Source organism: Bartonella sp. AA126HLJHH (assembly GCF_042197425.1).
In the GTDB taxonomy this organism is placed as follows: Bacteria; Pseudomonadota; Alphaproteobacteria; order Rhizobiales; family Rhizobiaceae; genus Bartonella.
On the sequence record NZ_JBHIRU010000009.1, the window covers coordinates 1 to 57,671 of the forward strand.

A 57,671-nucleotide genomic window follows, 5' to 3' on the forward strand; every position below is an offset into this window, starting at 1 on the left:
TTTTATCAGTTACTCTGTAAAACACAAAACATAACACAACTGGCTTTGCGCTTGCTTATCCTGACAGGCGTTCGTACTAATCCTTTGCGTCATATTCGTGAAGATCAGATTGAAGATGATAACTGGACAATTCCTGCTGAGAATATCCAATCTTTAGCGGTCTGTTTAAAATAGAGATTGAGACTTTTAAGAGTTCTATGAATCGTTCTAGATTTTTTGTGTTCGATTGGAATAAGAATATTGCGTATATCTCGTAATCTCTGAAATAAGAAACCTCATTTGGGAAAAATATGAAATTGAAAGGGGCAATGCTAACGTTCATTTTTATTGTTATTTTTTAAGTTAGTTTTACAGCTTTCAAAAGTATTTGGAATGCCTTTTACAGAATGGAGATGATGGTTTTAGTTCATGCTTTTTTTATCGCGTTCTTTAATGGGGGGAATGCTTCTCATGCAAAATAGAGCGCCCAAGACAAAATATCTTATGTTGTACTGTCACGCATTTTTTAAAAGGAATATTTTTCAATATTTGTGGCATCCATTTTATGACGGCGTTTTTGAATGTTACAATGGTTTTGTAGAAGGGGGTCAATGGTAAAGTTTCGGTGTAGTGTATAAACGGCACTATGATCTTTACGCTTAATAAAAAAGCAAGCCCCGCCCTTACACATCTTGCCAGATTCCAATGTTGGTATATCCTTTGGTGTTTGAGACAGTGTCTCGCTCTTTTTGTACAGTTTTTACCCACAGATCAACTCCACTTGTGATTGACAAGCAAGTGATTTGATTGCTTCAACATGAGAGAAATTTGAAATGAGAAATCTTACCATATTCAAGATTCTAATTTAATAATGAATAATGCTAGATTATGATGATTAATCAGTTTATTATCTATGAAGAAAGAAAATGAGGAAGAGGAATTTGTCGAAAAGTTAGATTGTTTATAGATTGGCGCTGGTTAAGAAACTTTGTCCTTAAGGGCAGAGAGGATGTTAAAAAATAAAACCAGCTTTTCGCTGGTTTTATCGAAATATCATCATTATGATGAAAGAGTGTATTATGCAGCGTAGACAGCTTTACTGTTTTCATCTGTTTCTTCTCTCTCAGTTTTAAACTCGCGTTCCGGCTTGTTGGAGAGATGCATCTCTATGAGATTGATAGCTTCTGTTTCAGAAAGACTATTAATAACCGCAATTTCGCGGGCCATTCTTTCAAGAGCAGCTGTATAAAGTTGGCGCTCAGAGTAAGATTGTTCAGGTTGTAGATTAGAGCGGAAAAGATCACGGACCACTTCAGCGATACAAATAAGATCTCCTGAGTTGATTTTAGCATCATATTCTTGTGCACGACGTGACCACATGGTCCGTTTAACGCGTGCTTTTCCGCGTAAAACTTTTAAGGCACGTTCGACAGAATCACTAGCAGATAATTTACGCATTCCAACGGAAAGGGCTTTTGCAATGGGGACTTTGACATCCATCTTATCTTTCGCGAAATGAATGACAAAAAGTTTTAATTTATGTCCTGCAACTTCTTGATCTTCAATCGCTATAATTTGTCCTACTCCATGCGTAGGGTAGACGATATATTCAGAGGTTGCAAATTCTTTGGTCTTGGAAGACGTTCCATGTTGGGATGCCATATTTTAGTTTACTCCCTTATGATCAACAAATGTATCGGAAAACAGGTTATAAACCTGAGGGTTGAGTTTTCTTTAACCAAGTATATTGTACCAATTAAGTGAGCATAAAAGCCGAGTACTTTTAAATCAAAAAAAAATACACCGCTTTACTATAACAAGCAAAGAAAAATACTTAGAAAGATGATCATGTTAAAATAACACTAACATCAAAATTTAAAAGAATCAATCATTTCGCTTAAGGATTTTTTATTTTTACAAGAGAAGTCTTTCAATCGTTGAAGGAGGAGAGTGTACACTTTATCATTACTCTTCGCCACTTCCTGGATTTTCTGAAAAATACTTTTCTAATTTATTTGGAACACCATCCATTTCTTTTGCTTGAGGAAGAGGATCTTTTTTGGTGGTTAGATTAGGCCATTTGTTTGCATAATGAAGATTGAGTTCTAACCACTTTTCTAATCCTGGTTCTGTATCAGGTAAAATCGCTTCTGCTGGGCACTCTGGCACGCAAACACCACAATCGATGCATTCATCGGGGTGAATAACAAGCATATTTTCCCCTTCATAAAAACAATCAACTGGGCAGACTTCAACGCAATCCGTATATTTGCAGTGAATGCAGTTGTCGGTTACTACGTGGGTCAAGATCAAACTCCATTTGTTACTTTAATTCTCTTTAGAGGAAAGTGTGTGCGTGTTTTTATGATTGGTGAGTTGATCGCGTAGTACAGCTAGTTTCGCAAAAGGTGAATCAGGATTAAGGCGCTTTTCTTTTTGAAAGGGCTTATGATTTGCATGTTTTCCTTGGGATTTGTGGAACTTATGAGAGCGTTTTGCTTGTGATGGTGCTTCTTGAGGGGAATTTTCATTTTTGTATTCCGCTTTTTTTACAGCGTTCTTCGATTTATTTTGCCACTTATTTCCTAATTTATCACGTTTTTTTTGTGCATGGTGGGGAAATTGATGCTTATAATGCCATAACAAAATAACTTTATCTTCTTCTGTAGAGCGCGGGGATTTGGCAAAATTCCCAACAGGTTCAGCTGCTGGTAAACGATTGGTTTTATGGAGATGTTTTTCAATACCAGAGGATGCAGTGTTTGGGTATGAGATATTTTTTTCTTCTCGTGTTGTTTCTAAATCGCTTATTGTTTGCCATTGACTTCCAACGCATTCTGCTGCAGGAACATCTTGCATTGCCCTATTGACAGGGGAAGAGGCTTGGTGTGCAAAGAGATTTTGTTCAAAAACAGTATTGCTTATGCTGTACGATTGATAACCAAGTCCTTTGAGGATTTCTTCCATATCGTTTCCGTTGGCCCCAAGAATGGACATCATGGCTGGTGTAACAAAAAAACTTTTGCCATCATAGGCTCCATCGGGTCTGGGATCACTTCCTTGTTTCCAATGAAGTGCGGGACGGATGAGATTGGCAAGACGTTCTAAAATATCAATCCGTACAGCACGTTGTCCTAAGATTCGGTAGCCGGCTAATTGATAAAATTGGCGGTTATAGGTAGGGTCAACAATTAAAGAGGTTCGACCAGCAGATAATGCTGAAAAAACTTCACCCAAACCAGTTTGATCTTGTCCCGCATTTTGAAGATTCCACAGGAGAGTAATGGCTTGAACCGGAGCAGGTTTAAGCATTCCGGCAACATAGATATGAAAAGCGCCAAAACGCACGCCTAGACGCCGAAGAACGGCACGTGATTCTTGCGCAAGGTTTTTGACAATGTCTAAGACTTCGCGGCGTGGTAAAATCCCTAAAGAGTTAAAAAGTTGTAAAGCAAGACTGTTTGTTGAATCCGTTAAATTATCAGCATTGCGCAAATCAAACAGGGGTTTTAAAGTCGTTTCAAAATGAAAGGTGACAAAGCGTTCTAATCGTTTCACAACGTTATTGCGGGATTCTCCCGTGAGTTGTTCATCTGCTAAAACAATCAGTTTTGGTTTGAAAAAATCTTCTGTTGCTACAAGTTGTCCTACGGGTTGACCAATCCAGCGCACAATTCCATCAGAACTGAGGGTAAAATCTCCATTTGCAGAAGCACAAAAACGTGTCGCGCGTTTGGAAAAAGCAAGAATCAAACTCTCATTCTCTGTTGAAATTTGCTTCTCAGCTATTTGATCGGTACTGTTTTTGTTGGCATAAAAACGAAAACCTTCAAATTTACCCCTTCCGTGTTTTTCAATGAGAATATCATCTTGAAGAATCTCATTCTGTTGAACAATCTTGCTATCCATGATCATTTTCTTTCTCAGTGTGACACTGGTCAAAAGCTTTTTGCGACAATTTCATAATGGTGCTCTTTCTTTAACACGTTTGTTGCGTTTGCTTCAATCACTCTTGTCATTTTTTGCTGTTTCTTTGCGCCTTTAAAACTTGAATGATTCTTTTTTCATTCAGTTTTCATTCAGTTTGGATGCTTTATATTTGCAAATTACACTTATTAGTTGTATTGTAAAGCTAAAAGCATAAATAAATTCTTCAATTTAAAAGGAAACGGAACCGGTTATCAAAAAACGGCATTTCTTTTGCATGATCACTTTATTTTTTTGCTGTTTTGTCATGAAAAGTGAAGAGAAAGTTTTTTCAAATATTTCATAGGCTAAAAGGCATATTGTAAAGGCATTTTGCAGGTGAAATTGTGTCTTATGACAAGAAGTTTTACCATGACAGTAAAAAAAAACAATTGCGATTATAAAATTACACGTTAAAGTAGTGGTCACAGAAGTTAACAACTTTTGCGTTCTTTTTAAGCGAAGAACAATGATGTCGTTGCCAAATCAATTTTGATAATTTTAATCGCAAGGGGTTATTATGGGTAATCTTTCAAATGCTGTTTATAAAAGCAGCAAAAATTATAGCGATGCAGACAAAAGCTTAGGACGTAATATGATGCGTTCTGCTATGCAAGCACCTTATCTTGAACGACAAAAAGAGCATGATTTGGCTCTGCGGTGGAAAGACAAACGTGATGATGATGCCATGCATCAAATTGCAGCGGCTCATATGCGTTTAGTGATTGCTATTGCTAATCGCTTTAAACGTTTCAAAATGCCATTGGGGGATTTGGTACAAGAAGGGTATGTGGGACTATTGGAAGCAGCTGCACGTTTTGAACCTGATCGGGAAGTGCGTTTTTCAACATATGCAACGTGGTGGATACGCGCTTCTATTCAAGATTATATTTTGCGAAATTGGTCAATCGTTCGAGGGGGAACGAGTTCTTCGCAAAAAGCACTTTTCTTTAATCTTCGGCGTTTGCGTGCAAAACTGATACAAGATGATAGTGCTTTGTCAAAACAGGATATTTTTCGCACAATCGCTGAAAAACTCGGTGTTTCCGTGCGCGATGTTGAAACGATGGATTTTCGTTTTTCCAGTTCTGATAATTCCTTGAGTGTTTCTGTTTCTGAGAACAGTGATAATCCCATTGCTAAGATGGATATTTTGGTGGATGATAGTCCTCTTCCTGATGCTTTAATTGAGCAAGTCATTGATGGTCAACGGCGTACACAATGGCTTTACGATGCGTTGCAAATTCTCAACGAACGGGAGTTGGAAATTATTCGCTTTCGTCGCTTAAATGAAGAGGGGGCGACTCTTGAAGTTTTGGGTGAAAAGTTAGGAATCTCGAAAGAGCGCGTGCGTCAAATTGAAGCTAGGGCTTTGCAAAAATTGCGTTCTGCTCTCCTTACGGTTCATTCAGAAGATGCTTACGATATATAAGCAGTGAAAGGCTTTGGGGGGGGAGGAAAGAGAATGTATTAAGTGGGGGCATATGAGAATATGATAAAGTCAGTTTTAGGGGGTGTTCATATTTGTTTAGGAATATGCCTCCTTGGGGGCGCTACTGATAAACAGAGGAAGATAGGGGGCACAGTTAGTTGGAGGAAATATGTATCACACGGAGGCCTATAAAGGCATGATGAAGTTGGATTTTAAAGTGTTCCTCTTTATTTTCGAATATGCTTTAAGGCGGAGGGCGTGATACAGACAGAAAAGAATCAAAACTGTAAAAGAATCAAAACTGTAACGGATGAGAAGAAAGGCTTATTCTGTAATAATTTTCACTTTTGTACCTGCAGGTAAAGTTTGCGCTGGTGAGAGGGCGTTGAGGATGCGAAAGAGTTTTTCTTTATAGGGTGTGTATTGCATTTTATCTGCAAGATTGGCAACGGTTTCTCCTTGTTTAACACGGACAACACGGATTTTTAAGGGCTGCAATTTTTTTAACTGTGAAGATGAAAGAGAATGAAAGCTTTGTAGCGTTTTTTGGGCAACCTCTGCAAAATTTCGAGAATTATGTGGAGCGGCCGTCAAAAAACGAAAGATGTGGTTGTTGAATGGAATGACAACCACATCAAATTGCCATTGATCATTGGTAGCATGGGCCCGCGCTCCAAGTAAACTTTGGCTTTGAAAACCTTGACTTGTAAGTCCTTGAATTGTGATGGGGCGGATAGATGATTGGTCTAGACCGATAATCCAGCCGCTTTTCAAATAATCACTCGCAGATATTTCAGCAGGATGTGGAATAGCATCAAAACGAATCGCAATTTTATCTGGTCCACTGGCCCAAACAGTGTGTGCTGAATGTTCTATTGTAAAATTGTTTGGAACAGAAAAAGCTATGCGCAATTGTGGGTGAATAAATTGGTTGCCTCGTACAAAACCTGTATAAAAGCCTCCTCCAAAAATTATGCCATCAATGCTTTTGAGAAAAGAACCATGATCGGATATTTTACTATTCCCTTTACTGATTTTACGCGCTTTTTCTATCGCAAGCCGAATGCGTTGAGGGGTAGTTGGGTGGGAGGCTAAAAAATCTAGAGAGGCATTTTGGGTGCCAGAAATATTACGAAAAGCACTATAGGCTTCCATTGTTTGAAGAAAGCGCGGTGAAGCAAAAGGATCATATCCTGCTTGTTGGAGCATTTCGAGTGCAAGAGAATCAGCTTCCAGCTCTTGATTGCGGGAAAATTGCGCGAGTTGTTGCTTGTTTTGCATAGGGTTATGAAGTTTTTTGCCAATAGAAGAAAGAAGACGTGAAGACATGTGATTGGTCATCTTTAATTGGGCTTCTTTTTGCAGGCGTAAAATGCCATGATTGGCTCTGATATGCGCTATCTCATGGGCTAAAATGGCTGCAACTTCTGAAGAATCATTGGCTAATGCCAGCATACCACGAGTGATGTAGATCGAGCCGTTGGGGAGCGCAAAAGCGTTGATAGTTTCTGAGTTTAAAATTGTTACAGAATAGCTTTGATGAGAACTATGGGATGCAACTGCTAGTTTACGGACAATCTTTGCTAAAAGGTGTTCAAGTTTTGCATCATGATAAGCGCCACCATACATTTGCAAAATACGTGGGTGTTGCAGAGCGCTTAATGTGACATAGATATTGTGGTTGTTGGTACGTTTGATCGTTTTAGAAGAAGTGGAAGAAAGCCTATCATTTTGAGAAAGTGGTGTATGACAAGCCGAAAGGAGAAACGTTAGACTTATGAGAGTGGCTTTATACAGGCAAGAGCGAAAAAGAAAATTGCGGTGAAAAATGGGGTGCGTTGGACCATGGTGCACATTATTTCTGCGGAGTAATTTGGCAAATTGCATGTGTATCTTTGTATCGTATGTTTCTTTAAGAAAGGCATTAAGAATAAGGATTCGTTTGGCTATATCACGCTTTTTGTTTATAAAAAATGACTCTCACTTATAAAAAGATGCACTGTAAAGAAAATTTTGTGAAAGGCAAAGTATGGCATGACAACATTTACGATATTATTAAATGGGGATGTTCATATCACTGATCGTTTGCTTAATCAAATTCAAAACAGTCGGGTAATTGCTGCTGATGGTGGTATGCGTCATGCGGCAGCGCTTAATGTGACGCCTGAGTTGTGGTTAGGGGACTTTGATTCATCAGATGAGAACTTAATCCGTCAATATAGTCATGTTCCGCGTGAAGTTTTTCCCTCTGATAAAGATATGACAGATAGTGCTCTGGCATGTGAAAGAGCGCTGCAAAATGGCGCTAAAAAGCTTATTTTGTGCGGTGCTTTGGGAGGGGAGCGAAGTGATCATAGCCTTTCTCATATGACGCAAGCGTTGATGATGGCTGAAAGGGGTATTTCAGTGTTGTTGACAAGCGGTTCGGAAGAAGGTTGGCCGGTTTTGTCAAAACCTTGTTCGTATGATTTGCCTAAGGGATGTTTGTTTAGTATTATCGGCTTTTCTGATTTAAAGAGCTTAACTCTTAAAGGGGTAAAATGGCCAATTTGTGACAAAAATGTGTCATTTGGCTCTTCTTTAACACTTTCTAACCGTATTTGTGGAACCTTTTCTTGCCATTTAGGTTCTGGAAAAGCTATATTGTTAGCGTCTGTATCTATTCCATAAAGCTCTTCCAATATATTCTGAATAAGGCAGGGGGGGGCCTAGTGATGAAGTGCCGACATAAACGATATATGTATTGATCTTGAGAAGGAAAGGTTTTGATATGTTAAAATCAATTTTTAAAGTGGCCGTTGTTTCAGCCATTGGTTTCAGTTCAGTCGCTTGTACTACAAACGATGAACGCGTTGCACGTTACGGCGTAGGAGGAGCAGCAATCGGTGCTTTGGCTGGAACTGCTATTGCTGGAAGTACGCCTGGAGCAGCACTTACCGGTGCAGCATTTGGTGCTTTGGCTGGAACAGTAACAGGTGCAGCTGCAAATCAAAGAAAACAACAAAGACAGGCATCACAATTGTGCACGTATCGTGGTCGTAGAGGGCATGTTTACCAAGCACCTTGTGGACAGAGAGTTCCTGTACGGCAATTGTGTGCTTACCGTGATGCAAGAGGGGTGATGTATAAAGCACCTTGTCCGCGCCGCGTTCGTTAATGGCGGTGCCGCTTCTGCGGCTTGACCGCATTTTCTTAAATTTTGGAAAAACGCCTTTGCTCAATCAAGCTTCTTTATCGGTTGAGCAGGGGGCGCGTATTGCGTTGGTTGGCCGTAATGGTTGTGGAAAGTCGACCTTATTAAAAATTGCCGCAAGAATATTAGAACCTCATGGTGGCGAAATTTTTCGCCACCCGCGAGTAACGCTCCGTTATGTCTCACAAAATCCGGATTGTTCAGGATTTGAAGATATTAATGCTTATATGGAAGCGGGGCTGGATGATATATCTGATGTTCAGTGGATTAATACGCTTCGCACAAATTTAGGGTTTTCTGGGACGGAAAAATTGGAAACGCTTTCGGGAGGCGAAAAGCGGCGTGTTTCATTGTTACGGGCCATTGCTGCAAAACCCGATATTTTGTTCTTAGATGAACCAACCAATCATCTTGATTTACCAACTATTGAATGGCTGGAAGCTGTTTTGGCTTCTTTGCGTTCAGCAATTGTGGTGATTTCCCATGATCGGCGATTTTTAGAAAATGTTACGCGGTCAACGGTATGGCTTGATCGTGGTACAACCAAAAGACTGGAAAAGCGTTTTTCTGAGTTTGAAAATTGGCGTGATAAAGCACTGGAAGAAGAAGCCATCGAACAGCATAAATTGGGGCGCCAAATTGCTCGTGAAGAGCAATGGTTGCGTTATGGCGTGAGCGCACGGCGTAAGCGTAATGTACGGCGCTTGGGCGAATTAAAAGACTTAAGACAGCGTCATCAAACCTATAAAGGGCAGCCGGGAAATGCACTTTTGACAGCAGCGAAAAGTCATGATTCTGGGCAATTGGTGCTTGAAGCAAAGAAAATTTCAAAATCCTATGGTGATCGCATTATCGTGAAAGATTTCTCTTTGCGCATTCAGCGGGGTGATCGAATCGGGTTGGTGGGACCCAATGGTATCGGAAAGACAACGCTCCTTTCTGCATTAATTGGGCAAGAAGCCGTGGATAGTGGAACGGTGAGGCATGGCTATAACCTCTCTATGGCATTGCTTGATCAGCAACGTATTTTAAATGAAGAAGAAACTTTAGCGCATTATTTAACGGGGGGAAGAGGTGATACTCTTGTGATCAATGGGTTGGAGCGGCATGTGGTTTCTTATATGAAAGACTTTTTATTTTTACCGGAACAAGCTCGCACTCCCCTTAAAGAATTTTCAGGGGGAGAAAGAGCACGCCTCATGCTTGCACGACTTCTTTCTCGTCCTGCAAACTTTTTGATTCTTGATGAACCGACCAATGATTTGGATATGGAAACTTTGGATTTGTTGCAAGAATTTATTGCTGATTTTGCGGGGACAGTATTGTTGGTCAGCCATGACAGAGACTTTTTAGATCGTACTGTAACGCATATGTTGGCACCTCAAGGTGATGGTCATTGGGTTTTGTATGCGGGCGGCTATAGTGATATGATGGCGCAAAACCAGCATGCTCTTCGCTTACAACGCAAAAGAACAGAATTATCGCAACGTAAAGCACCTTCAAAATCTCATGCGGGAGAGCTTTCAAAGCAGGACACATCAACAGATGATCGCTTGATAGGGCGGGAGAAAAAAACACGAAGTAAATTGTCTTATAAGCAGGTTTATGCATTGGAAAAATTGCCTGAAGAAATTGCTGTTTTACAGGACGAAATCAAAAAAATTGAGCAAGAACTCTCTGATCCAGCCCTTTATCGCAGTGATAAAGAGCGTTTTGAGCGTTTATCAACAACGTTGGAAAAAAAGAAAAATACTTGTACACAAAAAGAAGAAGAATGGTTAGAACTTGAAATTTTACGCGAAGAAATGGAAGCGTGTTCACGGTAATGTTTCAGATATTAATATCTAAACATTTTAATTCGTATTGCATCATCGCTTTTCTTTAATTTGTTACAAGAGTTTGTGGCTGATTTAGCGGGAACAGTGTTGTTGACGAGTTATGGCAGAGACTTTTTAGATTGCACTGTAACATATAGCATCTCAAGGCGATGGTCATTAGGATTTGTATATGGGGGGACAGTGATATGATAGCGCAAAACAAACATGCTCTGAGCTTACAAGGCAAAGAAACAAAACTACCTTTGCCGTGAGTTTTTTCAAAATTTCGTATATGGAAATATGCCAGTTCCATTGCATACCTTGCCAGTCCCCAATGTTGCTATAGCGCCCCTTGGAATTTGAGAGCATTCATAAGAAACATGCCCTTGTCTTTACCTTATATCCTAAATACACCACCCCCGCTTATGATGGAAAAGCAAATGATCCTCATTAATTCTAACGTAAGAAGTGTTGTGATGAGGAAAGCTTACTGTATTTGATGTTATAATTTAAGTTTAAAAATGATGATTTTATAGGATAAATCAACGTGTTATTGTAACATTGTCTAGGAGGAGGAAATGATGGCAATTAAAACAAAGCGAACAATTTCCACATTGATCAGTTTAGAAGATGCAGCTGAACTGTCTTCTTATTTCCTCCGTAATGCGAATCATCTGCGTCCTTTTGAACCTGTTAGATCTGATGGTTACCACAGCCTAACAGCTTGGGAAACACGAGCCAATGCATTTGCTTATGAAAGCGCACAGGGACAAGCATACCGATATGCTGTACGATTAAAAAATGAAAACACAGTCATCGGTGTTGTGAATTTTACAAATGTGGTTCGGGGTGTTTTTCAAGCCTGTCATCTTGGTTTTTCTCTTGATGAAAAACAACAAGGCAAAGGTCTCATGTTTGAGAGTTTATCGGCTCTAATACGCCATATCTTTCATGTTTATCATCTACATAGAGTGATGGCAAATTATAGACCTGAGAACATAAAAAGCGAACGTTTATTAAAACGCCTTCATTTTGAAAAAGAAGGCTATGCCAAAGACTATTTGATGATTTCTGGAAAATGGAAAGATCACATTCTAACCTCTCGAATCAATGATCTTTATGAGTCCGTTAATAGATTCGAATAAAGTTTTGTTAAGGGTCTTTTTATCAAATGTGTAAATATGCTGAATTTTTCCCTATCCTAAAAGACTAAGATCTTTAACCACCTCTTCTTTTGTAAACAGTTCAGATTCTCGTTTAGCGGATTTCAACTGCTGACTATTTTTATATGTTTCTTTTCGTAGATAAGAAATTGATTTATCATCATAACTCATTTTTTTAATTTGAAGAGAGTCCTCAATATCGGAAGACTTTCTCACTTCAAATTTATTGATGTTTAATCATAAAAAACACCTCTCTTGCACATCACAAACTGAGTTGGCATAGGTTGGCATACAAGTGAGGGTTTATGTGGATAAAAATTATTGAAGAACAAGAATAAAAATTCTCTGTATAAATCCTTTTAAATGTGAGGGCTGTTGCAATATTATGTATTCTGTGACCGATAGTCTCGTTACAAGTTACACAAACGGCTTATTGTTTGGGTGAAATTTTTATACATTCATTTGTTTTTTGTATTTTCTTTTCTTAAGAAAATTTCCAATGTTATCAATGGCTTTAATTCATACCAAGCGCATTTTTATATAGCTCAATGATTGCTTCTTCTTCCATTCGTTCATGTTCTTCTTTTTTACGCAGCCGTATAATGCTTCGAACAGCTTTACTATCAAAACCAGAGCCTTTAAGTTCAGTGTAAACGTCTTTAATATCATCAGAAATGGTTTTTTTCTCTTCTTCTAGTCGTTCAATACGTTCGATAAAAGAGCGTAATTGGTTTACGGATATAGCGTGTGTTTGATCGGTTACTGTATCGTTCATTGTATTTTTCTCCAAGTTATATATTTAAGTTGTTTTTCGACGACGAATTTATGTTAAAAAAGCTTGAAAATAAAAAGTAAGTCAAGCTACACAGTTTTTTTTACAAATTGACTTTAAATATTTTGTAAAATTTTTAAGATATATGCATTGATAAAAGGGCTATAAAAAGAAAAATATAAAAATATACGTTTTAGATTTGAAAAGCTTTAAAAAAAGAAATGTGTAATTTGTTTTGAGAATTTGGCATTATAGAGGAAGTTTTGTGATTTTAAAAAAACGATATTGGGTGCTTCAGAAAGGATTAAAAGTTTTTCTTTTGAGCATTTTGCTCTTGTTTCCCCTTGTTGTTTTTGCAAAAGCTGACTTTAGGGTTTGTAATACAACCCAACAGTCTGTAGGGGTTGCTCTTGGATATCGTACATTTTCAGGGTGGGTGAGCGAAGGCTGGTGGACGGTACCAGTGACGGAATGTAAAACTTTAATTGAGGGGCCTCTTGCTTCACGGTTTTATTATTTTTATGCGGAAGGGGCACAAAAAAAAGGGAACTGGGCAGGCTCTGTGACCATGTGTGTACAAGATAGCCAATTTACTATTCAAGGGGTTCATGATTGTTTCCCTCGAGGATATCAAAAGGCTGAATTTAAAGAGATCGATACCGGAAATCAAACCAGTTGGATGGTACAGTTGACGGATGAGTCTTTGTTAAACAATACAGTTATACCTTCTCTTTCAGGAAATTCTCCACCGTGAAACGTGCACGTAAAGTAAAAATTATTGCGACTCTTGGTCCTTCTTCTTTTTCTCGTTTGATGATTGAAAAGCTTTTTAGGGCAGGGGCAGACGTTTTTCGTCTTAATATGAGCCATACTGATCGTGATATGCTGGGTGATTTGGTCGAGTCTATACGAGAAGTTGAAAAAACAGTTCGACGCCCCATTGGTATTTTGGTGGATCTTCAGGGGCCAAAACTGCGTGTGGGGCGTTTTGCTAAGGGTCAAGAAGATTTGCGTGTTGGGCAAAGCTTTACGTTAGATAATCGCGATGTTTTTGGTGATGCACAGCGTGTTTTTTTCCCTCATGAGGATGTATTTTCGGCTGTTAAACCAGGGGATCGGTTGTTGATTGATGATGGAAGGGTGGAACTGCGTGCGCAAGTTTGTGATGGTCATTCTGTACAGTGTCGCGTGGTTGCTGGAACCCGTATTTCTGATCGAAAGGGTGTCAGTTTTCCCGATACAATTTTGCCTTTTGATTCGATGACGTCAAAAGATAAGGAGGATCTTCAGGCTCTTTTACAGCAGCCTGTTGATTGGGTTGCTCTTTCTTTTATTCAACGTCCAGAAGATATTATGGCGGTGCGTCAGTTGACGAAAAGTAAGGTGTCTTTGATGGCTAAAATCGAAAAGCCTCAAGCCTTGGAGCATATAGAGAAAATTATTGATGTATCTGATGGCATTATGATTGCACGGGGTGATCTCGGAGTGGAAATGCCTTTGGAAAAGGTCCCTGCACTTCAGATGGAGCTCATAAAAGCTTGTCGTTTAGCAGGAAAGCCTGTTGTGGTGGCAACACAAATGCTTGAATCAATGATCACATCTTCTGTTCCGACACGCGCAGAGGTGTCAGATGTTGCTACAGCAGTTTATGCAGGAACAGATGCGGTGATGTTGTCTGCTGAATCTGCTTCTGGTCGTTATCCTGAAGAAGCTGTGCTTATGATGGATCGAATCGCGCGGCAAATCGAACAAGATCACACTTATGCCGCTCAGGTTGGGGCACAACATCCAGCACCAGAATCAACAGGAACGGATGCGATTTCTCTTGCTGCGCGTCAGATTGCTGAAACACTTGCACTATCCGCTATCATTGCCTATACGGCTTCAGGAACAACGGGGGTGCGCGCCTCTCGTGAACGCCCTAATAGACCCATTATTGCTTTATCGCCCATTGTGGAAACAGCAAGGCGTTTGGCTTTAGTTTGGGGGCTTCATTGTGTGGTCACGCAAGATGCACGGAGTTTAGAAGATATGGTTGATCGAGCAGCAGCGATTGCATTTCAGGAAGGCTTTTGCAAAGGGGGAGATCGCTTCCTTGTGACAGCTGGGGTTCCTCTTGGAACGCCCGGTGCGACAAATCTCTTGCGTATTGCTTCTGTCTCTCAAGATGGAACGAAAGGGATTTGAGCCGTTTACGCATGGTGTTTTTTCATGCGCCTTTGAACAGGCTTTAAAAACAACGGGTGTGCGCCTCTTGTGAATGCCTCCATAGACCCATTATTCTTTATATCTTCTATCGTAAGATAGAAAGGTATTGCGTTAGGTCGTCCAGTTTGGGGATGGAAGCAGATGCGGTGATATTGGTCTGTTGATTTTGTTTTAGTTCTGAGGAAGCTGCTTTTACGGTAGGGCATTTAATGGGAGCCCCCCTTTTATTTCATTGAGACAGATTGGGGATGCTTTATTGATGTTTATACGAGCGAGATGTTTATTGATAATTGAGAGTTCATTCTTTCGCTTTTTGGATAAGAGCCTTGAAATTTTTCCCATTTTAAACTTTTGCAAACAGAATTGAATAAAATTAAAATTATGTGCCTAAAAAATCGTACTGGTATGTTATGAGAAAAAGTGATGGGTGAATGTGTTTTTAAAATATGCCTTGTCGAATCATTTACAACATATTGATTTATAATGATAATTTATCGTTATTAAACTTGAATTAGAACCCCGAATTCCGTAAGATTCTCTTAAATTTATTTATGTTTTGTTAATCATAACTCTTTGCTTGTACGTCATAAGCGGGTGGGTTTTATGGGAAAAAGCTGTACAAGAAAGGCGTCCCTCTTATGAATCGTTTTACGAGCCAAGGGGGCTATCGCAATACTGAGGGCTGACTATAATGATGATGCCGACTTGCTCTTTCTTTTATTAAGCTTGGAGATTTTGAGGGGTGGGGAGAGAGGTATGGATGAATTGTTTGTTTGTTATAAGGATAAAAATAGCGGTAGAGGATGTTTTCAAGAGCTATTATTGTTGTTTATGATGTTTGAGGTTGTATGAGATTAACATACTCTTCGGGTTTGACTTTTTTCCTGCTCTAAAGGATGAAAATACTAAAGTTCACGCTGGTTTATAAATGATACGGTTCTTTTCGGTGGGTTTCATCGGATGGATATCTCAGGTGCAAAGACTCCATGGTGCTTATAGTATCAAATAGCGGTGTTTTACGGTATAATAGATAAGGTTATTTTTTTAATATATATTGAATCTGCTTAATATTATCTAAGGGGCAAGGATTTTTGGGCATGCATTCATAGGGAACATGAATATAGCTCTTTTTTTCGAAGGGTGCTTTATTTGTTTGTTGCTGTTGTCATTTATATGATTTTTTTACAATGATGTTGATTTTGTTATCTTATTGCGCGGTTAAAAGACATCTCATTTGAAATGTGGTGATATAAGGCAGCCTCCTTGATATAGGAAGCGTTTGTGCGGAGGTGAAATATTCAGGGTAGGGCTTTCTTGTTGAGGTTTAAGTTAATCCCATAAGTCGTGAGTAGCTGGAATCCTTCCTATAAAAAACCAGACTGTTTACACACTGGTGTGGGTTTAAGAATTTTTATCCTGTGAGATGTGGCGGACAAGTCAAATCTCTGGTTTATTACGCGCTGATGTAATTTTTAGAAATCTTCCTGTTCCTGTTCTTGTTCTTGAAGGTTTGTGCAGTTTTGATCATCTTTGAGCAATTGGTTGGTGAGATTTTCAATGCGTTGTGTGGTGTCACGCATAATTTTCCCCATGGTACGGTCTCTTTCGTTGTGGAGTCGTAAAAGAGTATTGTAGTCTTCTTGTAATTTTTTATTTTCTCGTTTTATTTCTTCCATTTCATCAATAATCATTATGCCAGCCATAACCGATAAACGATGGTCGCCAATTTCACCAAAATTGTTCTTTAAATGTGTGATATATTGATCCAATTGAGCAGCAAGCGCAATAAGACGACGTTCTTGTCCTTTGTCACAAGCCATGCGATAAACTTTACCATCAATGGTAACGGAAACAGTTTCCATACATTCAAACCTTTATCTATCAATGACAACACGAATTGTTTCCATTGCTTTAATAAGACGTTTGGAAACTTCTTTGTTTACGGACTCTAAGCGTTCAATTTGGGCTTCAGCTTTGTCAAGCGCTTGGGCAAGATGGCTGCGGTCAGCATTCATTCGTTGGATTTCTTCTTCCCATTCGTTATTTTTATCAATAACGGCATTGCGGTTTATTATGGTGATCTCTAAAGTTCTAAGTGCCTTTTCTAGGTGCTCTAAAGCATCTTGTAGAACTGTAGTCTCTTGGTTCATTGCTTTTATCCTTTGGGTAATTGTATCCTTTATCAATGTGTTATGCAAAAACGAATCACTTTCACTCTTGTATTGTGTGCATTTTATTTTTAAGTATGTAGGATATTTTAGCAAGCAAAGCAGGGGATAGATATAAATTAAAAGCTGGATTTTTTGCGCGTATTGGCATAAATGACATGGATATACAGAACGCGTGAGGGGAATGTTATTAATATTATTGAAGTGGTGGCAAAAAGTCTCACGCTAATGGTTAGAAAATAGTATTTCTTGAGAATTTTAAGAGAATACGGAAAAAGCAACAGAATAACGTATTTAACGAAATGGTCGATTATTCATGACAAACACCCACCAACAGAATCAGATGGCCAATGCTATCCGTTTTCTTGCTATTGATGCGATTGAAAAAGCAAATTCTGGTCATCCGGGCTTGCCAATGGGAGCAGCCGATATTGCTACGGTTCTTTATACAAGATTCCTTGCTCATGACCCCAAAAAACCTCGCTGGCCTAACCGTGATCGTTTTGTGTTATCAGCAGGACATGGGTCTATGTTGCTTTATGCTCTCTTGTATCTTTCTGGTTATGAAGATATTGGCATTGAAGATCTCAAAAATTTTCGCCAATTAGGAGCAAAGCTTGCTGGGCATCCAGAATATGGGCATGTGGCAGGAATCGAAACAACGACTGGTCCTCTCGGACAAGGATTGGCTAATGCCGTGGGGATGGCTCTTGGAGAGCGTTTGCAAAATGCCCGTTTTGGTGATCTTATCAACCATTACACTTATGCGTTGGTGGGCGATGGATGCCTTATGGAAGGGATATCTCAAGAAGCACTTTCCCTTGCCGGTCATTTGAAACTCAATAAGCTTATTGTGTTGTGGGACGATAATAATATTTCTATCGATGGAAAGATTTCCCTTGCTGACAGTACAGATCAGATTGCGCGTTTTAAGGCATCTGGTTGGGAGACACATAAAGTCAATGGGCATGATCAAGCAGCAATTGCGCGAGCTATTGAGGCGGCACAAAATTCCGATAAACCAACTTTGATCGCTTGTAAAACAACAATTGGCTTTGGAGCACCCAATAAAGCGGGTACCAATAAAATTCATGGAGCCCCTTTGGGCGCACGAGAAATCACTGAAACCCGTATCGCGTTAGGGTGGGATGCTGAGCCTTTCGTTATTCCAGCCGATATTCTCGATAATTGGCGCTTGGCTAGTCTCAATGCTGCTAAAAAACGCCAAAAATGGGAAGAAAAATTTGCTGATCTTCCTGTCTCAGAGCGTGTGGAGTTTGAAAGATTGATGCGGGGCGATCTCGTGGGCGGATTTGATGGCGCTATTGATACTTATAAACAGAAATTGGTTGAAGAGCGCCCCGTTGTTGCTACGCGTAAAGCTTCGGAAATGGCTCTTGAAGTGATCAATGAGGTCGTTGTTGAGACTATTGGTGGTTCGGCTGATTTAACCGGATCTAATAATACAAAAAGCAGCCAGATGAAAAGTATCTCTGCTGAAGATTTTTCAGGGCGCTATCTGCATTATGGAATTCGCGAACATGCAATGGGAGCTGTGATGAATGGTCTTGCCCTTTATGGCGGCTTTATTCCTTATGGGGGAACCTTTTTATGCTTTTCTGACTATATGCGTCCTGCTATGCGTTTGTCTTCTCTCATGGGGTTGCGGGTGATTTATGTCATGACTCATGATTCTATTGGTCTTGGTGAAGATGGTCCGACCCATCAACCCGTAGAGCATTTGGCTTGCCTGCGTGCAATGCCTAATCATTTTGTGTTCCGTCCTGCCGATGCTATGGAGACAGTTGAGTGTTGGCAATTGGCTTTGAAAGCATGCGGGACGCCTTCTACCTTGGCTTTAAGTCGACAAAATCTACCGCTTTTGCGTCAAGAGTATGAAGAAGAAAATCTCTGTATGCTTGGTGCTTATGAATTCCTAACAGCTAGCGATGATGCACAAGTGACGCTGTTTGCTTCTGGTTCAGAATTGCAAATTGCAGTGGAGGCACATGCGGTGTTAGAAGAAAAAGGCATCCCAACGCGTGTGGTTTCTGTGCCTTGTTTTGAACTTTTTTCTCAACAATCTCTCTCCTATCAGCGTGCTCTCATTGGAGATGCACCGATTAAAATTGCCATTGAAGCTGCTGTCGCCCAAGGATGGGATCGTTTTATTGGCTGTGATGGTGTGTTTATTGGTATGGAGGGCTTTGGGGCAAGTGGAACAATTGATGCCCTTTATGCGCATTTTGGTATTACTTGGGAAAATGTCGTTGCCACCGTTGAAAAAGAGCTGGAAAAGATCAAAGAGGAAAAGACAAAGTGACAGCTTGTGTTGTCATGAATGGGGTGATTGTAGGGCATCATATTCTGTGCAGTGCTGTGGATGATCTTGTGCATTATTGTGGATAAGTGAGTGAGTGATCAAGATATTGACATTGTGGGAATTAATGATTTTGGATTGGTGAAATACCCATTTATTGTGTTTTAAATGTTGTGCTTTTAAAAATTGATGAGGAAACATGTGAAATGACAGTTCGTGTTGCAATTAATGGGTTTGGTCGTATTGGTCGCAATATTTTACGTGCGCTTGTGGAAAGTGGACGACAAGATATTGAAGTGGTTGCAATTAATGATTTGGGATCGGTGGAAACAAATGCCCATTTATTACGCTATGATTCAGTTCATGGGCGTTTCCCTGGGATCGTTAAGGTGGTAGGGGATGCTATTGATGTGGGAGGTGGTTTAATAAAGGTATGCGCAGAGCGTGATCCTGCTCAATTGCCTTGGAAAGATTTGGATATCGATATTGCTTTGGAATGTACGGGTATTTTTACTGCGCGTGATAAAGCAAGTGCTCATTTAGATGCGGGGGCAAAGCGTGTTCTTATTTCTGCGCCTTCTGAAGGAGCAGATCTTACGGTCGTCTATGGGGTTAATCATCAATCTTTAAGCAGCGAGCATCGCGTTGTTTCAAATGCTTCTTGTACAACCAATTGTTTGGCGCCTGTTGCACAAGTTTTACACAACACGGTGGGCATTGAAAAGGGCTTTATGACAACAATCCATTCTTATACGGGTGATCAACCTGTATTGGATACAATGCATCGGGACCTTTATCGTGCACGTGCGGCAGCTCTTTCTATGATTCCTACCTCAACAGGAGCGGCAAAAGCTGTGGGATTGGTTTTGCCAGAATTAAAGGGATTGCTTGATGGTGTATCGATTCGTGTTCCGACCCCTAATGTTTCTGTGGTTGATTTGACATTTATCGCTAAGCGTTCCACAACAATCGAAGAAATTAATACAGCTATTGCTACTGCTGCACAAGGTTCTTTGAAGGGTGTTTTGGACACTACAGAAGAGAAACTCGTGAGTTGTGATTTTAATCATAATCCTCATTCAGCTATTTTCCACAATGATCAAACCAAAGTGATTGATGGTAAGCTCTGTCGCGTTCTGGTTTGGTATGATAATGAATGGGGCTTTTCTAACCGTATGAGTGATACGGCTGTGGCTTTTGCTAAGACAATATAAGAGGACCTCAGGGTCCTCTTTTTATAGGGAAAAGTCTCATTTTTGTGCAATTTTGAGAAAAACAGATAGAGGCTGTTGTTCTCATGCGCTAGAGAGAAGAGGCTATTGAAACATTGATGATGTATTTTGTTTTAATACTGTGTCAATACGTGCTTTTAAAAGATGAATGAAAGAGTAAACTTTAAAAAGTAAGATCTGAACGAGATACCCTTTGAGAAAACGTTAGAAAACAGGAGATGTAAACTCTTTTTCCTAGAAGTAAAAGGAAGCTTTAATAGAGATCAAGTTGAGCCAATGCATTTGTTTGCCACAATGGAATATGAAGATTAAGAGCAATGGTGGGCTTTTGTACATTTGACGATAAAAGCTTTGGCTTTTCAAACAGAGGGTGAGAGATGGGCTGTCGTGGATCTCTTGTAAAAGCAAAGAGGGGGGGATAAGTGGAAAGAAAAGTGGGCAGGGTTGTTGGATGCGTTTTTATTTGAAACAATGGAAAGTGAAGAGGAAGCAGTGATGGGGTTTCGTACACTTGATGATGTTGATGTTTTGGGTAAACGTGTTCTGGTGCGCGTAGATTTTAATGTTCCTATGGCGCAAGGTAAGGTATGCGATGAGACGCGTCTTGTACGACATAAAGAGACACTCGTTGAGCTACAAAAGCGTGGTGCTAAACTTATTCTGCTTTCTCATTGTGGTCGCCCCAAAGGAAAGGTAGAGCAAGAGTTTTCACTCCGTCCTGTTGTGCAAGTGCTGGAAAAGATCATTAATCAGCCGGTTGCTTTTGCTCCTGACTGTATCGGTTCGGCGGTGCAGGTTGCAGTTGAGTCATTACAAAATGGTGGTGTTTTACTGCTTGAAAATGTTCGTTTTTATGCTGGTGAAGAAAAGAATGATTGTTCTTTTGCAGAAGCTTTGGCTCATAATGGAGATCTCTATGTCAATGATGCTTTTTCAGTTTCTCATCGTGCCCATGCTTCGGTGGAGGGAATAACGCATTTGTTGCCTTCTTATGCAGGACGCTCTTTGCAAGGTGAATTGCAGGCATTAGAAAAAGGACTTGGCAATCCAGCACGTCCTGTGGTTGCTCTTGTGGGAGGAGCAAAGGTTTCTAGTAAGCTTTTTGTGCTCAATCATTTGGTGGAAAAAGTTGACTCCTTAATTATTGGTGGGGGGATGGCTAACAGTTTTTTAGCTGCGCAAGGTATCCATGTAGGAAAGTCTCTGTGTGAACATGCATTGATGGAAACGATAAAAAAAATTATTAAAAAAGCGCAAGAGTGTCACTGTACGCTTCTGCTCCCTCAGGATGCTGTCGTTGGATTTCGTTTTGAAAAAGATGCACCGCATCGTCTTTATGACATTGAAGATATTCCACAAGATGGCATGATATTGGATATTGGGACGCGCTCTATTGCGCATATCAATACTGCGATAGATGAAGCTGCTACTCTTGTGTGGAATGGACCCCTTGGTGTTTTTGAGATGTCTCCTTTTGATAAGGGAACCATTGCCGTTGCACGCCATGCAGCAGAACGTAGTTTGACGGGAAAGTTGGTTTCAATTGCCGGAGGGGGCGATACGGTTTTTGCCCTTAATCATGCCGGTGTTGCCAATGATTTTACTTATCTTTCGACTGCTGGAGGAGCTTTTTTGGAATGGATGGAAGGAAAGACTCTTCCTGGTATTCTTGCCCTCATGCAGGCTTAAAGGGCTTCTTTGGAGGGGAAGGTTAAAGAAAAATTATACAGTCGTGTAGAGTGTTTTTGATAGTGTTGCGCATTTTTAGAAATTAAGACAAAATAAAGAGGAATTTTTTTATGAATGAACGGCTTGAAGATATTGCACTTGCTTTGGTGCATGCGGGTAAAGGTATTTTGGCGGCAGATGAAAGTACGGCGACCATTGGAAAGCGTTTTGAAAGCATTGGTGTTGAATCCAATGAAGATAAGCGCCGTGCTTATCGTGAAATGCTTTTTAGTACAAAAGAAGCGATGGAAAACGCCATCTCTGGGGTTATTTTATTTGATGAAACCATTCGGCAAAAAGCATCAACTGGGAAAATGTTGACGGATCTTATTCGGGATTCAGGCGCTTTGCCAGGCATTAAAGTTGATACCGGTGCAAAACCCTTGGCGGCTTTTCCCCAAGAGACAATTACCGAAGGGTTGGATGGTCTTCGTGAGCGGCTAAAAGATTATTATGCTTTGGGAGCACGTTTTGCTAAATGGCGTGCGGTAATTGCTATTGATGAACACACTTTGCCAACAAGAGGCGCCATAAGACAAAATGCACAAGCTCTTGCACGCTATGCTGCCTTATGTCAGGAGTTCAATATTGTGCCCATTGTTGAGCCGGAAGTGTTGATGGATGGATCATCGTGTGGGCATTCAATCACACGCTGCTTTGAGGTGACACGCACTGTTTTGCAAGCTGTCTTTAAAGAATTGTTTGAAGCTCGTGTTCTTTTGGAGGGGATGATTTTAAAGCCCAATATGGTGATTGATGGAAAGGATGCTCGCAAGGCTTCTGTTGAAGAAGTTGCTGAAAAGACCGTCCAAGTGCTTAAACAGACTGTTCCTGCCGCTGTTCCCGGAATTGCTTTTCTTTCTGGAGGGCAGTCTGATCAGGAAGCAACGGCGCATTTATCTGCTATGAATTCTTTGGGCGTATTGCCTTGGAAATTGACCTTTTCCTATGGACGCGCATTGCAAGCAGCTGCCTTAAAAGCATGGGCAGGAAAAGATGAAAATATTGCTGTTGCACAGAAGGCATTTCGTCATCGCGCTCGGATGAACCATCTTGCGGCTTTGGGACAATGGACAAAAGAACAAGAAAAAGCGTGCGATTGAAGCACAAGCTCTGTTCTTAAATGCGGGGAGATTTTGCATGTTTCTGCGTGATTTTAGGTGCCCTCATCATGATAAAAATGGCGGGGGCATTTTAGGCTTGAAAGCTTTCTCAGAGAGTTTTTTCCTTGGACCTTTTAAAAGTCTTTAATGGGTGCTATCGAGAGATAAGATTGCGGGAGAGGTGCAATTTCGAGAAGGGGAGATAATGCTAGGAAATTTGTGAATGCACAGCACTTTAGTATGGTGTCGTTCATGGGTGGGCACTTGCTTTTTGAGTGAAAATCATAAAGCTCATACTGTATTGAAGAGTTTGATATTATGATATTTTTTCTTTTTCATGTTATCATTACTTGTCATCAGCAGAATTTATTTGATTGCAGTTTCAAAGGTGGATTAAGCGGGTAGATTAGAGAGTTGCGATTTCTGAGCGGATTGGAATACAGCTTATGAAGCTTTTCTGCGTCAGGATAGCTTCCTCTTCAATGGGGGTAGTTTTTCTATTGGCGAACGAATTGAATAACTCTTGCGAAAGAAAATAGATTTGCACCTCAATAAAACACCTATTTTTTCGTTAAAATGGATAAATTTTTCTTGTATTTTTTGATGATATAATTACAAATGTCTAACTTCATAGCATCTTGGCTTAAAACGGGGGGAGTTGTGGACGGTATATCTTCTAAAAATAACAGTATATCTTCTAAGAATACAAGCATCAAAAGAAAAAATCGATACGCAGAACAGAGCTTTTCTGCAATTATGATGCGAAAATTGTGCAATATGGTGCGTGGGGTATTCGAAGGGATCTTTGCAGTATTTACTTTCACAATTTTTCTTATCCTGTTCAACATACGTGGACCGGTTCATGCCATACTAAGCTTCTTTTCGGGTGCGAGTGGATTAGCGTGCTTTTTCTTTTTTGTCGGATACTACTTACAACGCCGCGAAGCAACAGCAGATGAAGCCGGTATATCGCTCACATTAATCTTAGCAATTGGTGAAGGCGTTTTTTCTATTTGCTGCATGTATGCTATGTGGGGTTACGACGCTCTCTTGTTCCGTTTAGCACCTCCTGGGTATGTTCTTATTCTCCCTGAATAAATAGAGTGCAATTCGTTTGCATACAAATCAAAATGAGAGGCTGTCTGCCTCTCAAATTCTTCATAATCGCTCTCCAAAATAATGACATCAGACCCGCGTTTTTAATGAAGGGACTAAAAAGCCTTGGGTCCTTAAGCCTCAAGGCAACCCTTTACAAGGGCGGTGCGCGCCTAACGGCATCCTTGATTAAGACACCCAAACGGCTTATGAACAAACTCTCTTATTAAGCCACATCATCTTTTATTCTTCTCATGCGGTTCTGAAATCATGATATAAAGGGCAAGCTTCTCATCGTGCCTAAATGGTAACTTATCGTGTGTTAAATGGAAAAATGAGAAAAAGCATCTTTATGCAATATAATCCAATTATGATTTATTGATTTAAACATAAAGGGTTTAAAGTTCTACAAGACTGATACGATAAAGGGGGGAAGTTGCCTATCTTAGAAACTAAGGCGTATTTTAGGTGCTCTTGATATAGCTATCTCACCAAATGGTTTTGAAGACTTATCCTTTTAGCTCTATTCACTAAAAGGTCATTTTGAGGGGGCTTGGCTAATGAATGTAAAGGAAAATTAGCATGTAATATTTCGCTTTTCTGGTATAGATGCTGAATGAGTTAATTATCTAGAGGATCACTGAAGAGGGAGCGCTAAAAAATGATGGAAAAACCGCTGCATTTTGGTGAATTCGTGGTTGAAGATATAATCGTAAAACTTGGCTTATCTGTTCCTGAAACAGTTGAATGGTTTGAAATGGTTAGGGTGTCAGTTCTGCATATGCTTGGCTCGCTATACAAAAAAATTATGATTTAGTGCAAGCTTTTAAACATAAATACCCTAAAGATATATCTTCTTTGTATATGTTCTTATCATCGTTAATGTGCCTTCTTAAAGCATGATAGGGGGTGCTATAAAGTTGAGGGCTGTAAAATATATGGGGCTTGGAGGGGGTGAGAAGACGGTGTTCAATCGAAGTACTCTATCCTTATTTTTATGGGCTATGCCTGAAAGAGAGGGCTGGAGAGACAATTTATGAGCAAAGAGAACGGTGTTTTGAGGTTGCGGTGTCTGCAAGAGCAGAACAGTGGTCGTGGTGATATTTACAAACAATAAATTTGATAAAATTTTACAATTTTGCCAAAAGCCGGTTTATTATAAAAGCTGTTGCTCATGTGCTCTCACAAAGTTATAAGAAGCCCAAAAGTGCTAAAAAAGTCTTTGCTCTTTTTCAATAATATGAATCTGCAAACAATATTCAAAAAGTGTTCGTGTGTTTGAAAGAGAATAAAAGGATATTCTTGCAATAGAGAGAAGCGTATTTGTGAATTACAATTTGTCATGATTTTCGGTAAACACTATTGTTTAGAGCGGTGAGAGAGGGCATGAAAAAATTTTCATATTCAGTTTTTTTAAAGAGTGTGGTCAGTCTTTAGGGTAGTGCTTGTGTCCCTAGAGCCTATCAAGTGAGCCGCATAAGGGTTTCAGCAAGCGAGCACCTATTATACTTTTTGCCAGCGTATACTCTTTTGTCAGCGCCCCAATGTTTTGACAGCCCTTAGAACGTAAAGGGGCAAGGGAGGTATTTTACCTCTTTCTTGTACCGTTTTACTCCACACACCAACTCTGCTTGTGATGAGCAAGCCAAGAGATTTTGTTTGACTCACTATGAGGGTTTGACATGAGAAAATCCTATGGTATTCATGATCTTTCATGAAAAACAATGAATTATCCTTATAAATCAACGTGACAGTGCTGTTATGAAGAGAACTCCTTGCACATCTTAATAGCCCATAGCGATTAACTTGGTATCATTTTATATTCTGTACACAGAAGTGTCTTTATAAAAATACTCCATCTTGCGCAGAAAAAAGAAAAACATCTCAATGCTTGCTTTTCTTTTTTCCATGAGAGATTTAAATTGATAAGCCTGTCTGAAAAGAGTGCTGTTTATGCCCTTAAAGATACTGCTCTTGTATCAAGATCACTTACTCAGGCGAAAATTGGAGTTTTGCGAGGTAAGCATAAACGCCATTTTTTGCCACAAGTTCGGCATGGGTTCCTTCTTCCACAAGGGCGCCTTTATCCATCACAAGAATGCGATCTGCTTTTAAAATTGTTGCCAAACGATGCGCAATGACCAATGTTGTTCGATTTTGCATCAACCCTTCTAAAGCGTCTTGCACCAACTTTTCACTGTTTGCATCTAAAGCAGATGTTGCTTCGTCAAGTAGTAACAGGGGTGCATTTCTTAAAATTGCCCGCGCAATACCAATGCGTTGTTTTTGTCCCCCAGAAAGCATGGTACCGCGTTCTCCTACTTGCGTATCCAAGCCATCTGGTAAAGCGTGAATAAATTCAAGTGCATTAGCCGCTTTAGCGGCAGCAAGGATTTCCTCTTCATGGGTATTTTCAGTTCCAAAAATAATATTATCACGCAATGTTCCATCAAAAATAGCAACATCTTGTGGAACATAGGAAATTGCACTGCGTAAATCTTGTAAAGAAAGGCGATTAATTTCTATGCCATCCAACCGAATTGTTCCATTTGTCGGGTCATAAAAACGAAGGATCAAAGAAAAAATGCTGCTTTTTCCTGCTCCGGAAGCCCCAACAAAAGCAACCGTTTCGCCTGCTTTTACAGAAAATGAAAGCGAGCGTAAAACCTTCTCTTGTGGTCTAGAAGGATAGGTAAAATCAACCTGATCAAAAACAAGTTCACCTCGAACAGGTTGCTCTAATGATAAAGCATTTTTAGGAGCTACAATAGTAGGTTGTTCTTGTAACAATTCGGCAAGCCGTTCAGCAGCGCCGGCTGCTTGGATTAATTCTGCTCCCAGTTCCGATAATTGCGCAAAAGTAGAAGCTCCAAAAACCGCATAAAGGACAAATTGCCCTAATGTCCCTCCTGTCATCGTTCCATTCAAAACATCGCGCGATCCAATCCATAAAACAGCAACCACACTGCTAAAAACCAAAAAAATTGCAAACCCCGTAAAAAAGGAGCGCAAGATTACAGAAGCACGTGCTGTTTGAAAAGCACGTTCTATCAATTGTGAAAAACGTATTGTAACGAGTTTTTCAGCGGTAAAAGCTTGCACAGTGCGAATAGCACTTACCTGCTCTGTAGCAACAGCATTGGCATCTGCGAGACGATCTTGCGCCGCGCGGGTACGAGAGCGAACTTTACGTCCAAAGACTACCAAGGGAATGGCCACAACAGGAATAGCAGCTAAAACCAACAAAGACAATTTAGCATTGGTGATCACCATCATTACGACGGCTCCGATCACGATAATCAGCTGACGCAAAGCGGTAGAGGCGGTAGAGCCCACAGCTAATTTTATTTGTGTGGTATCTGTTAGAAGCCTTGAAACAATCTCTCCTGAATGTGACCGATCAAAAAAAGCAGGAGAGAGTTTCATAATATGGACAAACACATCACGCCGTAAATCGGCAACAATCCGTTCTCCTAAGGTGATAACACAGTAATAACGGGCTGCTGAAGCAAATGCGAGAAACAAGGCTAAGATAAACAAAATTCCAAAGTAAAAATTGATATGTCCATGGCTTGAAGTAGAAAACCCATGATCAAACATTTGGCGGATAGCCACAGGCAAAGCTAATGTGACTAGAGCAGCAACAGATAACGCTAGAAAAGCAAAGATAAACAACCAACGATAGCGCAAAAGATAAGGAACAAAAATTGCAAGCGAAGAGAATGAAGATTTTTTAGGGGAAGACTTTGTCGATTTTTCTGAACGAGAACGTAATGTCATAAAATTTTGCTCACTGTATTGGATTTGTAACACTTGATACAATGATGTATCTTGAACACTTGTTTTTTGATGCGTGCTCAGTTATAGGAATAAATACTTTAAATCAATGTATCAAAAAGACAAAGGAAGTGCACTTAAAAAAACAAGCAAGTGCTATTTCATTCTATAAACGCAAAAGGTTTGACGCATGAAAGCGAATATTCACCCCAACTATCATAAAATTACCGTTGTTATGACGGATGGAACCCAATATACGACGCGCTCTACTTGGGGAAAAGAAGGCGATACTCTTAATCTAGATATTGATCCAAGAACGCATCCGGCATGGACAGGTGGCTCCCAAACACTCGTAGATCGTGGTGGTCGTCTTTCTAAATTCAAAAATCGTTTTGGTAATATTGGCATGTAAAAGCCTCCTTTTTATGGGGAACAAGGGTTTTAAACAAATCGATTGCAAACGATGAGTTTTTTATCCTATCAAAGAGTGCACTTTAAATATTAATTCAAAAACGCATCCGACATAAACAGATGGGTCTTAAATACTTATAAATCATTGTGGTTGCGTTTTTAAATTCAAAAATCATTTTGAATATATGCATAAATCCTTTCTTCCCTAGAGTATAAAGACTTGAAATAAAATAATTGTAAACTTTTCTTCTTTTTTGGAACTGAACATACCCATGGAGAGGAAATTTTGGCCGCTTCTAAAGCGGCCAATGCATTTGAATTTATTCAAGCTTTACCAGATGGCTTGGATACGCAAGTAGAAGAACGTGGTACCATGCTTTCTGGGGGGCAAAAACAACGCATTGGTATTGCACGCGCGATTTTAAGAAATGCAGCCCTCTTACTGCAAGCCGGCACCATCATTATATTTGCCAACTCGTGGATGTTGCTACAGCCCTTGGCACTTGAGATAATTTATTATAGGCATTTTAAGTTCTTTCTTAATAGTTTTTTATTCACGTGGGCTCTCTCCGCTTGGTACGTGCAAAAAACATGGTTTTGATTGGTTCACCATGGAACAGGTTTGAAATGAGAGAATCTTACGGTATTCGGGATTCTCATTCAACCTATAAAATAATGAATTATTATTATAAATCAAAATGTTGCTGCTTGATGAAGCAACATTTTCTTTAGATGCAAACAGTGAAAAGTTAGTGCAAAATGCCTTAGAAGGATTGATGCAAAATTGTACAACCTTGGTCATTGCCCATCGTTTGGCAACAATTTTAAAAGCTGATCGTATTCTCGTGATAGATAAAGGCGCTTTTGTGGAAGAAGGAACACACAACTCATTATAAAAAAATAATGTTTATGCGCATTTGGCTAAACTGCAATTCTCATCTGAGTAAGTGATCTTGATACAAGAGCAGTATTTTTAAGGGCATAAACAGCACTCTTTTCAGACAGGCTTATCAATTTGAAACTCTCATGGAAAAAAGAAAGGCAAGCATTGAGATGTTTTTCTTTTTTAATAGGCTGTTCTTTTTTTTTTGCCTGAGATGAAGTATTTTTATAAAGACACTTCTGTGTATAGAATATAAAACGATATCCAGTTAAATCGCTATGGACTATTAAGATGAGCGAGGAGTTCTCTTCATAACAGCACTGTCACGTTGATTTATAAGGATAACTCATTGTTTTTCATGAAAGATCTTACATGGAATTTCTCGTTTCAAATTTGATTATGTTGCATTAGTCAAAACCATGTCTCTTGCATATACCAAGCAGGGAAGATTGCGTGAAGTAAAAATACTTAAAGAAAGAATAAGTCCTCTTCATGAAGCGTCCCAAGTTTTAGGGGCTGTAGTAATATTGAGGGGATTAGGAAAGTGTATGATGATGTCGCTTTACTAAAAAAGAGCCGATAAATGAGCAGAGAGACGCTTTTTATCAATTTTATAAAACAAGGTGAGCACGCAGCCATGTTTTGCTGTGTTAGGCTTTTGAGTACTTTGAACCAATATTGTGGGAGTGCATTTTAAGAATTATAAAGCTCTTCTTAAAAGTGCATAAATCATTAGAGCAGTACAATTAAATACAAATTGTTTTATTTTACCAATAAAAATATCTATATTTTGTGTGTTGTTTTTATTAAAATATAATATGTAGTGATTTTCAAATCATATGTACACATAATGATACAATATTGAGAAATCGATAAAAGAGCTGCGTTAAATATTGGTGAAAATAAAAGAAAGCAAGAATGAGTGATCACGATACTTTCATAGTTATAGTAGGAATAGTTATAATAGGGAGCATAATCTATAGTCTTTGGTTAGCAAATTATCAGAAAAAGCAATTAAATGAACAACTTGAACAGTTTGAAAAATTACTGCAGCTAAAAGATCGAGAGTGCGCGATATACCAAGATATTATTGCACAATGGGAACAAAGGCTTGTTAAAAAAACTCAAAAAATATCGCCAAAATGGATTAAACAATGGGATGAAGAAGTAAAGGAATGGGAAAGGAGTATATTAGAGATAAAAAAAATTGGATACATTTCTGAATCTTATGAATCTAAAAAACAGCAGCATCCAATGGTACAAGATATTTGTGCTCAAGGATATGTAGATATATTTTTTCTCTATGAAAAGGCGCTGGAAGTAGAATTTACTGATGAACATATCAAAAAAATAAATGAATTAATGATGCGTCCAATTTTTAAAGAAACTTATCCTAAAGTTGTGCGATTCAAGAGACAGAATGGTGTCACATTACGAAAGTTTGTGGATCCTTTGACGAAAAAAAAGCGCTATAAGCCTACAATGCTGTTGTTTCATTGGTGGTTATATATGATTGATGATATGATTACAGCTGAATACGAACAGCAACAAAAGGATAAAGCTTCAGGGCTCTATCGTGACTTAGCATCTCTGGAAATTTACTTTGAAGACATACCTAAATATACTGAATATGAAACGCTAAAAAACTGGGAGGATTTGGGAGTATGCCTGGTGACAGTAGTGTACTGTGCATTTGTAAAAGAGAGCTTCTATCCTTATTGTATGATGTTTCCAGTGATTATAAGACGGCAAGAGAAACTTTCATTTACTATAAGATGCTTATTGATACGGTGAAAGAAGGATATATTGCCTTTGATAAAAGTTGTTGTTACTCTACGGTTGAAAGGGCAATGGAGGTTTGTAAAGAGAGAGATAAAGAAGAGAAAAAAGACCTAGTCCTTGATGAAAAGATACCAACATTTGAAGAAGCTTACAAATTAGGCGTTAAAGAGTGGATGAAATCATCAAATGAGAAATGCGATAACCGATTGATCTTTTGGGAGAAGCTTACCACACAAACAAAATTACAAGTTATCTTTGGGGATGAAAAGGTAAATGCACTGGAAGAGGCTATTGATAAAAATAAAGAACAGTTTGAGAATGAAATACAGGCAGCGGTTCTCGCAAATAACTATTTGAAGTGCAATAAATCTTATGCCTATTTGATACATACTTTAGAATAATGCTGAAAAGAAGAAGCTGATAACAATTGTATGAATCGGTGAATTTACTGAAACCTCTGTTATCACACGCGGTGGTGAAACATATTGATAAGCAGTGAGAGTAATGTAGAGCAGCTCTTACCAAAAAGGAGAGAGTGATCTCTCAAGAGAAGTAGGAGAGGCTTTTGCCTCAGGTTCGATAATTGCTTTTTGGGGCGTTTGGTTATGATGGGATTTGTGTTTATTGCCTTTTTCAGTTTGTTTGCAGGGGAATTTGAATAACAGAAACGTCAATAAGGTAAGCTATTGGGGATTGCTTTTGTGGGGGCTTATAGCAAGTACATTTTTTGTTCGTGGTGATGTTTTTTGTCACTATCTAATCAGTTATTTCCTATCGTTTTCTGTAAAGAAAATTAAAAACTCTTTCTTCATGTGTTTGTTTAAGGTTCTAAGGGTTTTGTAAAAAACTGTAAGAATTAAATGCTTTTTTGAAGTTTTTTTTATAGTTTGATGCGAATGTGTTTATTGCAAGCAATGATGTGTTTTTGCGAAATATATCGCTGCTACCTTCTTTATCGGTGACAAAACCACCGTTTTTGCGAACCATTAGTATGCTGGTAGTTTTATTAAAAATGTGCAGGTTATCTTCCCAAAAACCATCGGTTTTTCCCGCGGTACCATAAGATAAACTCAAGAGCAGCGCTAAGACAGTGCAGTCCAGTAACTTCCATCATTATATTGCGTAATTCAATAAGATAGGTTCCATGACCTGGGCGACCAAAATGAGGCATGGGCCTGTAGCAATGACACAATCTTCCAGTCTGCGTCGAGCAGAAACGCGACAGCGTCGGTTATTGAAAAAAGCACCATACCCGCGTTCTGCGGTAAAGAGTTCATCACTCACGGGATTGTAAATGACACCACCAACGATTTTTCCTTGGCTTTCTAAGGCAATGGAAACAGCAAAAAAAGGAATGCCATGGAGAAAATTTGTGGTGCCATCTCAAAGGGTCAACAATAAAACGGTGTTGTGAATCTTCTCCAGTGATTTCTTCTGACTCTTCCATCAGAAAACCAAATTTGGGGTGCGCTTTGCTTAATTCATTTAAAATAATTTTTTCCGCTTTGCGATCTGCTTGGCTGAGGTAATCTGCTGGATTTTTTTAGGCTTAAATGCCTTTTTTGAGGGTTTTTTCTAATTTTAGGCGAATGTGTTCATTGCCGGCAATGATATTTTTTTTGCGAAATATATTGTTGCCGCCTTCTTTATCGGTGACAAAACCACCGGCTTCACGAACCATCAGTATTCCAGCAGCCATATCCCAAATTTGCAGGTTATCTTCCCAAAAGCCATCGGTTCTTCCAGCAGCCACATAAGCTAAATCAAGAGCAGCAGCCCCAAAACGGCGAAGTCCGGCAACCTCTGCCATCACATTACGTAATTCAATAAGGTAGGTTCCATGATTTGGGCGACCAAAATGAGGCATTCCTGTGGCAATGACACAATCTTCTAGTCTGCGTCGAGCAGAAACGCGACAGCGGCGGTCATTGAAAAAAGCACCACACCCGCGTTCTGCGGTGAAGAGTTCATCATTCACGGGATTGTAAATGACACCACCAACGATTTTTCCTTGGCTTTCTAAGGCAATGGAAACAGCAAAAAAAGGAATGCCATGGAGAAAATTTGTGGTGCCATCTAAAGGGTCAACAATAAAACGGTGTTGTGAATCTTCTCCAATGATTTCTTCTGACTCTTCCATCAGAAAACCAAATTTGGGGCGCGCCTTGCTTAGTTCATTGAAAATAATTTTTTCCGCTTTGCGATCTGCTTGGCTGACATAATCTGCTGGTCCTTTCAAAGACACTTGCAAATTTTGCACTTCACCGTAATCACGTACCAACGAGCGTCCTGCTTTCATTGCAGCTTGCACCATGACATTCATGACTGCAGAATGGGCCATTTTTTATTCCTTTATTTATCTTTTTCATTTGCACGACGCAAATAAATCAACTCATTGGTGTCTACAATGATACGTTCACCAGCATTCATAAAGGGGGGAACAAGAATACGAATTCCGTTTTCAAGAATGGCGGGTTTATAAGAGGAGGTAACCGTTTGTCCTTTGATGGCAGGATCGGCTTCTGCAATCGTGACAGCAACTTGATCAGGAAGTGAGATGCCAATAGGCTTTTCTTGATAAAGTTCAACTGTGACAGTCATCCCATCTTGGAGAAAAGCAGCACGTTCACCAACAAAATCCTTTTGAAGTTCTAGTTGTTCATAAGATTCTGAATCCATAAAGACCAAAGCATCCCCTTGTTGATAAAGAAAGGTGAAATCTTTTTGTTCAAGGCGCACGCGTTCAACTGTCTCAGCAGCGCGAAATCGCTCATTAAGTTTTGTACCATCAATCAAATTTTTCATTTCAACTTGGTTAAATGCACCACCTTTTCCTGGTTTTACAGCGTTGCATTTAACAGCAACCCATAAGCTTCCTTGATGTTCGATCACATTACCAGGGCGAATTTCATTGCCATTAATTTTCATCGTTTCTATCCAATTCTATTCTTGCAAAAAGAACTCTCTTGTTGTCTTTATGGCGCTTTTCTTTGCTGCCTTTAACGGTCAAGCTCTTTTGTTATTTTCGGGCTAAAATCCCTTTGATTAACCTTGCTGCTCTCTCATGGTCCTGTGTGCTCTTTATGGGCTTTCTCCTGCTTTTTGCAAAGAGAAAAGCTTAAGTAAAAAAGGACCTTTATGTATTTTTGCTTTTCAGCTCTTTGCAAGACCATAAAAAGCGCTCAGACGCAAGCTTTTTAAAAATTTGCACAAAAATTTTTTAGAATTTTGGGGGAAATTTATCCCGTTGTGTCGTAAAATATCATCATTGATGGCAATGATATAATTGATGGTAATGATATAAGTTCCCTAAAACCATGAGGTGTTTTTAATTAAGAATATGTGAATACGGAGTTTATTATGAGTGTCTCATGGGATAGAGCGTGGTGTGTGTTATCGCGGGGTGTTAGCTTTCATTTTGATCAGAGAGTAATTGTAAAAAGGCTCTTTGTTTTATCGAGGTTAGGACTCTAAATTTTTTTAAAAGCAGGTATTTTTCTGTACTTGATGCGATTTCATCATGGTGGTATGGGGGCTGTTGTTTTGTTAAGATATCAGCATAGAAAAAGGAAAGTGGAACATTTGAGATAGCGGCAATTTATTTTAAGCGCCCTGCGCTGACACGATTTAAGCCGTTTTCATATTTCTGGATTTGTTGGAAAGTGGCACCTAAATGTTAACCTAATGTTTTTTGAGACATTTTAAGCATTTTTCGTCTCAAACGAATTTTTTTGCCAATGAATTTGCCACTGAAAATGTCGTTATAAGGATTTTACCAAGCCCCTAGAAAATGCTACACGGGATATAGAAAACTCTTCAGCTGCTTCAATCACAGATAGTCCAAGTTTTGCATTTACATCTTCGCGTAACAATTCACTAGGGTGTGGGGCATTTTCATTATTTTTAGTATTCTTCTTTTCTTAAATCTCAAAGCTATAATTTACATTATTTTGTATTGTCACAATCTATAATAAAATTTATCCACTCTGGCTAAAAATGAGGTTTTTTATTGAGGTGCAAATCTCTTTGCCTTTCGCAAGAGCTTTTAAGTCTTTACGTGTAAAATATAGAGTATGTTTACATTAAATAGCGGGTTCATCTGGGCTGAGTATTTATATAAGAACGCGGCTCTCCGTTCACGTTATACTGAAAAAGAGACACTATAGTGCTACTATTTAATCTTATTCTATAACTCAAATTCACACCCATGTTTTGTTGCTTTTGAGGTTGATCTGTATAGATCACATTATATCCATTCCGTCGCAACAGATTGATAAATAAAGGAGTAAAGTTGTCTGCTGTATTATTTTTCTTTATAAGAAGTGTGGTTGTAGCTGGTGGTAAAAACCCTTTGTTACCGCTAATAAATTTGTTAGCAACTAATTGTGCCTGACGCTTTGTAAGACTTTGATCAACATAATTTGATGAATAATTGCCTACAGATGCGCAACCAGCCACCAACACAACCGGTGACAGCAATAAATATTTTAACATCTTTAATTCCCCTTACTTATTGTTGCTCTTTATTTGCGAAGCTCCTCTTCCAGAAATAAGAGCAACTTTACTTATAGCACATTAACAACATATCGGTATCTAATCAATCGGTTAATTAATCAATGAATAATGGTTTCAGCTGTACAGGCTGCTTGAAGTGCTTCTGGTGGCGTATATTTTAATAAACTGCTGCTTTTAGTGATTATGATAAAAAAGCAAATTTTTGCGTTTGCATGTTAAGATCATGTCCTCTATCACCATTATAAAATGATGCGTTAGGTTCTGTTCCAGATCGACCAAAAAAATTTTCAAGCATTGCTTTTTGAGGGCTATCTTTTTTAATACGTATGAATGCTTATTCTGTTTGCTGTAAAATACTATCGTTTGAGGTGTGGTGCTATAAGACATAAAACTTTGCACATGTGATGTTTTTATGAGAGTGTGTGGTGAATATTTGAGGGAGAGCTTGTCCGGATAATTTTGTGAAATGAACCACATAAAATGGGAAGCTAAAAGAGTTCTGTTCTGAGAAGACGGATTGTTTCCCAACTGGATAGGGAAGGGGCTTCTGTCCTTTGAGGGGTGGGAGGCAAGTCAAGAATAGAGAGTGTAGCGCCCTATATTATGATGTTAAAAGCTTTCATTTTGATCAGAGAGTAATTGTAAAATGGCTCTTTGTTTTATCGAGGTTAGAACTCTAAATCTTTTGAGCAGCAGGTATTCTTCTGTACTTGATGCGATTTCATCATGAGGGTATGGGGGCTGTTGTTTTGCTGAGGTGTCCGCATAGAAAAAGACAAGTGGAACATTTAAGATATCGGCAATTTCTTTTAAACGCCCTGCGCTGACACGATTTAAGCCGTTTTCATATTTCTGGATTTGTTGGAAAGTAACACCTAAATGTTGACCTAATGTTTTTTGAGACATTTTTAGCATTTTTCGTCTCAAACGAATTTTTTTGCCAACGAAAATGTCATTATCAAGATTTTTGGCTCGCATTTTAAAGCCCCCTCCGAGTGCGAGCGCCCTCGCATTGGTATTCCGGGAGTTAAAAACACTGAGTCCGAATCAGCATTTTGCTTTTAGTGCTTAAAGCACCTGGACATAGCAAAATCTCCCGGAATTCCGGGATACCCACAGAGTGGGTTCATTTTTATGTATCGGACCTTAGGGTTTTTAATCCCCGTTGATCGTTGCGTATACGATCAAAAATACCTTTAAATATGTAAAGTAATTTCGGAGGCTTGGCAATAAAAAATAGTTTTTTTATAAGAGACGGCGTGTTTTTCGTCCAAGCAAAAAGAATGAAAAAATAGAGCTTGCGGAATTTTCGGGATAGTCTAGCTCTTTTGCTTATTGGATATTGTTTGTTAAGCAAATGATACCAGTGCGTTTTCTTTACCAATGAAAATGTCATTATCAAGATTTTTGGCTCGCATTTTAAAGCCCCCGCCGGTTGCGAGCGCCCTCGCGTTGGTATTCCGGGAGTCTAAAAACACTGACCTCGAATCAGCCTTTTTGCTTTTAGTGCTTAAAGCACCTGGACAGAGCAAAATCTCCCGGAATTTCTATAAATTTTATCTTTTTGAAGCAGAGAGGAGTATTTTAAAAAACAGGAAGGAGCTTTATTGCTTCTTTGTGCGCTTTTTCTAGTTGTGTCTTGTCCATGCCTTGGAGCATTATTTCAAGATCAGGAGCTTGCATTTTTGCTTCCTTTGCGAGCATATACCATGCCGCTGCCATTATTATATCGCCTTTTGTTCCTGTGCCATCTCGATAAAGCCTTGCAAGGGAAATCTGTGCTGGTGCAATCATGTTGACGGCATTTCTGTGAAGTAAATGAAAAGCACGCTGAAAATCTGTTTCTCCTCCACGCCCCTGTACAAGCCATTGTGCTAAATGAAGTTGAGCTTTTAAGTGGTTGTTTTGAGCTGCTACTTCCATGAGCTTGCGGGCATTGCGATCATCTTTTGGTCGCTTTAATGTGCCTAAGGAAAGAATTTTTGCAGCAGAAAAAGCCGCTTCAGCATCGCCAAGAGCAGCACCTTTTAAGTACCATTTTAAGGCTTGCTCTATTGCTTCATTTTCACGACTTTGGGAAGAAACACCAGGGAGAGCTTGTTTTTCCTGTGAGGCTTTATAAAGAAGCAGTTGTCCATAATAAAAATAGGCTTCCTTGACGCCTGCTTTGACAGCTTTTTGAATGAATTGCGCACCAAGTTCTTGATTTTGTTTTATAAAGTGACCATCGAACAACATAAGTCCATAGCGTAGTTGTGCTTGGGGTTCCCCCTGTTTTGCAGCGCGTTCAAACCATAAAGCAGCACGCGCACCGTCAATAGGAACAGCACATCCTTCCATATAAATTCGGGCAAGAAGAGTTTGTGCAAAAGGATCATTTTTTTCAGCACGTCGGAGTGCTTCACGAAAAGCTTTTAAATAATAACCTTGGATGTAATAGTCATAGGCTTGGTCATAGTCTCCAGCTTTTAAGGGCTGAAAGGGTTCTTGAGTGTTTGAAGCTTCTTGAATCGTATTGAAAGAGCTTTCAGAATTTGAGATTTCTTCAGTGTTTCCCGCTGAACTTACAGCAGAACTTGCAAGCCCAATCACGCCTAAGATAAGCAGCTTCACGCTTCTCTTGATCATGGTGTTTTCTCCTCATTACCGATCAGAATTTTCACATTTTTTTTTCATCATTACAAGCCGTATAAGAATTTCATTTCTATATTACTTTTTATCTCTCAGTTTTTCGTCTTGGTTCAAGGTAGGGTTGGGTAAGTTAAAAAAGTAGCATAAATGTCGACGAGAGACAGACTGTTTAAAACAGTTCTGTTAAAAATAATACAGTCCTGTTAAAAATAATAATGATGAGAGGTTATCGTATGTAAAGATGCTTATCTTCTATTATATCAATGGCTTCTTCCCCTAAAATGAAAAAATGCTTACAATGGAGGTTGCTTTTAAAAATACGTATGAATGCTTATGAATAGCGCACGCTATCCGTGTGATGTTAGCTTGCATTCTCATCAGAGATCAGCTGTAAAAAGGCTTTCTTTTTTACCGTTGTTAGAACTCTAAATCTTTTGAGCAGCAGGTATTCCTCTGTGCTTGATGCAATTTCTTCATGGTGGTATGGGGGCTGGTGTTTTGTTAAGATATCGGCATAAAAAAAGGCAATGGGAACATTCAAAATATCAGAAATTTCCATTAAACGCCCTGCGCTGACACGATTTAAGCCGTTTTCATATTTTTGAATTTGTTGGAAGCTTACGCCTAAAGCGTGCCCTAAAGTTGTTTGAGACATTTTTAGCATTTTTCGTCTCAAACGAATTTTTTTGCCAATGAAAATATCATTATCAAGATCTTTGGTTTGCATTTTAAAGCCCCCCGCCGGTTGCGAGCGCCCTCGCATGAGTATTCCGGGAGTCTGAAAACACTGAATCCGAGTCAGCATTTTGCTTTTAGTGCTGAGAAGCACCTGGACATAGCAAAATCTCCCGGAATTCCGGGATACCCACAGGAGTGGGTTTATTTTTACGCTCGGATCTAGGGTTTTCAGTTCCCTTTTGGTCGTTGCGTATGCGACCAAAACATCTTTTAATTCATAAAGTAATTTCAGGAAATTTACAATAAAAATTAAAATAGTGTCTCTTAACGTGTCGTTTCTTAAAATGGAGGGGTGGCATGTTTTGCATTCAAGCAATAAAGTGTTCACAAAGGGGACTTTGAATAGCACACACTATCGCGTGATGTTAGCTTGCATTCTCATCAGAGATCAGCTGTAAAAAGGCTTTCTTTTTTACCGTTGTTAGAACTCTAAATCTTTTGAGCAGCAGGTATTCCTCTGTGCTTGATGCGATTTCATCATGGTGGTATGGTGACTGCTGTTTTGTAATGATATCGGCATAAAAAAAGGAAAGTGGAACATTCAAAATATCGGAAATTTTCTTTAATCGCCCTGCGCTGACACGATTTAAGCCTTTTTCATATTTTTGAATTTGTTGGAAGCTGACGCCTAAAGCGTGTCCTAAAGTTGTTTGAGACATTTTTAGCATTTTTCGTCTCAAACGAATTTTTTTGCCAATAAAAAGATCAATATTAAGATTTTGAGATTGCATTTTTCCCCGCCGGTTGCGAGCGCCCTCGCATGAGTATTCCGGGAGCTTGAAAGTACTGAAATCTAATCAGCTTTTTTTGCTTTTAGTGCTTAAAGCACCTGGACATAGCAAAAACTCCCGGAATTCCGGGATACCCACAAAGTGGGTTCATTTTTACGCTAGAACTTAGGGTTTTCAAGGCCCCTTTTGGTCGTTGCGTATGCGACCAAAACATCTTTTAATTCATAAAGTAATTTCAGGAAATTTACAATAAAAATAGTTTTTTACTTACAAAATTTGTTTTTTAATGAGAGGCTATCTGCCTCTTAAATCTCTCTGGAATGATTGTCAAAATCATGACATTAGCCCCCGTGTTTTTTGAGAGGGTTAAAAAGCCTTAAGGTTTAAGATCAAAAGAACTTTGGACGCTTAAAAGTTAAACATTTTCAATTCGCTAATATTGACAACATAGACAAGAGTAATTATCTCCAATATTCAGGAATAGAAAGGACATATATTATGAAGACCACCCTTTCTCCGCTAATTTCAGAGTTCGAAACCGTTGAACAGGAAAGCAGCTACACTGCATGGCTGCGCGATAAGGTAGCGAGCAGTCTTGCAAATCCATATCCTCCTATTCCGCATGATGAGGTTATGGCTGAAATGGAAGTTATAATCAGTCAGCTTGAAGCTGAATAGGAAAAGTGATGCTTCCGGTTGTTTGGTTGTCTTCGGCGCGCGACGATTTGCGTCAGATGTTACCTATATTGCTCGCGAGAATCCATCTGCTGCGCGCCGAATGAAAAGGTTTTTGGAAGCATCCGTACTGCCATTGGCAGAACATCCATATTTATACAGACAGAGTGAGAAGGTATTAGGATTACGAGAAATTGTAGCGCATCCAAATTACCTTATATTGTATCGAGTAGCTGCACATCAAATCGAAATTGTAGCTGTAGTACATGCCCGACGTGAATTTCCTATTTTTCTTTAATCTAATGAGAGGCTATCTGCTTCTTAAATCTCTCTGGAACAATTACCAAAATCATGACAACAGCCTCCGTGTTTATCAAAGGGATTAAAATGATTTCTTCTATGGTAATGAATTTACACGCGGTCTCTTCATTAAAATTTGCACAATCGCTTGCTGTTTGAAGAAGGGGGGGGTGATCGTTTCTCTGTGCTATAGGATGTGTGTCTGTGGAATGTGGTGGAGTGCCTTGTGATTTTGGGTGTGCGCTTTAAAAAATAAACATAAGCATTATTCAAATTTAATTTAATGCACGAGTAATTGTATTTGTATTAAAAGAGAAATCAGCTTCTCCTAAGCGCGTAATAAGTTTGGGAAATGTTTCTTTGACCTGTTCTTTAAAAGAAAGGTAGTAAACTCCATTAACATCTGAAGGCATTTCAATGCCTTCTTTTTGTAGAATAGCAATCCTCTCAAGAGGAAGCGCGGCAGTTAACATGCCCATTTCGAAAATAACGTTTTGTCGTGCACGGGGTTGAATTTTTTCTTCACCTTGAGATATAGCATAACCCATGTCATCATGCGTGAGGAGTACAATACCAAAACTTATAGAACTGTCACAAATTTCTTTTTTCAAAGTTTGAATGATGGGTAAACCATTGCCACTCGTATTTTGTAAGATGTATGGTTCGAGACCAAGCTTGAGAAGAGCATTTTCAAGCTCCGTTAAGGCATAACAATCATGACCATGAACAATAAAAATTTTTTTATTTGATGTATTGGAGGCAGTTTTTGAGGAAGGAATCGTTGATGTTTCTTCTAGATGCTTTGCAAAAGCTTTTTCTAGCTCATGGCAGAAAATTTTTTCACCTAGAATGACTGTTTTTCCTGTGGTATCATCCCAAAGAATGCTTCTTCTTTCAGAGGCTTCAATCTTATACGTAAAACCATAGGGACTTTTTTGTATGGCTTTAACATCTGTGATTTGATATCCAGTTTTGCGAATTATGTTTTTAAGATCTTCAAGTGTTCCATTGTATTCAAACGGCCCTCTGTATTTGTATTCCATTTTTTATGTCCCCTTCATATCTCTATCATTCGTTGTTGGTATTAGTGATCAACATTAACAATGACAAATTCCCCCGCAATCATAATGCTTCGTCTTTATAAGATTTTGAACTAGAAAATTTTTATGATCCTTTTCTCTATATATTATATGAAAAAAAGACGCTAGTTTTTTCATCAATTTGATTGAATTATTAAGCAATTTTATTGAGTTTCGAGGTATCCTCTTTATCTGTTATTGTGTGTTCTATATAAGTAATATAGTGGTGAGTGTTTGGATTTTTATTAACGCTTTATTTATAAATTCTCCTCCTATATTACAAGGGGGTGTTTTCACATTTTTCTTGCATTGTTTTAAGCAGTATTAAGGGGTTGTCGTTCCCAAAAATCACTTCTTCTACAGCAATGAATTCACATCCAGTCTTTAAGACTTCATCAAAGGTTGAAAAATCGCTTCCTGCTTGGATAATGGCGGGGGTTTGCATAATCTCTGCCCACCATGTTGCTAACTGGAGATTGCGGGGGTGCGCTTGGGGTTTTTTATCAGCTCCTAATTTGCCAAAAAATAGATAATCAATGCCTGTTTCCGCTGCAAGCATAGCACTATGGCGATTGCGTAGATTGCCAAAGCCTATGATTTTTTGTTCCTTTTGCTGATTTTTGAAGCTTTCAAGAGCGTTAAGATCATCTTCTATGTGCAATCCATCAGCCTTTATGCGCCCAGCAATGCGGCTGTCACCCGCGATGAGAAGAGCGGCATCATTATTTTGAATATCTTCTGCGTAAATTTGCGCTTGTTGTTGCAAAAAAGAGCTATCATCTTTCAATTTTTCAGAATCATAGAGGATGACGCATGCAAAAGACTTTGTTTGCAAAATTTGCCGCAATAATGCGTGTGGGGTGTTGCGCCGAACATCAAGTGTTAAAATCAACTGAGGGAAAAGAGGTGGATCAATTGGTTTATTTTTTTGTTGTGTCATGTCAAATCCCTGTTTCTTAGAAAAAATAACGCTTAAAAATTAAAGTTTCATTCTATTATGCTTATTTGCAATGAAAGTGACCACCATTTTCACGTAATTTAAAGGATTTGTGGGTGTGTGGAAGCCTGTTTATGAGAAATGAGAGTGTTTTTAAGCATAATATGTTACCTTTTCGCTGTGATACACGTATGGACGCTTTTCGTTCTTTTGCCTTTAAAAAACTTTTGCTTTTAAAAAAATAAACGCTTAAAATGAAACTTGACTCTTAAAAATTAAAATTTCATCTTGTTCATGCCTGTTGGCAATAAGGGTAACTACCATTTTTATGGGACTTCAAGGGGGTTGCAACGTGTGGGAGTCCACTGATGAAGTACCAAGGTATTCTTGAGCATAATACTCAACCTTCTCATCGTGATACACGCATTGACGTTTTTCGTTCTTTGGCCTTATTGACGATTTTCATCAACCATATTCCCAGAACGATCTATGAGTCTTTTACTCATAGAAATTTCGGTTTTTCTGATTGTGCAGAAGTGTTTGTTTTGCTTTCAGGGATTGCTCTTGGGTTAAGCTTTCATGGACGGTTACAGCAAAAATCCTTTGCTTTTATTATCCGAAAACTTTGGTACAGAGCTCTGCAGCTCTATGGGGCATATCTTTTTACGACTTTTGTCACGTTAAGTCTTTTTTTTGCTGCCTTTTTATTATGGCGAACAGAAAAACTTTTATCGATGAACAACGTGGGACTCTTTTTTAAAGAGCCTAGTATCGCATTTTTGAGTACCTTAAGCTTTGGGCATCAATTGGGATATAATAATATTCTTCCTCTTTATATCGTTTTGATGTTTTTTGCGCCTTTTATCCTTTATTTGAGTTGTAAGCAGACAAAATGGCTGCTTTTGGGCTCCTTTACACTGTATCTTATCTGCGGATTTTACAAAATTGCTCCTCCTTCTTATCCTTTAAAGGGAAAGTGGTTTTTAAATCCTTTGTCTTGGCAATTCTTATTTGTCATAGGATTGACCAGTACTTTAGCGCTTAAACAAGGAAAAAAAATCGCTTTTCAGTCTTTTTGGATTGTTTGTGCGGCAGCGTATCTCTTGTTGGCGCTGTTATGGGTTCGCTTAAACTGGTGGGGCATTTTGGGGTGGCTTGGCTGGTCTTCCCCATTGTTGAACTTTAATAAAACCTTTTTAAGCTTGCCACGTTTACTCCATGTTCTTGCATTAGCCTTTCTCATTCTTTCTTTGCCGCGCATCAATAAATGGTTTTATGTCTCTCCAAAACATCCTTTAGCAATTTTAGGAAAACATAGTTTACCGGTCTTTGTAACGGGAACCATTTTTGCGATGTTTGGACAAATTATAAAAACAGTGATGACAGAAACGTTTTTTTCCGATACCCTCTTAATAATAACGGGTATTGCTTTGCAATTTGGAGTCGCTTATTATTGTGAAAAACGGCAATCTTGGCAGTGGTCCTTTTCAAGGAAAATGATCCGTTTATAAAAAATATTCCTGTAGTGTTTGTTGGGTACGTTAACCTTAGTATAAAAAGTGCGTTGCGCAAAAAAATTAAAAGAGGTAGCAGTTTTAAAAAAAAGCGTTCTATACAGCAACAAAAGAAACTTTTTAATACTCTATTCGTTAAGGGGTATGATTTTGTGCTGATACTTGGAGTATAAAAGCGTGAGTGTACATAAACGTCCATATGATGAACCTATTATCATGATTGAGCATAATGCTTTTGAAAATGCTTTTAATCGTCTCTATGAAGAAACAATGGCGCTGATTGAAAAAACCGCAGCGTATATTGACTCAGAAGGGAAATTAGTAGCACGCTCTCTTTCGGCAGAGGTTTCTGCAGTTTATGCGAAAGAGGCTATGTATTTAAGTACACGACTTATGCAAATCGCTTCTCAACTCCTTCTTCTTCGCGCAGAGCGTGAAGGGGAAATGTCATCAGAACAAATAAAAAAAGAAATTGTAAAAGTGTCACTTCATACACCGACATTGGAACTTGAAACCCCTCATTGGCATGAATTGCCAGAAATTTTTCGCCAATTTGTTTCTCATTCATTGCGTTTAGAAGCGCGCATAACCTATATGCGTGCTGGGTGGGAAACTGCGGCCTCCTCTGCTCTAGAAGATGATAATCCAGTAGGAAAACAAATCGAATTGCTCAAAACAGCCTTTGGGCGTTCTTAGAGGGACTCCCCTTGCTTTGTGCGAAGGAGAAATATCATCAGAACAAATAAAAAAAAGAAATTGTAAAAGTGTCACTTCATACACCGACATTGGAACTTGAAACCCCTCATTGGCATGAATTGCCAGAAATTTTTCGCCAATTTGTTTCTCATTCATTGCGTTTAGAAGCGCGCATAACCTATATGCGTGCTGGGTGGGAAACTGCGGCCTCCTCTGCTCTAGAAGATGATAATCCAGTAGGAAAACAAATCGAATTGCTCAAAACAGCTTTTGGGTATTCTGAGAAAAATAGCTCCTTGCTTCTTTCTTGCGATATTTAGAGCAGTATATCCATTTTTTACAACCAAAATTTCACAACTAAAACCAAACTAGAGTGCTTTTTTCTGCCTAATTTCTATTTGAGCGTAGGAAATATCTTGAGCTTATAGCTGAGAGAGGGATAGGTATTGATTGCGAATTATGCCATGGGATGGAGTATGGTTGGTTTTGTGGGAAATCGACTTTGGTTGATTGCAGCTGGAACACTTTCTGTTGATCTATCGTGTGATTTTGTTTTGGCTCTGAGATAGAGCAGGGGCTTGTACATCAATTTATTTATGCTCTATAATTTATGCCTATAAAGCTGCTGTAAAGTGTGTGTTAATGAGGATGATACACATTGTTGCAGTTTTGGGGCTTCTTTTGTTTTGAATGGAAGTTATTTTCCCTCGCGTAAAATAAAATATCCAAAATAAAGTGCCATATAATGAATGCCCCATGGGTTCCCTGTGCCCCCATGCAATGTCCCTCTCTATGCAATGTCATTGTGGTGTGATGAGTATATTCAAAAACACCTCTCAGTTCTTATTCACATTCGTTGAGCCTCTCTCATTTTTACGCTTGCAAAAGAAAAAGCCGGCACTATCATCATCTTTGCCAGTCCCCAATGTTGCAACAGCCTTTGGAACTTGAGACAATTCATTAGAGGCATTTTTAGTCCTTTCTTGTATAGTTTTACTCTATACGGCAATCCCACGTTTCATATGTAAGAGAATGGTTTTGATTGATTCAAGATAAACAGACTTGTAATGAGAAAATTTTAGGATATTCGGGATTCTTATGCAACATACAAAATAATTAATTATCATTATAAATCAATGCGTTGATTTATAATGATAGCGTCATGCTATAATGTAAAAAGTTTTCGTAAAGTGTGTACCATCCATTGCATAGCCTCTTTACACTTATGAATGTGCAATCCAGCACTCTCTATTTGCTCGCTTGCGATGTTTAACCGTTATGGCGTTGGATATGATATAGAAAGGGAATTTTTATGCTTTAGAGGGTGCTTGCTTGTGATGTGTGAATGGTTTTGATTGATTTCAGTTATGCTTCATAAAGTGTGTTCCATAAAGATGCTGTTCGTTGTGTGTTATAATTGTATAAATTTGGGGGATATGATTATCTTTTTACTGGTTTTGTCTTGGGTTGTTGTTTTCTTTGTGGTCTTGTCTTTATTCACATCTTTATTCACAAGGGGGAAAAGTGTATAGACTGTAGTTTATGGCAGAGACGATTCGTATTATAGGCATTGATCCCGGATTACGGCGTACAGGGTGGGGCGTTATCGATGTTGCGGGTAATCGTCTTCAGTTTATTGCAGCAGGGACGGTTTCTTCTGATGTACAGTGTGCGCTGGCTTCCAGACTATGTCAGATCCACAAAGGTCTTTCAGAGGTTGTGCATCAATTTATGCCCCATGAAGCCGCTGTGGAACATGTATTTGTCAACAAAGATGCTACAGCAACTTTAAAACTTGGCCAAGCGCGTGCAATTGCACTGCTGGTTCCTGCGCAAGCAAATCTTCCTGTTTTTGAATATGCGCCCAACAAAGTGAAAAAATCAGTTATTGGGGTTGGACATGGGGCTAAAGAACAAATCCATATGATGGTCAAAGTTCTCCTCCCACGGGCTGAATTTGATAGCAGTGATGCGGCTGATGCTCTTGCTCTTTCTCTTTGTCATAGTATGCACCGTAACAGTATTGACCGATCTTATCAGGCAAGGATGGCGATATGAGTGGGATGGCAACATGATTGGCAAATTAAAGGGCACTCTTGAACATATCTTTGATGATCATATCCTTCTTGATGTTCACGGTGTGGGGTATGTTGTTTTTGTGTCAAATCGGCTGCGTCCTTCTTTACCCTCTGTTGGCGAGGCGTTAAGCCTTTTTATTGAAACGCATGTTCGGGAAGACGCAATCCGCCTTTTTGGTTTTACTACAAGAGCTGAACAGGAGTGGTTTTGTCTTCTACAAAATGTTCCTGGAGTAGGAGCAAAGGTTGCTTTGGCAATCTTGGGTACTTTATCGCCAGATGAACTTGCACAGGCTATTGCTTTAAACGATGTTGCGATGATTAGTCGAGCGCCGGGCGTTGGTAAAAAAGTCAGTGAAAGAATTGTGGGTGAACTGAAAAGTAAAACACTCCCCTTTGAACAAGCGGTCAAGACTGTTTCGGTTCCTCAGCGTGAGATGACCAATCAACCTGCGCATGATGCGCTTTCCGCGTTGATGAAGCTAGGGTTTGAACGGGAGCATGCATCCCGTGCTCTTGCTCTTGCGATGAATGCTCTTGAGGGGGAAACTGTTTCTTCTGCCCTGCTGATCCGCCATAGTCTCAAATTGCTTTCTTCTCCTACTTAAAATCAAGGTAACAATGCATAAAGATGAAGATAAACGCCTTCTGGGTTCCGCCCCCCTTCCTAACGATCCAGATCGTTCCTTGAGGCCACAAGTTCTCGATGACTTTATTGGTCAAGAAGCGGCACGGGCTAATTTAAAAATATTTATTGAAGCAGCAAAAACGCGGCAAGAAGCGCTGGATCACGTTTTGTTTGTAGGACCACCGGGGTTAGGAAAAACAACGCTTTCACAGATTATGGCAAAAGAATTAGGCGTTAATTTTCGCTCTACTTCAGGGCCGGTCATCGCTAAAGCAGGAGATTTAGCCGCTCTCTTGACCAATCTTGAAGAACGTGATGTCTTGTTTATTGATGAAATTCATCGCTTAAATCCGGCGATTGAGGAAATTCTTTATCCAGCCATGGAAGATTATCAACTGGATTTGATCATTGGGGAGGGGCCGGCCGCACGCTCGGTGAAAATTGATCTGGCTAAATTTACTTTGGTAGCGGCAACCACACGTTTGGGGCTTTTGACCACACCGCTGAGAGACCGTTTTGGTATTCCAATTCGTCTCAATTTTTATACGATAGAAGAATTGGAATATATTGTGCAGCGTAATGCACGACTTTTTGCCGTCAAGATTAGTGATGATGGTGCTCATGAAATTGCACGCCGAGCACGGGGAACCCCGCGCATTGCCGGACGGCTTTTACGGCGCGTTTGTGATTTTGCTTTGGTTAAACAAGCAAAACAAATTGACCAAAAAATCGCCGATGAAGCCCTTTCGCGCCTTGAGGTTGATCATCTTGGGCTTGATCCGCTTGACCGCCGCTACTTGCTCCTGATTGCGGAAACTTTTTTAGGGGGACCGGTGGGGATTGAAACGATTGCTGCTGCTTTATCAGAACCACGCGATGCCATTGAAGATATTGTTGAACCGTATTTGCTCCAACAAGGTTTTATTCAAAGAACCGCTCGTGGACGCATTCTAACTGAAAAGGCTTGGAGCCATTTAGGGCTTTCTGCTCCAGCCTCTACAACGTCTATACAAAGGCGTTCTCAACTTTCTGATGCTCAAGACAATTCATCACTTCAGACGTCTTTATGGGATGGGGAAGATGATTAAGACATTCTCTTTATTAAAAGAAACTATGTGAATATTTTATAGCAAGGTCATAAAATACAAGAGACGTGCCTTCTTTTAGCATATTCTGGCTAAAAAGGTTTGGCACTATTAAAGATTTTTTGCTTTTCACAACTTCAACACAAAAATGTGTTCAATCTTTTGATTGATAGATAATTTGCTATATTAGATGATTTTATGGGATATGAAGTCGATGACAGAAATAACACCTTTTAAGAGCAATCATACAAACGCTTTTCATAATTTTCAGGTCCGCGTTTATGTTGCGGATACAGATTTTTCCGGTGTAGTTTATCATGCGCGTTATCTTGAGTTTTTTGAACGAGGACGTTCAGAGTTTTTACGGGATACCGGTTTTAATAATAAGATGTTAGCAGCAGGGGGTGAGGGGGAAAAACTATTTTTTGTTGTTCGTCATATGGAAATTAATTTTTCAAGACCCGCTAAAATTGATCATCTTTTAGTCGTTAAAACACGTGTTACTCATATCCAAGGGGCCCGCTTTTTTATGGAGCAATCTATTTTGCATGAGATGACTACGTTGGTAACAGCCAAAGTTGAAATTGCTCTGATTAATGAGGAGGCAAAACCGCGACGTTTACCCAAAGAACTTTTTGCAAAAATGCTTGGTTAAAAGTGTTATTCATTGAATTAGCAGTTTCAGGAGAGATCAGCAGATATAAAGTAATCTACAATCTAAGACTATACATTTATCATAGCCTAGATGTTTTCTAACAAGGTTACACGATACAGCAAAAGAAAGCACCTCTGCTACAATAACTACAATAAATTGAAGATGATATCCCACAAAATTAAACACACCTCATCCATGTTATGATTCAAAAACAATGTCATATCATCCATTTTCTTCTATAAACTCAAGATATTTTCTTTCTTTTGAAGAAAGGTTTGTTGGCATCGGAAAGCAGCGAAAAAGTACAAAAAAAGAAATAAAAATGGATTAAGATTTATTTTTATAAAAATGCACATACCCAGCGCAATATTGCAATAAAGTGATAATAAGCCATTAGGTCGAAAATTGTCTCAAAATACTTAAAGGTTTTTTTTAAGCAATTTGATTTGTTTTTTTACTGGACTGTCATTTGGCATCACAAGAGCACGTGTTTCATCCATTTCTATCTATAATGCATCACTTTATGTGCGCTTCTAAGCGTAGTAAATGAGTGAGAGATCAATGTATACAAAGCAGAAATGCATTCTTGATTTAAAGTTTCAAAAGCATATTATTCTATATAATATATTGACTTAGAAAGATAAATTATCACTTCTCACGGGTACAAACCCTAATAGAGGAATAAAATACTTTGCATTTCAAATCTGTTCATGTTGAAACAATTAAAATCATTTGCTTATACATCATAAGAGAGCAATATAAATCATTGAAAAAATTGTAAAAATGTTCCTTATGTATCATTCTCAATGCAATAACGATCAAATATCGCAAGTGAGCAAAGAGAGCGAAGAAGCTGGTTTTCATGAAGTAAAGACGTGAAAAGACTTTTTTCATGTCACAGAAGCTTTTACGTTATACCATAGTGCCAGAGAGATGATAGGCATTGAAAGAGGCAAATTCACAACACAATGAGATTACATGAGACTTACACTAGATTATATAGGACTTATAATAGGGGTGCATGGGGGAGGCGCATTGTTGTGAGGTGTTGGTAGGGTGGTTGAGTATCGTTTTTTGTGCCCGATGGTGTACCCCGTATTCAATTCGATGGAAAATGAGAGAAATAATAGCCTGAGGCAAAGCGTCATCTTTTATGATGATAACATATTTATTTACAATGATAATTCATTGCGTTGTCACTTTCAGATAATTCTGAAACTTGTAAAATTTTTTCTTTTCAAGCTCTATTGCTGCGAATTAATCAAAAACATTTTCTTACATGTCACAAGCGGAGTTGATGAGTGGGTACAAAAACACTTAAGAAAGGAATAAAATGCTTCTTATGAATCTTTTCAAGTGCTAAGACTTATCGCTGTATTTTAAGCTTAAAACGCGTATGATGATTTAGCGTTCTTTTCATAAGCGTAAAGATGGTGGTGCATAATGGATTTTATATCATGCATTTTTATGTCTTTTATTTTTATAGCATTTATGGAGAAATCCTTATCGTTATATTTTTCATAAATGCTGTTGTGAAATGAGGGGGGTGTGCATTGAGGGATGTCTCTCGTCATCACTTTTTAAGGAAATTTAAGAAACAAGTCTTGTTTTAGCGCATGGATTTATGTGAAACTAGAGTCTTTACTTAAATTTAGAAACTATAAAATAATCTGTTTTATAAATTTTAAAAATGCATCTTTCATTTAGAGGGACAAAAATTATGCCGCATTTAGAACTAACGAATCCAGAAACAATTGGAATGTTGCATTTGTTTATGCAAGCGAGTTGGATCGTGAAAGGTGTTATGATCGGGTTGCTGCTCGCTTCTATCTGGAGTTGGGCAATTATTTTTGATAAAATTTTTACGTATCGGAGAATACGGCGTGAAATAAAGCAGTTTGAACGCACATTTTGGTCTGGCAAAGCGCTAGAAGATCTTTATGCATCATGCAAAAGTCAACGTACCAATAGTATATCCGCAGTTTTTATGGCAGCAATGGTTGAATGGAAAAAATCTCTTGAAAAAGGGACCCATACATCGAAAAGTTTGCAGAGCAGAATTGATAAGGCTATGGATTTGACGCTGGGACGTGAAAGTGAAAAAATAGAATCAAAATTAAGTTTTCTTGCGACACTGGGATCTGCGGGACCTTTTATCGGACTTTTTGGAACAGTTATTGGTATTATGGAGTCTTTTCTTTCTATTTCAGCTTCTCAAAATACATCACTTGCCATTGTCGCGCCAGGGATTGCAGAAGCGCTTTTGGCAACCGCTATTGGTTTGTTTGCAGCAATTCCAGCTGTTATTGCTTATAACAAGTTGACTCATGAAAGTGCGCGCATCATTGCACAAATAGAAAATTTTGCCGATGAATTTTCAACAATTGTATCGCGGCGTATTGATGAAACACGCACAGCACCTTCCTCTTTATAAAAAGGATCTTATCCCATGGGCTTTTCTGTTGCTTCTTCTTCTCGCAAAAATACACGTAGGCGGCATCATTCACGAAGCCAACTGATGAGTGAGATCAATGTCACTCCTTTTGTGGATGTCATGCTGGTCTTGTTGATTATTTTTATGGTCTCTGCCCCCCTTTTAGTGAACGGTGTTCCTCTAGATTTGCCTCGTAGTCAAGCGGGTCCCGTACGAGCTCAAAAAACACCTCTGACGGTTTCACTTGACGCGCAAGGGCGCTTTGCCATTAATCAAGATTATTATGAAACGTCACAGTCCCTGATTGCACACCTGAAAACTCTTCTGGAAGCAGATTCTACACAAAAAGATCAACGGGTTTTTGTACGGGTTGCTAAAACTGTTGAATATCAGCAAGTATTAAAACTGCTGGCAGATATTCAAAAAGCGGGGTTTTCTCAAGTTGCGTTAGCAAGTTTAGCACAATAAATAATAAGTAATAAAATTGTGCATAACCGGTTGTTTTTAAGATGTTTTTAAAAGAGCATAGAGTGATTAAAAATGAAAAAATGTAAGGCATAAGTAAGGCATAAAGAATGAACAAAGACTCCTATCATAGTATGAAACGAGGCTTGGCTTTATCCCTTGTGGTCCATGTCATTTTTCTCAGTTGGGGAGCTATTCAGTTTACAAGCTCTGTCTCTTTACCACAACCGTTGGAAGCAATTCCCATCACTCTTGCTCCTTTGGTGGACGAGTTTTCTTCTCAACAAGGAGCCGTGAAGGCTCCTATACGTGCAATCCCTGCCGTCAAACCAACTATGCAACCACAAGAGAAAGAAGATGCACGCCATATTGGAGAGGGACAAATAGATAGTCTTGCACCATTTCAATCAAAGGAAAAGCCGCGTCCCGTTGAAACAGCATCGCCACCATCAAGCGAGAACACATCAGAAACATTTGCACCAGAACTTACAAAACCAGAATTATTAGAAGCAAAAACAGAGGATGCACCCAAGGTTGCACCTGAGATGCCTTTGGAGGCACTGGAGGATGCACCCAAGGTTGCACCTGAGATGCCTTTGGAGGCACCACCGGAGGATGCGCCCAAGGTTGCGCCTGAGACGCCTTTGGAGGCACTGGAGGATGCACCCAAGGTTGCGCCTGAGATGCCTTTGGAGGCACTGGAGGATGCACCCAAGGTTGCACCTGAGATGCCTTTGGAAGCACCACCGGAGGGTGCGCCCAAGGCTGCACCTGAGATGCCTTTGGAGGCACTACCGGAGGATGCGCCCAAGGCTGCACCTGAGACGCCTTTGGAGGTGCCGGAAGATGCCTCTAAGGATGCGCTCAAGCCTGCTCACAAAAATGAAGAAATGATATCGCCAAAAGAATTGGCTCCAACGGTCCCAAAAGTACCAGCAGAGCAGATTGTTCATCAAGCGTCCAAAATTGTACTTCCAGAAAAATCTCTTCTTCCACAGTTTAAACCAAAGTTTGACGAAAAATCTCCAAGGAAGAATGAGACTGCATTGAATCAAAAGACGCCAAAGCTTAACAAGAAAAACCAAGAGAAACAGACCATTGAAGATATTTTAGCTCTGGAGGAAAATAATTTGCTCAATCGTGCGCGGTCACAAGGAGGGGGAGCAAAACGTTCTCATACACCAGAAGCTTTGGGTGCAAGAAAAAATATTAATGATACCACAAAAATGGCACAAACATTGGTCAATATTGCGGGGGGATGTATTCAACAGAAGCTTAAACTTGTGGCGCTTGGCGGCGATTTAAAAAATCGTCCGGTCGTGCGGTTGCGATTTTATTTAGACCGTGAAGGGATGGTTGTGGGCGATCCTATCATTGATCCCGTAAGCGGCCTTGAGAGTCAACAAGCTATTATGATAAGGCAGGTGTATGCTGCTGTCTTTTCATGCCAACCTTATGCAGATCTCCCACGTGATCAATATGATCTATGGGGGCAAGGTTTTGACTTTAATGTTGATCCCCTCCAAGAAATAAGATGATAAACGAGAAAAAAGCGCTTAACGAAAGGACACATTCCATGATGACTATAACGAGACATAAAGTTTTTGCTTGGTTTATTGTCACTTGTGGGTTGTGGCTTTCAAGTATTTCATCGGGTTATGCGCAATTGAAAGGAACTATTTCGAGCGCTGATTTTAATCCCATTCCCATTGCAATTACAGACTTTATTTCCAATGATTCGATTGGGTTGAAAATATCTGCTGTGGTGACAGCTGATCTCGAACGGTCGGGGCTGTTTTTACCGCTTGATAAAGCGAATTTTTTTGAAAACATTTCTAATCCTAATAAACAACCACATTTTGCTTCTTGGCAGAAAATAAAAGCGCAAGGTTTAGTTACTGGGCAAGTCATGAGAGAAATCGATGGACGTTTGAGGGTCGATTTTCGTTTATGGGATGTGTTTGGACAAAGACAATTGAAAGGACGGCGTTTTTATACCGCGACAGAACGTTGGCGGCGTGTGGCACATATGATCGCAGATGAGATCTATAGTGAGATGACAGGAGAAAGTGGTTATTTTGATACAAGGATTGTTTTTATCGATGAAACAGGTCCTCAAAATGCACGCATTAAACGTTTAGCAATGATGGATCAAGATGGAGCAAATTTGATTTATATGTCTGATGGAAGTGAATTGGTGCTTACACCGCGGTTTTCACCAAAAAGACAAGAATTGACCTATATGGCTTACGAGGACAATCAAGTACCTCATGTTTATCTCCAACAAATTGAAATGGGGCAAAGAGAGTTGATCGGAACGTTTAATAACATGACAATTGCTCCGCGTTTTTCTTCTGATGGACAAAAAGTTATCATGAGTTTGTTACAAAATGATGGGAGTGCCAATCTTTACACTATGGATTTACGAACCCGTACGATGACGCGACTTACAACAACTTCTGCTATTGATACTTCTGCTTCTTATTCACCGGATGGAAAACAAATTGTCTTTTCTTCAGATCGTAGTGGAAAGCCGCAAATCTATAAAATGAATGCGGATGGGAGTGATATTCAGCGTATTTCTTCAAACGATGGGAGTTATTCAACACCTATTTGGTCTCCACGGGGTGACTATATCGCCTTTACAAAACAATTAAGCGGACAATTTTCTATCGGTGTTATGCGCCCTGATGGACAAGGAGAACGAATTTTAACCACAGGGTTTCACAATGAAGGACCAACGTGGGCCCCTAATGGTCGTGTGCTGATGTTCTTTCGCAAAAATCCCGGTATGGGACCAAAAATTTATACGATTGATATTACGGGTCGCAATGAACGACAACTCCCTACCCCCAATGATGCTTCAGATCCAGCATGGTCGCCTTTGCTCAATGTACAGTAAAACAAAATGCTTAAAAACAGAATATAGAAGGAATATAGTCTACACAGTCTCAAGTTTAAACAATCTCAATTGTCTTTAATTATTTAAAAGAAGGAATTGATTATAGTGGGTATGGGGAGTTATGTAGATTTCATCTATCATCTACGGTTGTTGATCGATAATGGAATTTCCTTGGGGGAAAATGCTTAAAAAAATTCAAAACAAGACCTTGAAAAAATAGAGTCGAAAATTCTGAGGTCTTTAGATTTCAACTTTTTATTCAAAGTGTCGCTATATATATTTTTTTAAACTTCTTCTTCAATTTTGTTTGTGAAGAGTTTGGTCTTGTCAGGGGGGGCTGTTGCTCTTTGATGTGTTTTATTCAAGTACGCGGTTGTTTTAGATCTGAATCTTGATTGATTGGTAAGAGCAAAAGGACAGATTTTTAAGATAAATGACGTTATTTTAGAAATATACGATGCCATAAAGTTAATGCCATAAAGTCAAAAATTTATCCGCAACGGATTAGAGAGATGTACCGGCTTTTTGTACAATACTTTGCTAAACAATCAGCTCTGGCTTTCCATTTGCTTATTTTTATTCTGTGATGTTGTAAAAACACTGTCCTTTGAAGTGTGGTGATATAGGGCGTATAAATAGGACAAACCTCTTGCTATATTTAAGTGTTTTTTAAGTGCGTAGCGAATATTTAGGGGAGTGCATGTTTGTTGAGCCTTAAGTTTCAAGTGAATTTTATGAGTGATTCGTCATAGGAATACGTCAAGAAACCCCTAATTGTTTAGAGGCTAGATCATTTCATTACTTGAGAGCGGAGAGAGAAGGTTAATCTTAAAGAACAAAAAGATCAAATAGAGAGGGGATATAGGGATAATCTTTGGGGCATGTAAGAAAGGCGTAAGGCTACAGAGTTTTGTATGCTTTCTTTTTGGGATTATGTTTTCTGCGATTGATTGTGGTTTTTTATTGCATCAATGGCTTACCCCGCTATTGACGCGGGGCTTTTATATGTGCGGATAGAGAGGAGAGGTGACAGATGCTTTTGAAGCCCTCATGCATGAAGAGAGGGCTTATGCAAATGATGGCAATTATACAGATAATTTTGCCAAAATCTCATCACTGACATCAAAATTTGCATAAACATTTTGCACATCATCATCTTCTTCTAATGTTGAAATTAGTCGTAAAACGGACAAAGCTTTTTCTTCATCTATTGGTGCAAGGGTGGTGGCTTTCCAAATCGTTTTAATCGATTCTGCTTCACCAAGTTTTGCTTCAAGTGTTTTGGAAACTTCACCAATATCTTCAAATGCGCAGGTAATATGATGTCCGGTTTCTTCTGATTGCACATCTTCGGCACCGGCTTCAATTGCTGCATCCATGATGTTATCGGCTGTTCCTGCTTCTGGCTTATAGATTATTTCACCAATCCGATTAAACATGAAACTGACCGATCCTGTTTCCCCTAAGGCTCCTCCTGATTTTGTGAAGGCGGCGCGCACATTTGAAGCGGTGCGGTTGCGGTTATCAGTTAAAGCTTCAACAATGACGGCAACGCCGCCTGGTCCATAGCCCTCATAGCGTACTTCATCATAATTTTCGACATCGGCGCCTGACGCTTTTTTAATCGCGCGTTCAATATTATCTTTCGGCATCGATTGTGCTTTGGCATTTTGAACAGCCAGCCTTAAACGTGGATTCATGGCTGGATCAGGAGCACCTTGTTTTGCTGCTACGGTAATTTCGCGCGCAAGCTTAGAAAATATTTTCGAGCGCATTGCATCTTGACGCCCTTTACGGTGCATAATATTTTTAAATTGTGAATGGCCTGCCATAGTTTTCCTTCCTATTTGAGGGCTTTCTTTCCAGTTGGATACTCTTTAGAATTTAAGACGATAAAGCACGCATCCCACCAGAATAAATGTGCCACAGCATGAGGTGAAATAATCGAATAAACCCTTTATAAGAAAATTCATCTTAAAGGTAAAGACACCTTAGTTGAGGATCATTACAAGAGAGATCTCTTGTCGTTGAGCAAAAATAACGCTATAACAGAATGTAATCTCATAGCAAAATGGTTTATTCCATGCCGCACTTTGTTTTAGGAGTGGTTGGAGAGACCTAAACATATAAAAAAGTTCCAGTGCTCTTGAGTGGGCGGTAACCTGCCTCATAGAAGAGGCGCAGAAGAGGATTTATAAAAATGGCAACGCAACTTTTGATGCCCAAAGCAACAGCTGTTTGGTTGGTTGATAATACAGCTCTTTCTTTTGATCAGATTGCAGAATTTTGTAAATTGCATGTCTTGGAAGTAAAAGCTATTGCCGATGGTGATGCGGCTTATGGTATTAAAGGTTTAGATCCGATTAGTTCTGGGCAATTGACGCGCAGTGAAATTGCACGGGTGGAGGCTGATCAAAACGCACGCTTGAAAATTTCTCAATCGAGGGTGCATATTCCTGAAAAAAAACGTAAAGGGGCGCGCTATATCCCTCTTTCTCGACGCCAAGATCGTCCCAATGGTATCCTATGGTTGGTGACGAACCATCCCGAGTTGAAAGATGCACAAATTGCACGGTTGA

49 protein-coding genes and 5 pseudogenes (1 of these 54 running past the window's edge) are annotated in these 57,671 nt (G+C 39.3%); 34 read left to right on the plus strand and 20 right to left on the minus strand.

Annotated features, from left to right (window positions below; all coding sequences use genetic code 11):
• Nucleotides 1–150: pseudogene (locus tag ACFIQC_RS05480) on the plus strand (integrase); the annotation flags it as partial.
• Between the two features lie 906 nt (nt 151–1,056).
• Here the strand turns inward: ACFIQC_RS05480 and ACFIQC_RS05485 are convergent.
• From ACFIQC_RS05485 to ACFIQC_RS05495, 3 genes are all read right to left on the minus strand, one after another.
• Entirely contained in the window at nt 1,057–1,641 is a 585-nt protein-coding gene (locus ACFIQC_RS05485) for a CarD family transcriptional regulator (RefSeq protein ID WP_273790499.1), read from the minus strand.
• 303 nt (nt 1,642–1,944) lie between these two features.
• On the minus strand, nt 1,945–2,286 hold the full coding sequence (gene fdxA / locus ACFIQC_RS05490) for a ferredoxin FdxA (RefSeq protein ID WP_015856977.1): 342 nt from the start codon (nt 2,284–2,286) through the stop codon (nt 1,945–1,947).
• Between the two features lie 21 nt (nt 2,287–2,307).
• Nucleotides 2,308–3,888: a hypothetical protein gene (locus ACFIQC_RS05495; RefSeq protein ID WP_375629674.1), complete on the minus strand. Its 1,581-nt coding sequence runs from the start codon at nt 3,886–3,888 to the stop codon at nt 2,308–2,310.
• Between the two features lie 577 nt (nt 3,889–4,465).
• On the opposite strand from ACFIQC_RS05495, the gene ACFIQC_RS05500 reads away from it, so the two are divergent.
• Nucleotides 4,466–5,377 (plus strand): RNA polymerase factor sigma-32, encoded by a 912-nt coding sequence (locus ACFIQC_RS05500; RefSeq protein WP_375629677.1) that lies wholly within the window; start codon nt 4,466–4,468, stop codon nt 5,375–5,377.
• A gap of 324 nt (nt 5,378–5,701) precedes the next feature.
• On the opposite strand, the gene ACFIQC_RS05505 is transcribed toward ACFIQC_RS05500, so the two are convergent.
• Entirely contained in the window at nt 5,702–7,264 is a 1,563-nt protein-coding gene (locus tag ACFIQC_RS05505; protein WP_375706844.1) for a M48 family metalloprotease, read from the minus strand.
• Between the two features lie 147 nt (nt 7,265–7,411).
• On the opposite strand from ACFIQC_RS05505, the gene ACFIQC_RS05510 reads away from it, so the two are divergent.
• From ACFIQC_RS05510 to rimJ, 4 genes are all read left to right on the plus strand, one after another.
• A complete protein-coding gene (locus ACFIQC_RS05510) occupies nt 7,412–8,047 on the plus strand; it encodes a thiamine diphosphokinase (protein WP_375629683.1) in 636 nt (211 codons plus the stop codon).
• A 100-nt stretch (nt 8,048–8,147) separates the two neighbouring features.
• Nucleotides 8,148–8,534 (plus strand): hypothetical protein, encoded by a 387-nt coding sequence (locus ACFIQC_RS05515; protein ID WP_375613186.1) that lies wholly within the window; start codon nt 8,148–8,150, stop codon nt 8,532–8,534.
• A complete protein-coding gene (locus ACFIQC_RS05520) occupies nt 8,534–10,396 on the plus strand; it encodes an ABC-F family ATP-binding cassette domain-containing protein (RefSeq protein ID WP_375706869.1) in 1,863 nt (620 codons plus the stop codon). Before ACFIQC_RS05515 ends, ACFIQC_RS05520 begins: the two co-directional genes overlap by 1 nt.
• A 572-nt stretch (nt 10,397–10,968) precedes the next feature.
• Nucleotides 10,969–11,532 carry a ribosomal protein S5-alanine N-acetyltransferase gene (rimJ, locus tag ACFIQC_RS05525; RefSeq protein ID WP_375645605.1) on the plus strand — a complete coding sequence of 188 codons (564 nt, stop codon included), beginning with the start codon at nt 10,969–10,971 and terminating at the stop codon, nt 11,530–11,532.
• 532 nt (nt 11,533–12,064) lie between these two features.
• Here the strand turns inward: rimJ and ACFIQC_RS05530 are convergent.
• On the minus strand, nt 12,065–12,325 hold the full coding sequence (locus ACFIQC_RS05530) for a DUF2312 domain-containing protein (protein ID WP_005774567.1): 261 nt from the start codon (nt 12,323–12,325) through the stop codon (nt 12,065–12,067).
• Nucleotides 12,326–12,587: 262 nt separating this feature from the next.
• Between ACFIQC_RS05530 and ACFIQC_RS05535 the strand changes: the two genes are divergently transcribed.
• Together ACFIQC_RS05535 and pyk are read left to right on the plus strand one after the other, a co-directional pair.
• Entirely contained in the window at nt 12,588–13,076 is a 489-nt protein-coding gene (locus ACFIQC_RS05535; RefSeq protein ID WP_375706845.1) for a DUF1036 domain-containing protein, read from the plus strand.
• Nucleotides 13,073–14,509 carry a pyruvate kinase gene (gene pyk / locus ACFIQC_RS05540; protein ID WP_375706846.1) on the plus strand — a complete coding sequence of 479 codons (1,437 nt, stop codon included), beginning with the start codon at nt 13,073–13,075 and terminating at the stop codon, nt 14,507–14,509. Before ACFIQC_RS05535 ends, pyk begins: the two co-directional genes overlap by 4 nt.
• A 1,493-nt stretch (nt 14,510–16,002) precedes the next feature.
• Here pyk and ACFIQC_RS05545 read toward each other — a convergent pair.
• The gene (locus ACFIQC_RS05545) at nt 16,003–16,392 is read right to left on the minus strand and encodes a cell division protein ZapA (RefSeq protein ID WP_375629691.1); all 390 of its coding nucleotides are present in this window, start codon (nt 16,390–16,392) and stop codon (nt 16,003–16,005) included.
• A gap of 12 nt (nt 16,393–16,404) precedes the next feature.
• Nucleotides 16,405–16,680 (minus strand): DUF4164 domain-containing protein, encoded by a 276-nt coding sequence (locus ACFIQC_RS05550; protein WP_005774573.1) that lies wholly within the window; start codon nt 16,678–16,680, stop codon nt 16,405–16,407.
• Nucleotides 16,681–17,014: 334 nt separating this feature from the next.
• On the opposite strand from ACFIQC_RS05550, the gene tkt reads away from it, so the two are divergent.
• The 6 genes from tkt to ACFIQC_RS05580 all read left to right on the plus strand — a co-directional run bounded on the left by tkt (nt 17,015) and on the right by ACFIQC_RS05580 (nt 24,993).
• Nucleotides 17,015–19,021, plus strand: coding sequence for a transketolase (tkt, locus tag ACFIQC_RS05555; protein ID WP_375621006.1), 2,007 nt, complete (start codon nt 17,015–17,017; stop codon nt 19,019–19,021).
• 203 nt (nt 19,022–19,224) lie between these two features.
• Nucleotides 19,225–20,232 (plus strand): type I glyceraldehyde-3-phosphate dehydrogenase, encoded by a 1,008-nt coding sequence (gene gap, locus ACFIQC_RS05560; protein ID WP_375613190.1) that lies wholly within the window; start codon nt 19,225–19,227, stop codon nt 20,230–20,232.
• A 513-nt stretch (nt 20,233–20,745) separates the two neighbouring features.
• Nucleotides 20,746–21,939 carry a phosphoglycerate kinase gene (locus ACFIQC_RS05565; RefSeq protein WP_375681306.1) on the plus strand — a complete coding sequence of 398 codons (1,194 nt, stop codon included), beginning with the start codon at nt 20,746–20,748 and terminating at the stop codon, nt 21,937–21,939.
• Between the two features lie 110 nt (nt 21,940–22,049).
• Entirely contained in the window at nt 22,050–23,081 is a 1,032-nt protein-coding gene (locus tag ACFIQC_RS05570) for a class I fructose-bisphosphate aldolase (protein ID WP_375611740.1), read from the plus strand.
• A gap of 660 nt (nt 23,082–23,741) precedes the next feature.
• Entirely contained in the window at nt 23,742–24,179 is a 438-nt protein-coding gene (locus ACFIQC_RS05575) for a hypothetical protein (protein ID WP_375611741.1), read from the plus strand.
• A gap of 658 nt (nt 24,180–24,837) precedes the next feature.
• Complete coding sequence (locus tag ACFIQC_RS05580; RefSeq protein ID WP_375613193.1) at nt 24,838–24,993, plus strand: hypothetical protein; 156 nt, start codon at nt 24,838–24,840, stop codon at nt 24,991–24,993.
• 1,172 nt (nt 24,994–26,165) lie between these two features.
• On the opposite strand, the gene ACFIQC_RS05585 is transcribed toward ACFIQC_RS05580, so the two are convergent.
• Nucleotides 26,166–27,956, minus strand: coding sequence for an ABC transporter transmembrane domain-containing protein (locus ACFIQC_RS05585; RefSeq protein WP_375677832.1), 1,791 nt, complete (start codon nt 27,954–27,956; stop codon nt 26,166–26,168).
• A gap of 187 nt (nt 27,957–28,143) precedes the next feature.
• Here ACFIQC_RS05585 and rpmE point away from each other — a divergent pair, with 187 nt between their 5' ends.
• From rpmE to ACFIQC_RS05610, 5 genes and pseudogenes are all read left to right on the plus strand, one after another.
• On the plus strand, nt 28,144–28,365 hold the full coding sequence (gene rpmE / locus ACFIQC_RS05590) for a 50S ribosomal protein L31 (RefSeq protein WP_005774581.1): 222 nt from the start codon (nt 28,144–28,146) through the stop codon (nt 28,363–28,365).
• A gap of 285 nt (nt 28,366–28,650) precedes the next feature.
• The gene (locus tag ACFIQC_RS05595) at nt 28,651–28,965 is read left to right on the plus strand and encodes an ATP-binding cassette domain-containing protein (RefSeq protein WP_375621001.1); all 315 of its coding nucleotides are present in this window, start codon (nt 28,651–28,653) and stop codon (nt 28,963–28,965) included.
• 97 nt (nt 28,966–29,062) lie between these two features.
• Nucleotides 29,063–29,260: pseudogene (locus ACFIQC_RS05600) on the plus strand (ABC transporter); the annotation flags it as partial.
• A gap of 905 nt (nt 29,261–30,165) precedes the next feature.
• Entirely contained in the window at nt 30,166–31,041 is an 876-nt protein-coding gene (locus ACFIQC_RS05605; RefSeq protein ID WP_375706847.1) for a hypothetical protein, read from the plus strand.
• Nucleotides 31,038–31,430 (plus strand): hypothetical protein, encoded by a 393-nt coding sequence (locus ACFIQC_RS05610; protein WP_375706848.1) that lies wholly within the window; start codon nt 31,038–31,040, stop codon nt 31,428–31,430. The genes ACFIQC_RS05605 and ACFIQC_RS05610 overlap by 4 nt, the downstream gene beginning before the upstream one ends.
• A gap of 482 nt (nt 31,431–31,912) precedes the next feature.
• Here ACFIQC_RS05610 and ACFIQC_RS05615 read toward each other — a convergent pair.
• From ACFIQC_RS05615 to ACFIQC_RS05655, 9 genes and pseudogenes are all read right to left on the minus strand, one after another.
• Nucleotides 31,913–32,572: pseudogene (locus ACFIQC_RS05615) on the minus strand (inositol monophosphatase family protein); the annotation flags it as partial.
• Nucleotides 32,573–32,578: 6 nt separating this feature from the next.
• Nucleotides 32,579–33,370 carry an inositol monophosphatase family protein gene (locus ACFIQC_RS05620; RefSeq protein WP_375620999.1) on the minus strand — a complete coding sequence of 264 codons (792 nt, stop codon included), beginning with the start codon at nt 33,368–33,370 and terminating at the stop codon, nt 32,579–32,581.
• 11 nt (nt 33,371–33,381) lie between these two features.
• Nucleotides 33,382–33,957, minus strand: coding sequence for an elongation factor P (gene efp, locus ACFIQC_RS05625; protein ID WP_015856958.1), 576 nt, complete (start codon nt 33,955–33,957; stop codon nt 33,382–33,384).
• A gap of 478 nt (nt 33,958–34,435) precedes the next feature.
• A pseudogene (locus ACFIQC_RS05630) lies at nt 34,436–34,786 on the minus strand (helix-turn-helix domain-containing protein).
• Nucleotides 34,787–35,124: 338 nt separating this feature from the next.
• On the minus strand, nt 35,125–35,523 hold the full coding sequence (locus ACFIQC_RS05635; protein WP_375629711.1) for a hypothetical protein: 399 nt from the start codon (nt 35,521–35,523) through the stop codon (nt 35,125–35,127).
• A gap of 630 nt (nt 35,524–36,153) precedes the next feature.
• Nucleotides 36,154–36,522 carry a helix-turn-helix domain-containing protein gene (locus ACFIQC_RS05640; protein WP_375620997.1) on the minus strand — a complete coding sequence of 123 codons (369 nt, stop codon included), beginning with the start codon at nt 36,520–36,522 and terminating at the stop codon, nt 36,154–36,156.
• A gap of 606 nt (nt 36,523–37,128) precedes the next feature.
• Nucleotides 37,129–38,172 (minus strand): tetratricopeptide repeat protein, encoded by a 1,044-nt coding sequence (locus tag ACFIQC_RS05645; protein ID WP_375629715.1) that lies wholly within the window; start codon nt 38,170–38,172, stop codon nt 37,129–37,131.
• A 364-nt stretch (nt 38,173–38,536) separates the two neighbouring features.
• Nucleotides 38,537–38,938, minus strand: a complete 402-nt coding sequence (locus ACFIQC_RS05650) for a helix-turn-helix domain-containing protein (protein WP_375705122.1) — start codon at nt 38,936–38,938, stop codon at nt 38,537–38,539.
• A gap of 340 nt (nt 38,939–39,278) precedes the next feature.
• On the minus strand, nt 39,279–39,644 hold the full coding sequence (locus ACFIQC_RS05655) for a helix-turn-helix domain-containing protein (RefSeq protein ID WP_375706849.1): 366 nt from the start codon (nt 39,642–39,644) through the stop codon (nt 39,279–39,281).
• A gap of 498 nt (nt 39,645–40,142) precedes the next feature.
• Here ACFIQC_RS05655 and ACFIQC_RS05660 point away from each other — a divergent pair, with 498 nt between their 5' ends.
• Both ACFIQC_RS05660 and ACFIQC_RS05665 read left to right on the plus strand, forming a co-directional pair.
• Nucleotides 40,143–40,322, plus strand: coding sequence for an antitoxin (locus tag ACFIQC_RS05660; protein WP_375620992.1), 180 nt, complete (start codon nt 40,143–40,145; stop codon nt 40,320–40,322).
• 22 nt (nt 40,323–40,344) lie between these two features.
• Complete coding sequence (locus tag ACFIQC_RS05665) at nt 40,345–40,617, plus strand: type II toxin-antitoxin system RelE/ParE family toxin (RefSeq protein ID WP_375660658.1); 273 nt, start codon at nt 40,345–40,347, stop codon at nt 40,615–40,617.
• 277 nt (nt 40,618–40,894) lie between these two features.
• Here the strand turns inward: ACFIQC_RS05665 and ACFIQC_RS05670 are convergent, their stop codons facing one another.
• Nucleotides 40,895–41,662, minus strand: a complete 768-nt coding sequence (locus tag ACFIQC_RS05670) for a TIR domain-containing protein (protein ID WP_375666264.1) — start codon at nt 41,660–41,662, stop codon at nt 40,895–40,897.
• Nucleotides 41,663–41,975: 313 nt separating this feature from the next.
• Nucleotides 41,976–42,638 (minus strand): thiamine phosphate synthase, encoded by a 663-nt coding sequence (locus ACFIQC_RS05675; RefSeq protein WP_375706850.1) that lies wholly within the window; start codon nt 42,636–42,638, stop codon nt 41,976–41,978.
• 365 nt (nt 42,639–43,003) lie between these two features.
• Here ACFIQC_RS05675 and ACFIQC_RS05680 point away from each other — a divergent pair, with 365 nt between their 5' ends.
• The 12 genes and pseudogenes from ACFIQC_RS05680 (at nt 43,004) to tolB (ending at nt 55,092) form a co-directional block, all read left to right on the plus strand.
• Nucleotides 43,004–44,146 (plus strand): OpgC family protein, encoded by a 1,143-nt coding sequence (locus ACFIQC_RS05680; protein WP_375611754.1) that lies wholly within the window; start codon nt 43,004–43,006, stop codon nt 44,144–44,146.
• A gap of 180 nt (nt 44,147–44,326) precedes the next feature.
• On the plus strand, nt 44,327–44,845 hold the full coding sequence (locus tag ACFIQC_RS05685; protein WP_375629728.1) for a DUF1465 family protein: 519 nt from the start codon (nt 44,327–44,329) through the stop codon (nt 44,843–44,845).
• Nucleotides 44,846–44,867: 22 nt separating this feature from the next.
• Nucleotides 44,868–45,165, plus strand: a pseudogene (locus ACFIQC_RS05690) (DUF1465 family protein); the annotation flags it as partial.
• A gap of 126 nt (nt 45,166–45,291) precedes the next feature.
• Nucleotides 45,292–45,414: a hypothetical protein gene (locus tag ACFIQC_RS05695; protein ID WP_375706851.1), complete on the plus strand. Its 123-nt coding sequence runs from the start codon at nt 45,292–45,294 to the stop codon at nt 45,412–45,414.
• Between the two features lie 973 nt (nt 45,415–46,387).
• Nucleotides 46,388–46,903: a crossover junction endodeoxyribonuclease RuvC gene (gene ruvC / locus ACFIQC_RS05700; RefSeq protein ID WP_375620985.1), complete on the plus strand. Its 516-nt coding sequence runs from the start codon at nt 46,388–46,390 to the stop codon at nt 46,901–46,903.
• 13 nt (nt 46,904–46,916) lie between these two features.
• Nucleotides 46,917–47,531: a Holliday junction branch migration protein RuvA gene (gene ruvA, locus ACFIQC_RS05705; RefSeq protein WP_375640589.1), complete on the plus strand. Its 615-nt coding sequence runs from the start codon at nt 46,917–46,919 to the stop codon at nt 47,529–47,531.
• Between the two features lie 13 nt (nt 47,532–47,544).
• The gene (ruvB, locus tag ACFIQC_RS05710; protein ID WP_375613207.1) at nt 47,545–48,639 is read left to right on the plus strand and encodes a Holliday junction branch migration DNA helicase RuvB; all 1,095 of its coding nucleotides are present in this window, start codon (nt 47,545–47,547) and stop codon (nt 48,637–48,639) included.
• A 211-nt stretch (nt 48,640–48,850) separates the two neighbouring features.
• Complete coding sequence (ybgC, locus tag ACFIQC_RS05715; RefSeq protein WP_375611759.1) at nt 48,851–49,291, plus strand: tol-pal system-associated acyl-CoA thioesterase; 441 nt, start codon at nt 48,851–48,853, stop codon at nt 49,289–49,291.
• A 1,720-nt stretch (nt 49,292–51,011) separates the two neighbouring features.
• The gene (gene tolQ / locus ACFIQC_RS05720; RefSeq protein ID WP_375611760.1) at nt 51,012–51,725 is read left to right on the plus strand and encodes a protein TolQ; all 714 of its coding nucleotides are present in this window, start codon (nt 51,012–51,014) and stop codon (nt 51,723–51,725) included.
• A 15-nt stretch (nt 51,726–51,740) separates the two neighbouring features.
• A complete protein-coding gene (tolR, locus tag ACFIQC_RS05725) occupies nt 51,741–52,193 on the plus strand; it encodes a protein TolR (protein ID WP_375706852.1) in 453 nt (150 codons plus the stop codon).
• A 107-nt stretch (nt 52,194–52,300) separates the two neighbouring features.
• Nucleotides 52,301–53,728, plus strand: coding sequence for a cell envelope biogenesis protein TolA (locus ACFIQC_RS05730; protein ID WP_375652442.1), 1,428 nt, complete (start codon nt 52,301–52,303; stop codon nt 53,726–53,728).
• Nucleotides 53,729–53,766: 38 nt separating this feature from the next.
• Nucleotides 53,767–55,092: a Tol-Pal system beta propeller repeat protein TolB gene (gene tolB, locus ACFIQC_RS05735; protein WP_375611763.1), complete on the plus strand. Its 1,326-nt coding sequence runs from the start codon at nt 53,767–53,769 to the stop codon at nt 55,090–55,092.
• 1,085 nt (nt 55,093–56,177) lie between these two features.
• Here tolB and ACFIQC_RS05740 read toward each other — a convergent pair.
• On the minus strand, nt 56,178–56,924 hold the full coding sequence (locus ACFIQC_RS05740) for a YebC/PmpR family DNA-binding transcriptional regulator (RefSeq protein WP_254492472.1): 747 nt from the start codon (nt 56,922–56,924) through the stop codon (nt 56,178–56,180).
• 368 nt (nt 56,925–57,292) lie between these two features.
• On the opposite strand from ACFIQC_RS05740, the gene ACFIQC_RS05745 reads away from it, so the two are divergent.
• On the plus strand, nt 57,293–57,671 hold the 5' portion of the coding sequence (locus tag ACFIQC_RS05745; RefSeq protein ID WP_375610271.1) for a DUF1013 domain-containing protein. It continues 323 nt past the right edge of the window; the window shows 379 of its 702 coding nt (coding positions 1–379); its start codon is at nt 57,293–57,295; its stop codon lies beyond the right edge, outside the window.

Excerpts from the sequence above, each read along its gene's own strand:
- ACFIQC_RS05485 (WP_273790499.1), bottom strand. The coding sequence starts at position 1,641 with ATGGCATCCCAACATGGAACGTCTTCCAAGACCAAAGAATTTGCAACC.
- ACFIQC_RS05495 (WP_375629674.1), bottom strand. The coding sequence starts at position 3,888 with ATGGATAGCAAGATTGTTCAACAGAATGAGATTCTTCAAGATGATATT.
- ACFIQC_RS05500 (WP_375629677.1), top strand. The coding sequence starts at position 4,466 with ATGGGTAATCTTTCAAATGCTGTTTATAAAAGCAGCAAAAATTATAGC.
- ACFIQC_RS05505 (WP_375706844.1), bottom strand. The coding sequence starts at position 7,264 with ATGCAATTTGCCAAATTACTCCGCAGAAATAATGTGCACCATGGTCCA.
- ACFIQC_RS05510 (WP_375629683.1), top strand. The coding sequence starts at position 7,412 with ATGACAACATTTACGATATTATTAAATGGGGATGTTCATATCACTGAT.
- ACFIQC_RS05515 (WP_375613186.1), top strand. The coding sequence starts at position 8,148 with ATGTTAAAATCAATTTTTAAAGTGGCCGTTGTTTCAGCCATTGGTTTC.
- ACFIQC_RS05520 (WP_375706869.1), top strand. The coding sequence starts at position 8,534 with ATGGCGGTGCCGCTTCTGCGGCTTGACCGCATTTTCTTAAATTTTGGA.
- rimJ (WP_375645605.1), top strand. The coding sequence starts at position 10,969 with ATGGCAATTAAAACAAAGCGAACAATTTCCACATTGATCAGTTTAGAA.
- ACFIQC_RS05530 (WP_005774567.1), bottom strand. The coding sequence starts at position 12,325 with ATGAACGATACAGTAACCGATCAAACACACGCTATATCCGTAAACCAA.
- ACFIQC_RS05545 (WP_375629691.1), bottom strand. The coding sequence starts at position 16,392 with ATGGAAACTGTTTCCGTTACCATTGATGGTAAAGTTTATCGCATGGCT.
- ACFIQC_RS05550 (WP_005774573.1), bottom strand. The coding sequence starts at position 16,680 with ATGAACCAAGAGACTACAGTTCTACAAGATGCTTTAGAGCACCTAGAA.
- tkt (WP_375621006.1), top strand. The coding sequence starts at position 17,015 with ATGACAAACACCCACCAACAGAATCAGATGGCCAATGCTATCCGTTTT.
- gap (WP_375613190.1), top strand. The coding sequence starts at position 19,225 with ATGACAGTTCGTGTTGCAATTAATGGGTTTGGTCGTATTGGTCGCAAT.
- ACFIQC_RS05565 (WP_375681306.1), top strand. The coding sequence starts at position 20,746 with ATGGGGTTTCGTACACTTGATGATGTTGATGTTTTGGGTAAACGTGTT.
- ACFIQC_RS05570 (WP_375611740.1), top strand. The coding sequence starts at position 22,050 with ATGAATGAACGGCTTGAAGATATTGCACTTGCTTTGGTGCATGCGGGT.
- ACFIQC_RS05580 (WP_375613193.1), top strand. The coding sequence starts at position 24,838 with ATGATGGAAAAACCGCTGCATTTTGGTGAATTCGTGGTTGAAGATATA.
- ACFIQC_RS05585 (WP_375677832.1), bottom strand. The coding sequence starts at position 27,956 with ATGACATTACGTTCTCGTTCAGAAAAATCGACAAAGTCTTCCCCTAAA.
- rpmE (WP_005774581.1), top strand. The coding sequence starts at position 28,144 with ATGAAAGCGAATATTCACCCCAACTATCATAAAATTACCGTTGTTATG.
- ACFIQC_RS05605 (WP_375706847.1), top strand. The coding sequence starts at position 30,166 with ATGAGTGATCACGATACTTTCATAGTTATAGTAGGAATAGTTATAATA.
- ACFIQC_RS05620 (WP_375620999.1), bottom strand. The coding sequence starts at position 33,370 with ATGGCCCATTCTGCAGTCATGAATGTCATGGTGCAAGCTGCAATGAAA.
- efp (WP_015856958.1), bottom strand. The coding sequence starts at position 33,957 with ATGAAAATTAATGGCAATGAAATTCGCCCTGGTAATGTGATCGAACAT.
- ACFIQC_RS05635 (WP_375629711.1), bottom strand. The coding sequence starts at position 35,523 with ATGTTAAAATATTTATTGCTGTCACCGGTTGTGTTGGTGGCTGGTTGC.
- ACFIQC_RS05640 (WP_375620997.1), bottom strand. The coding sequence starts at position 36,522 with ATGCGAGCCAAAAATCTTGATAATGACATTTTCGTTGGCAAAAAAATT.
- ACFIQC_RS05645 (WP_375629715.1), bottom strand. The coding sequence starts at position 38,172 with ATGATCAAGAGAAGCGTGAAGCTGCTTATCTTAGGCGTGATTGGGCTT.
- ACFIQC_RS05650 (WP_375705122.1), bottom strand. The coding sequence starts at position 38,938 with ATGCGAGGGCGCTCGCAACCGGCGGGGGGCTTTAAAATGCAAACCAAA.
- ACFIQC_RS05655 (WP_375706849.1), bottom strand. The coding sequence starts at position 39,644 with ATGCAATCTCAAAATCTTAATATTGATCTTTTTATTGGCAAAAAAATT.
- ACFIQC_RS05660 (WP_375620992.1), top strand. The coding sequence starts at position 40,143 with ATGAAGACCACCCTTTCTCCGCTAATTTCAGAGTTCGAAACCGTTGAA.
- ACFIQC_RS05670 (WP_375666264.1), bottom strand. The coding sequence starts at position 41,662 with ATGGAATACAAATACAGAGGGCCGTTTGAATACAATGGAACACTTGAA.
- ACFIQC_RS05675 (WP_375706850.1), bottom strand. The coding sequence starts at position 42,638 with ATGACACAACAAAAAAATAAACCAATTGATCCACCTCTTTTCCCTCAG.
- ACFIQC_RS05680 (WP_375611754.1), top strand. The coding sequence starts at position 43,004 with ATGAAGTACCAAGGTATTCTTGAGCATAATACTCAACCTTCTCATCGT.
- ruvC (WP_375620985.1), top strand. The coding sequence starts at position 46,388 with ATGGCAGAGACGATTCGTATTATAGGCATTGATCCCGGATTACGGCGT.
- ruvA (WP_375640589.1), top strand. The coding sequence starts at position 46,917 with ATGATTGGCAAATTAAAGGGCACTCTTGAACATATCTTTGATGATCAT.
- ruvB (WP_375613207.1), top strand. The coding sequence starts at position 47,545 with ATGCATAAAGATGAAGATAAACGCCTTCTGGGTTCCGCCCCCCTTCCT.
- ybgC (WP_375611759.1), top strand. The coding sequence starts at position 48,851 with ATGACAGAAATAACACCTTTTAAGAGCAATCATACAAACGCTTTTCAT.
- tolQ (WP_375611760.1), top strand. The coding sequence starts at position 51,012 with ATGCCGCATTTAGAACTAACGAATCCAGAAACAATTGGAATGTTGCAT.
- tolR (WP_375706852.1), top strand. The coding sequence starts at position 51,741 with ATGGGCTTTTCTGTTGCTTCTTCTTCTCGCAAAAATACACGTAGGCGG.
- ACFIQC_RS05730 (WP_375652442.1), top strand. The coding sequence starts at position 52,301 with ATGAACAAAGACTCCTATCATAGTATGAAACGAGGCTTGGCTTTATCC.
- tolB (WP_375611763.1), top strand. The coding sequence starts at position 53,767 with ATGATGACTATAACGAGACATAAAGTTTTTGCTTGGTTTATTGTCACT.
- ACFIQC_RS05740 (WP_254492472.1), bottom strand. The coding sequence starts at position 56,924 with ATGGCAGGCCATTCACAATTTAAAAATATTATGCACCGTAAAGGGCGT.